Origin of the sequence: Streptomyces alanosinicus (assembly GCF_014650595.1) — a bacterium.
Taxonomy (GTDB): domain Bacteria; phylum Actinomycetota; class Actinomycetes; order Streptomycetales; family Streptomycetaceae; genus Streptomyces; species Streptomyces alanosinicus.
The window spans coordinates 402,071-459,741 of the sequence record NZ_BMVG01000003.1 but is presented as its reverse complement, the minus strand read 5'-3'; the positions used below and the strand labels follow the sequence as shown (position 1 = coordinate 459,741).

Here is a 57,671-nt window from a genome sequence, read left to right as displayed (position 1 = left end):
CGCTGCTCCACCAACTGCTCCTCGCGGCGGGCGAGTTCGATGCGGCTGGCCAGCTCGTTCTCGGCGATGGTCCGCTCCCGCTCGACCGCGACGGCCCGCCGCTCGTACGTCGCCCGGTCGGCCTCCTGCTGGATCTGTTCCCGGGCCGGCGTGCGCAGGGCCCGCTCCACCTCCGGCTCCGGCCGGAGCGCCATCACCCGTACGGCGACCACCTCGATGCCGGTGGCCGGCAGCCGCGGCTCGGCGCCCAGTCCGGCCGCGACCCGCTCGCGCACCGTCGTGACGCCGTCGGCCAGCGCCGCCGACAGCGGCGTACGGGCGAGGACGTCCAGCGCGTGCTGCTGGGCCGTCTCGGTGAGCAGGGTGCCCAGTTGCTCCAGCGGGGTGCCGCGCCAGGCGCCGGTGTCCGGGTCGACGGAGAAGTCCAGCCGGGCGGCGGCTACGGCCGGGTCGGCGATGCGGTAGGTGACCGTCGCCTGTACGGACACGTCCTGGAAGTCCGAGGTCCGGGCGTGGAAGGTCATCGCCAGCTCGCGGTCGTCGACCGGGACCTCGGACAGGGCCGCCGTCAGCGGCCGGAACCAGAAGCTGAGCCCGGGTCCGTCGTGCACCAGCGTGCCCGAGCGGTGGTGCCGGATGTGTGCGGTCGGCGCGCCGCGCAGATGGCGCAGGCCCAGGCGCCGGGTGATGTCGGCCATGGAGTCCCCCTCGTTTTTCGGCCCCGTTTTTCGTCATTGCGACGATAATCAGAAACTCCACTTCTCGTCAACGGGACGAAAACAGGAAAGAGCAGAAACGGTCGACAGCGGGGTGAAGACGGTCGGTGACGGCCAGGATGGAGGCATGGCATACCACGTCGACTCCGAGGCCGGGCGGCTGCGCCGCGTGATCCTGCACCGGCCCGATCTCGAGCTCAAAAGGCTCACTCCCAGCAACAAGGACGCCCTCCTCTTCGACGACGTGCTGTGGGTGCGCCGGGCGCGCGCCGAGCACGACGGGTTCGCCGACGTCCTGCGGGACCGCGGGGTCGCCGTCCACCTCTTCGGGGACCTGCTGGCCGAGACCCTGGAGCTGCCCGAGGCCCGCACCCTGGTCCTCGACCGGGTCTTCCACGAGAAGGAGTACGGCCCCCTGGCCGCCGACCACCTGCGCGCCGCCTTCGCCGCCCTGCCCCCGCGCGAGCTGGCCGAGGCGCTCGTGGGCGGCATGACCAAGCGGGAGTTCCTTGAGGCGTACCCGGAGCCGACCTCGGTCCGCTTCCATGTGATGGACCTCGACGACTTCCTCCTTGGCCCGCTCCCCAACCACCTGTTCACCCGCGACACCTCCGCCTGGATCTACGACGGGGTCGCCATCAACGCCATGCGGCTGCCCGCGCGGCAGCGCGAGACCGTCCACTTCGAGGCGATCTACCGCCACCACCCGCTGTTCCGTGCCGAGACGTTCCATGTCTGGTCCCAGGGACAGGCCGACCATCCCTCCACCATCGAGGGCGGCGATGTGCTGGTGATCGGCAACGGCGCCGTCCTGGTCGGCATGAGCGAGCGGACCACCCCGCAGGCCGTGGAGATGCTCGCCCACAAGCTGTTCGCGGCCGGCTCGGCCCGTACGATCGTCGCGCTCGACATGCCCAAGCGGCGCGCCTTCATGCACCTCGACACCGTGATGACCATGGTCGACGGCGACACCTTCACCCAGTACGCCGGGCTCGGCATGCTCCGCTCCTACACCATCGAGCCGGGGGACGGCGAGCGGGAGCTGAAGGTCACCGACCATCCGCCGGAGCACATGCACCGCGCGATCGCCGCCGCCCTCGGCCTCGGTGAGATCCGGGTGCTGACCGCCACCCAGGACGTGCACGCGGCGGAGCGCGAGCAGTGGGACGACGGCTGCAATGTGCTCGCCGTCGAGCCGGGCGTCGTCGTCGCCTACGAGCGCAACTCGACCACCAACACCCATCTGCGCAAACAGGGCATCGAGGTGATCGAGATCCCGGGCAGCGAACTGGGCCGGGGCAGGGGCGGACCCCGGTGTATGAGCTGTCCCCTGGAGCGGGAGGCGGTGTGAGGCGGTCCTGTGGGCCAGCCCTCTGTATAAGAATGCTGACTGTCGTATAGAATTCCATAGTCAGTGCACCCGTACCTCTGGAGCGCCCCCATGGCGACAGTCCCGACCGCCCTCGCCGGCCGCCACTTCCTCAAGGAGCTGGACTTCACCGACGAGGAGTTCCGCGGCCTGGTCGAGCTGGCCGCCGAGCTGAAGGCCGCCAAGCGGGCCGGGGCCGAGACCCGGCAGCTGCAGGGCAAGAACATCGCCCTGGTCTTCGAGAAGACCTCGACGCGCACCCGCTGCGCGTTCGAGGTCGCCGCCGCCGACCAGGGCGCCCACACCACCTACCTCGACCCGGCCGGCTCGCAGATCGGGCACAAGGAGTCCGTGAAGGACACCGCCCGGGTCCTCGGCCGGATGTTCGACGCCATCGAGTACCGCGGACACGGCCAGGGCGTGCTGGAGGAGCTGGCCGCCTACGCCGGTGTCCCCGTCTACAACGGCCTCACCGACGAGTGGCACCCCACCCAGATGCTCGCCGACGTGCTCACCATGACCGAGCACACCGACAAGCCGCTGACCGAGGTCGCCTTCGCCTACCTCGGCGACGCCCGCTACAACATGGGCAACTCCTACCTGGTCACCGGTGCCCTGCTCGGCATGGACGTACGGATCGTCGCGCCCCGGCTGCTGTGGCCGGACGAGACGATCATCGCGCTGGCCCGGCAGCTCGCCACCGTTTCCGGCGCCCGGATCGCGCTCACCGCGGATGTGCGCGAGGGCGTGCGCGGCGCGGACTTCATCGCCACCGACGTCTGGGTCTCGATGGGCGAGCCGAAGGAGGTCTGGGACGAGCGCATCGCCCTGCTCGGCCCGTACGCCGTGACCATGGACGTCCTCGACGCCACCGGCAACCCGGATGTGAAGTTCCTGCACTGTCTGCCGGCCTTCCACGACCTCGGCACCGCCGTCGGCCGCGAGATCCACGAGCGGCACGGGCTCACCGAGCTGGAGGTCACCGACGAGGTGTTCGAGTCCGAGCACTCCGTCGTCTTCGACGAGTCGGAGAACCGGATGCACACGATCAAGGCGATCCTCGTGGCCACTCTGGCGGGTACGTCACACAGCGTTGCCTGACCCGCGCCACCAGGCCTTATCCTGACCGGCGGCCCGGGACCACCCCGCCCGGTGCCGCCGCCGCGGCCCACCCGGTCGCCCGCACCACCCAGAAACGAGCACCACCCGTATGCCCGCTCCCCGTATCAAGTCCCCGCATCTGCTGGTCGCCGAGTCCGGCGCAGACCGCGAGGGACACGGCCTGAAGCGCACGATGGGCCTCTTCCAGCTCATCTGCTTCGGCGTCGGCGCCATCGTCGGCACCGGAATCTTCGTCGGCCTCTCCGACTCCGTCGCCCAGGCCGGCCCCGCCGTCGTCGTCTCCTTCATCCTCGCCGCGATCACCTGCGTCTTCACCGCGTTCTCGTTCGCGGAGCTGGGCGGCGCGATCCCGGTCTCCGGCTCCTCGTACTCCTTCGCCTACGCGGGCCTCGGCGAGTCCACCGCCTTCCTGGTCGGCTGGTGCCTGCTGCTGGAGTACGGCATCTCCATCTCGGCCGTCGCCGTCGGCTGGAGCCAGTACGTCAACGAACTGCTGCACAGCATCACCGGCGTCCAGCTCCCGGCCGCGCTGTCCGCCGGTCCGGGCGACGGCGGCATCGTCAACCTGCCCGCCGTGATCGTCATCGCCATGGCCTCCGTGCTGCTGGTGCGCGGAGTGCGCGAGAGCGCGCGGGCCACGGCCGCCATGGCCGCCGTGAAGCTCGTCATCCTGCTGGCCTTCTGCGCCATCGGCTACAGCGCCTTCAAGCACGGCAACCTCACCCCGTTCTCGCCGGCCGGCCTCGGCGGCATCGGCGCGGGCACCACCGCCGCGTTCTTCTCCTACATCGGCTTCGACGCGATCACCACGGCCGGCGAGGAGGCGAAGAACCCGCGCCGGGACATCCCGGTCGCGATCATGGTCTGCATGGGCATCGTGACCCTGCTGTACTGCGCGGTCGCGCTGGCCGCGATCGGCGCCATCGGCGGCAAGCAGGTCGCCGGCCGCCCCGCGGCCCTGTCCTATGTCGTCAACGAGGTCACCGGCTCGGCCGTCGGCGGCGGAGTGATCGCCTTCGGCGCGGTCGTCGCCATCGCCTCCGTCGTCCTCGCGGTGATGTACGGCCAGACCCGCATCCTGATGTCGATGTCCCGGGACGGCCTGATCCCGCGCGTCTTCGAGAAGGTGAACCCGAAGACCTCCACCCCGGTCGCCGGCACCCTGATCGTCGCCGTCGTCTTCGCCCTCCCGGCGGCCTTCGCCTCGCTCGACGCCGTGATGAACCTGTGCACCATCGGCACGCTCGCCATCATGGCCGTCGTCAACATCGTCGTCATCGCCCTGCGCCGCCGCGAACCGGGCCTCGCCCGCAGCTTCCGGGTGCCCCTGTACCCCGTGGGCCCGCTGCTCGGCGTCGTCTTCTGTCTGTACCTGATGTACGAGACCGGCTGGCAGACCTGGCTGCAGTTCGCCGTGTTCCTCGCGGTCGGCCTGCTGATCTACTACGGCTACGGCCGCCGGCACTCCACGCTGGCCACGGCGGCCCCCGAGGTCACAGCGAGCGCCGCCGCTGAGAAGGAACCGCAGGCAGTGTGAACCACACCGCCTTGCCCGACGAGGTGGGGCGGTGACCGCAGGACGAGCTGAGGGCGCGGATCAGCAGCAGCCCGCGCCCGCCCTCCTGCCAGGGGTCGGGCGGCTCGATCACCTGCCGGCCCAGCCGGCCGGGCGGCGCCGGGTCCGGGTCGTGCACCTCGACCTGGCAGCCGGTCGGCAACAGCTCCACCACCAGCTCGATCGGGCCGCGCCCGACGGCGTGCTCCACCGCGTTGGCCACCAGCTCCGCCGTCAGCAGCTCGGCGGTGTCACTGTCGGCCGTGTGCTCCACCTCGGCGAGGGCCGTGCGCACCAGGGCGCGGGCCACGGGCACCGCCGCCGCGGTGTGCGGGAGCGCGATGCGCCAGGAGGCCGATTCGGTGGGGCGTTCGTGCAAGGTGAGTCCGTTCATGGAGCAGGCTGTCCTGCTTTCGACTGTAGGAATGGTACGGGCCCGGTCCCAGGGACGGTCGGCGGGCTTCGCCCGGGACCTTCGGCCCCGGTACCGGGCTGTCTACCCCGGCGAACGGTCCGCCTCGCCTGCCGGTGCCCCTTGTTACGGCGCTGTCGAGGACCGGTGACGCACGTGACCTGACTCGGCCAATCCGGCCGACATCTGTCGCGCACTCGTGACGACAGTCACAAACAGGTGATAACTTCGAGGGACAGCGCAACCTACGGCACCGCCGCCCTAGGAGGCCGCACGTCATGAGTCCCTTCACCGGCTCCGCCGTCCGCACCTTCGACTGGGAGCACCTGCGGGTCCAGCTCGCCGACGGGGTCGCCACCGTCACCCTCTCCCGCCCCGAGAAGCTGAACGCGCTCACCTTCGGCGCCTACGCCGACCTGCGCGATCTGCTGGCCGAGCTGTCCCGGGAGCGCGCCGTACGCGCCCTGGTGCTGGCCGGGGAGGGGCGGGGCTTCTGCTCGGGCGGCGACGTCGACGAGATCATCGGCGCCACCCTCGCCATGGACACCGCCCAGCTGCTCGACTTCAACCGGATGACCGGCCAGGTCGTACGGGCGATCCGCGAGTGCCCGTTCCCGGTGATCGCCGCGGTGCACGGAGTGGCGGCGGGCGCGGGGGCGGTCCTCGCCCTCGCGGCGGACTTCAGGGTGGCGGACCCGACGGCCCGCTTCGCCTTCCTCTTCACCCGCGTCGGCCTGTCCGGCGGCGACATGGGCGCGGCCTATCTGCTGCCCCGGGTCGTCGGCCTCGGCCACGCCACCCGGCTGCTCATGCTGGGCGAACCGGTCCGCGCCCCCGAGGCCGAGCGCATCGGTCTGCTCAGCGAACTGACCCAGGAGGGCCGCGCGGACGAGACGGCGGCGTCCCTGGCCCGCCGCCTGGCCGACGGCCCCGCCCTGGCCCACGCCCAGACCAAGGCCCTGCTGACGGCCGAACTGGACATGCCCCTGGCGGCCTCGGTCGAACTGGACGCCTCGACCCAGGCCCTGCTGATGAACGGCGAGGACTACGCGGAGTTCCACGCGGCCTTCACGGAGAAGCGCCCGCCGAAGTGGCGGGGGAGGTGAGCTTCGATGCCGGCATCAGGTGCGCCGACCCAAGGGGCGTGGGGAACTGCGCGACAAGCCACGACGGGCCCGCAGCCGCCGTCCGACCGAGACCACCCCCCACGCATCGCGATCGTCGGCGGCGGCCCCGGCGGCCTCTACGCCGCCGCCCTGCTGAAGCGGCTGAACCCCGCGAGGGACGTCACGGTCTGGGAACGCAACGCCCCGGACGAGACCTTCGGTTTCGGGGTGGTCCTCTCCGACGAGACCCTCGGCGGCATCGAACACGCCGACCCCGTGGTCTACGAAGCCCTGCAACAGCACTTCGTCCGCTGGGACGACATCGACGTCGTGCACCGCGGCACCACCCACCGCTCCGGCGGCCACGGCTTCGCCGCCCTCGGCAGGAAACGCCTCCTGGAGATCCTGCACACGCGCTGCCGCTCCCTCGGCGTGCGGATCCACTTCCGTACCGAGGCCCCCGAGCCGGACATCCTCTGCGCCGCCCACGACCTCGTCATCGCCGCCGACGGTGTGCGCAGCACCATCCGCGAGGCCTACGCCCATGTCTTCCGCCCCCAGCTGACCGAGCACCGCTGCCGCTACATCTGGCTCGCCGCAGACTTCGCCTTCGACGCCTTCCGCTTCGAGATCGCCGAGACCGAACACGGTGTGATGCAGCTGCACGGCTATCCCTATGCGGCCGACGCCTCCACCGTGATCGTCGAGATGCGCGAGGAGGTCTGGAAGGCGGCGGGACTCGACGAGGTCACCCCCCAGGAGTCCGTCGAACGCTGCGCCAAGGTCTTCGCGGAAGCGCTGCGCGGCCGCCCCCTGCACTCGAACAACTCCGCCTGGACGACCTTCCGTACGGTGGTCAACGACCGCTGGTCGCACGGCAATGTCGTCCTCCTCGGGGACGCCGCGCACACCGCCCACTTCTCCATCGGCTCCGGCACCAAGCTCGCCGTCGAGGACGCCCTCGCCCTCGCCGCCTGTCTGAGTGAACAGCCCACGACGGCACAGGCGTTGACGGCGTACGAGGAGGAGCGCAAGCCGGTCGTCGCCTCCACCCAGCGGGCCGCCCGCGCCAGCCTCGACTGGTTCGAGAACCTGCCGCTGTATCTCGGCCGGCCGTCACGGCAGTTCGCCTTCAATCTGCTCACCCGCAGCCGCCGCGTCACCCATGACAACCTCCGGCTGCGCGACGCCCGCTTCACCCGGGCCGTCGAGCGCGAGTTCGGCTGCCCGTCCGGCACGCCGCCGATGTTCACGCCGTTCCGGCTGCGCGGTCTGACCCTGCGCAACCGGGTCGTGGTGTCGCCGATGGACATGTACTCCGCGGCCGACGGCGTCCCCGGTGACTTCCATCTCGTGCACCTCGGCGCCCGCGCCCTCGGCGGGGCCGGGCTCGTCATGACCGAGATGGTGTGCGTCAGCGAGGAGGGACGCATCACGCCCGGCTGCGCCGGTCTCTACACCGGCCGGCAGGCCGAGGCATGGCGGCGCGTCACCGACTTCGTGCACGCCCAGGCGCCCGGCACCGCGATCGGCGTCCAGCTCGGCCACGCCGGCCGCAAGGGTTCCACGAAGCTGATGTGGGAGGGCATGGACGAGCCGCTGCCCCGCGGCAACTGGCCCCTGGTCGCCGCCTCCCCGCTGCCGTACAAACCGGGCAGCCAGACCCCGCGTCAGCTCTCCCGGGCCCAACTCACCGATATCCGCGAGCAGTTCACGGCCGCCGCCTGGCGGGCCGCGCGGGCCGGCTTCGATCTGCTGGAACTGCACTGCGCGCACGGCTATCTGCTCTCCGGCTTCCTCTCCCCGCTCACCAACCGGCGCACCGACGCCTACGGCGGCTCGCCCAAGCGGCGGCTGCGGTTCCCGCTGGAGGTCTTCGACGCCGTCCGTGCCGTGTGGCCGGCCGAGCGGCCCATGACGGTCCGCATCTCGGCCACGGACTGGGCCGAGGGCGGCACGAGCGCCGAGGACGCCGTGGACATCGCCCGCGCCTTCGCCGCGCACGGGGCCGACGCGATCGACGTCTCCACCGGGCAGGTCGTGGCCGAGGAGCGGCCGGAGTTCGGGCGGTCGTACCAGACGCCGTTCGCCGACCGCGTCCGGCACCGGGCGGGCGTCCCGGTGATCGCCGTCGGCGCGATCTCCTCGTGGGACGACGTCAACTCCCTGATCCTCGCCGGGCGTACGGACCTGTGCGCACTGGGCCGTCCGCATCTGTACGACCCGCACTGGACCCTGCACGCGGCGGCCGAGCAGGGCTACGAGGGTCCGGGCGTCGCCTGGCCGGCACCCTACCGGGCGGGCAGCCGGCGCCCGCAGACCGGCCGCACGGACGCCCCGAAGCCCCGGCTGACCCTCGGCCGCTGAGCCGTCACCGCCGTCTGCTCTACTCGGAGGCGAGAGGCGAGGCGGACGGAGACATCATGGGCGTGCTGTACGACTACTTCCACACCGCTGACCGGCATACGGCGGTGGAGCGGGGCCATCGGACCGGGCGGCGACTGGATGAGCGAGCCCTCGCCGCGGGAGACGGAGGCGGACTGGCTCGCGACGAAGCACACGGAGCCGAACGTGGTGGTGGCCAAGCTCGTCGCCTTCGCGGCGGGCCTGCGCTTCGACGACGTGGACACGCCCGCCCTGGTCTGGCCCGACCCGGACGAGGTGCCGTACGTCCATGAGGCGCTGCCCGCCGCCGGCACCGCCTGGGACTCCGGGATCACCCTGCAGGAACTGCCCGACGCCTGGCGGGACGCCCTCGCCCAGGTCGTGGAGGACGCCGTGCCGATGCTGGCCCTGCGCTGGTGGGACATAGCGGAGCTGGACTTCGCCGACTACCGGCACGCCGAGGAGAGCGTCCGTGACTTCGTGGGCCTGGCCCGCCGGGCCCGGACGGCCGGGGAGCATCTGTACTGCCGGACGATCGCCTGACCGGGCGCCCGTGTCACACCCCGGCGAACCTCGCCCCGGCGTCCCGCAGCCGCGCGTGCAGCCCCCGGAACACCTCCGCCGAGCGTCCGCCCGGCCAGTTCGCGGGCAGCAGCCGGGTGGGCAGGCCGGGGTCGGTGTAGGGCAGATGGCGCCAGGAGTCGAGGGCGAGGAGATAGTCGCGGTAGGCCTCCTCGGGCGGAGTGTCCGTGCGGCGCTCCCAGGTGTGCAGGACCGGGGCGTGCGCGTCCAGGAAACGCTCGTGGTCCTTCGCGATCGCGGCCAGGTCCCACCAGCGGGCGACCGCCTCGGCCGTCGGCGCGAAGCCCAGGTGCTTGCCGCGGAAGAAGTCGACGTACGGATCCAGGCGCAGCCGGCACAGCGTGTGCCGGGTCTCCTCGTAGAGGCGGGCCGGGGCGATCCACACCCCGGGGGCGGCCGTGCCGAAGCCCAGGCCCGACAGCCGGGAGCGCAGCACATGCCGCTTCTGCCGCTCCGACTCGGGCACGGAGAACACCGCGAGCACCCAGCCCGCGTCCGCCACCGGCGCGGTCGTGTAGATCCGCCGGTCGCCGTCCTCCAGCAACTGGACCGCCTCGGGGGAGAGTTCGTAGCCGGCGGCGCCCTGTTCCGTACGGGCCGGCAGCAGCAGGCCGCGCCGTTTGAGCCGGGACACCGAGGACCGGACCGAGGGTGCGTCCACGCCGACCGCGGCCAGCAGCCGGATCAGCTCGGCGACGGGCATCGGGCCGGGCATGGAGCGGCCGTACGCCCCGTAGAGCGTGACGATGAGGGACCTGGGGGCGTGCTGCTCGGACACGTTGATCATTTTAGGTCGTCGGCATCACTGCCGGTCACCTTCGTCGCGTAGCCGGAACCGCTGGAGTTTGCCGGTGGCCGTGCGGGGCAGGGCGTCCAGGAAGACGAACTCGCGCGGGCATTTGTAGGGCGCCAGCTCCGCCCTGAGGAAGGCCCGCAGCCGCTCGGGGTCGCGCGGGGCTCCCTCGCGCAGCACCGTGCAGGCCACGACCACCTGGCCGCGCGCCTCGTCGGGCCGTCCCACGACCGCCGCCTCCACCACGTCCGGGTGCCGCAGCAGCGCGTCCTCCACCTCCGGTCCGGCGATGTTGTACCCGGCGGAGATGATCATGTCGTCGGCGCGGGCCACATAGCGGAAGTACCCGTCGGGCTCACGGACGTAGGTGTCGCCGGTGATGTTCCAGCCGTCGCGCACATAGCCGCGCTGGCGCGGATCGGCGAGATAGCGGCAGCCGACCGGGCCGCGCACGGCGAGCAGCCCGGGCTTCCCGTCGGGCACCGGCGCGCCGTGCGCGTCCTGGACCCGCGCCTGCCAGCCCGGTACGGGCACCCCCGTGGTGCCCGGTCTGACCGCGTCGTCGGCGGCGGAGACGAAGATGTGCAGCAGCTCGGTGGCGCCGATGCCGTTGATGATGCGGACGCCGGTGCGTTCGTGCCAGGCCCGCCAGGTGGCCGCGGGCAGGTTCTCGCCGGCCGACACACAGCGCCGCAGCGAGGAGATGTCGTGGCCGTCCAGCCGCTCCAGCATGGCGCGATAGGCGGTCGGGGCGGTGAACAGCACCGAGACGCGGTGCTCGGCGATCGCGGGCAGCAGCTGCCGGGCGCCCGCCTGCTCCAGCAGGAGGGAGCTGGCGCCGGCCCGCATCGGGAAGACCACCAGCCCGCCCAGGCCGAAGGTGAAGCCCAGCGGGGGACTGCCCGTGAACACGTCGTCGGCGCGCGGGCGCAGCACATGCTTCGAGAAGGTGTCGGCGACGGCCAGCACGTCCCGGTGGAAGTGCATACACCCTTTCGGGCGACCCGTGGTCCCTGAGGTGAACGCGATCAGGGCCACGTCGTCGGCCGCGGTGTCGACCGCCGGGTACGGGGTGTCCGGCGCGGGGCGGCCGAGGAGGTCGTCGGGGCCGTCACCGCCGTACGTCGTGATCCGCAGCCCGGGTATGTCGGCCTTGGCCAGGTCGTCCACCGCCCGGATGTCGCACAGCGCGTGCCGCACCAGCGCGATCTCGCCCAGGGTGGCGAGCTCCTGCGGGCGCTGCTGGGCCAGCACGGTGACGGCTATCGCGCCCGCCTTCAGCACGGCCAGCCAGCAGGCCGCGAGCCAGGGCGTGGTCGGGCCGCGCAGCAGCACCCGGTTGCCGGGGACCACGCCCAGATCGCCGGTGAGGACATGCGCGATCCGGTCGACCCGGGCCCGCAGCTCGCCGTACGTCCAGGTGGCACCGTCCGGGGTGTGGAAGACCGGCCGGGCCTCCTCGGCGTGCTCCAGCAGCTCCGCGGCGCAGTTCAGCCGGGCCGGGTAGCGCAGCTCCGGCAGATCGAACCGCAGCTCGGGCCACTCGTCCGGGGCCGGCAGCCGGTCACGCGCGAAGGTGTCGACGTGGGCCGAGCGATGCATGGCGGTTCGCCCCCTTGCCGTGACAGACGTCGGAACGGGCGTCGTGGTGGGCACCGGCGTCCTGGTGGGCTCGCCAATCGAGCGTATCGCGTTCGTGACGGCAGTCAACCTTGCGCGATAGCCTCGGGGGAGCGATGGGGGTACGCCCAAGGCCCCCCGGACGGCGACGGGAAGAGTCGTGACGGCTCGCCCCGGAGGGAGGACCGGCTGTGCCCGCATTCTCACTCGAACCGGAACAGCACGCCTGGCGTGCCGAACTGCGCACGCTGGCCGCGCAGCGGCTGCGGCCGCTCGCCGACAAGGGAGAACCAGGACACGTCAACCGCCCGCTGCTCGCCGAACTCGGTCGGCTCGGCCTGCTGGCGCGGCTGTTCGCCTCCGGAGCGCTGGAGCTGTGCCTGATGCGGGAGTCCCTCGCCCAGGCCTGCACCGAGGCCGAGACCGCTCTCGCCCTGCAGGGCCTGGGTGCCCATCCGGTGCACGCCCACGGCAGCCCCGCCCAGAAGGAGCGCTGGCTTCCCGGGGTCGCCGAGGGCGGCGCCGTCGCGGCCTTCGCGCTGAGCGAGCCGGGCGCCGGCTCGGACGCGGCCGCGCTCGCCCTGGCGGCGGAACCGGACGGCGCCGGCTGGCGGCTCACCGGCGAGAAGTGCTGGATCTCCAACGCCCCCGAGGCCGACTTCTACACCGTCTTCGCGCGCACCACCCCCGGCGCCGGCGCCCGCGGTGTGACCGCCTTCCTCGTCCCGGCCGACCGCCCCGGCCTCACCGGCAGCGCCCTTCAGATGCTCTCGCCGCACCCCATCGGGGCCCTGCGCTTCGACGCCGTGCCCGTCACCGCCGCCGATGTGCTCGGCGAGGCGGACCGCGGCTTCGCCGTCGCCATGGGCACCCTGAACCTGTTCCGCCCCAGCGTCGGCGCCTTCGCGGTCGGCATGGCCCAGGCCGCGCTCGACGCCACCCTCGACCACACCGGCCGCCGCGAGGCCTTCGGCGGCCGACTGAAGGACCTGCAGACCGTCTCCCACCAGGTCGCCGAGATGGCGCTGCGCACGGAGGCGGCCCGGCTGATGGTGTACGCGGCGGCGACCGCGTACGACCGGGGCGCCGCCGATGTGCCGGGGCGCGCGGCGATGGCCAAGCTGCTCGCCACCGAGGCCGCGCAGTACGTCGTCGACACCGCCGTGCAACTGCACGGCGCCCGCGCCCTGCGCCGCGGCCACCTCCTCGAACACCTCTACCGCGAGGTGCGGGCCCCGCGCATCTACGAGGGCGCGAGCGAGGTCCAACGGGGCATCATCGCCAAGGAGTTGTACGCCCGGACCCACCATCAGGAGGCCCCGTGACGACCGAGCGCGTCAACCCGCCCGAGCTGTCCCCGCCCACGGGCTTCTCGCACGCCGTCGTCGCGGCCGGCTCCCGCGTGGTCTTCCTCGCCGGGCAGACCGCCCTCGACGGCGACGGCAAGGTCGTCGGCGACACGCTCCCCGAGCAGTTCGAGCGGGCCCTCGGCAACCTCCTCACGGCGCTGCGCGCGGCCGGCGGCACCCCCGCCGACCTCGCCCGCGTCACCGTCTACGCCACGGACGTCGCCGCGTACCGCGAGCACGCCGGACAGCTCGGCCGGCTCTGGCGGGACGCGGCGGGCCGGGACTATCCGGCGATGGCGGTCGTGGAGGTCGTACGGCTGTGGGACCGGCAGGCGCTGGTGGAACTGGACGGGTTCGCCGTACTGCCGTAGCCCGGCCGGCACGGCGGGACCACACTGCCGTCCGGGTGCAGTTCCCCGCTGTCGTCGAAGACGATCGAGCCGTCGCACAGCAGGGTCCAGCCCTGCTCGGGATGAGCGGCCACCGGGTGCCGCGGGGCAGGGTCGGACGCGGGGCACGAGGACTGGTTGGAGCACATGGCGCACCTCCACATCGGGATGTGAGGGGCCGGCGGGTGCGGCCGCCGCCCGTCATACCCAGACCATGCTCCCGTCGTGAACGCCCCGGAACCGCGCGTCGTGAAGCGTGACAACACCCGGACAACTCCCGGACGCCGCCATGACGCGCCACCGAAGGAGTGACGGTCACGCCCCGCGGCCCGGCCGCCCGGTACCAGTGGAAGCCCTCAGCACCATCACACCGGGAGTACTCCATGCCAGCTCGCCCCGTCCTCGCCGCGGCCCTCGGTGCCGCCGCCCTGCTGTGCGCCGCCGTCGCGCCGGCCGCCGCCGACTCCTCCGAGACCGTGACCGTCGACAAGACCGGCCATGTCACCAAGGACGGCGCCATCACGCTCACCGGCACCTACCGCTGCACCGGCGCCACCGGCCCGGCCTTCGTCAGCTCCACGGTCAGCCAGGGCGACCGCAGCTTCGTGTACGGCATCGGCGGCAGCGCGGCCCAGTGCGACGGCGCCGAGCACCACTGGGAGAACACCAGCACCTTCTCGCCGAGCCCCTTCAAGTCCGGCAAGGCCCATGTGCAGGCGACGGTCACGGAACTGCGCTCCGGCGGCCTGCTCCTGCTCCCGGACTTCCACGCCACCAAGGAGCAGGACATCACGCTCGACACGGAGTGAGGGCCGGGGCCGCGCCGGGGGAGCGGGTCCGTACCGGGTGCGCGCTCCCGCGGTACCGCACCGGGTGCGCTCCCGCAGTACCGCACCGCTTCCCTAGTGCCCCAACAGGCAACGTTCGCCCCGTCGCGAGGTCCGGCACGCCCTCTCGCCGCACCGGCCGAAAGCCCACGTACGCCCAGTACGAGGACTTCCGGCCGGCACTCCCCCAGCCTCCGGCCGGGGGGACCCCCAGAGCACGCACCGGACGCCGCTCCTTGACGGGCAAACGTTGCCTGCCGGGGCACTAGCCGCCCGCCCCCTGCCCCCGCCGGACCACCGTTCCCCCCGCCGGCCGGCGGAGTGCTGCCACGAACTTGTACCGCGAGCCCCGGTACACCGACCGCACCCACTCCACCGGCCTGCCCTCCGCGTCGCGTGAGTGCCGGGACAGCAGGAGCATCGGCAACCCCACGTCCGTGGCGAGGAGCTGGGCCTCGCGCGGGGTCGACAGCGAGGTCTCGATGGTCTCGTCGGCCTCCGCGAGGTGGACGCCGTAGACCTCGGCGAGCGCCGTGTACAGCGAGGGATACGTGGCCAGGGAGGCGCGCAGGCCGGGGAAGCGGTGGGCGCAGAGATGGGTCGTCTCGATGGCCATGGGGTCGCCGCCGGCCAGCCGCAGCCGCTCGATGCGCAGCACCCGCTCGCCGATCGCGATGCCGAGCAGCCCCGCGAGACGCTCGTCCGCCGGCACCTCCCCGATGTCCAGCATCTGTGAGGCGGGGGTGAGGCCCTGGGCCCGCATGTCCTCGGTGTGCGAGGTGAGCTGGAGCGTGCGGTACAGCTTGGGCTGGGCGACGAAGGTGCCCTTGCCCTGGACGCGGTCGAGGCGGCCCTCTCCCACGAGCTCCGTGAGCGCCTGCCGGATGGTGGTCCGTGAGGTGTCGAAGCGGACGGCGAGCAGGCGCTCGGCCGGCATGGCCGAGCCGGGCTGCAGTTCTTCGGCCATGGCGAGCAGCCGCTGTTTGATCCGGTAGTACTTCGGCACGCGCGCGATGCGGCCGGACGCCCCTCTGTGCGGCTGGGCGCTGCTGACGTCGGTGGTCATGCCTGCCTTCCCGGCTGTGTCGACGGTCTCCCGTTATAGCGACCAACTGCCCTATGGTCTAGTCCAACCCGCCGGTGCAGGTCCGGTCCATTCGAGGGTCGGGCGAAAGGGGCGGATACGGACGGACGCGCTCCGGTGACGTTCTCGTAACGGCCGGAATCGGCTTCCCGGGCCACCCTTGACACCCTGAAAGGTCTAGGCCAAGCTCCACCGTACTGGTCTACACCATTAGCGGCCAGGTCCCGAGCCCTACGTGCAACAGCGTCGTACGCAGGTCACCGCCGAGGGCGTGGGGGGTTAGAGGCATCCCTGAGGAGGGTGGCGTGAAGCGCAAGCTCGCTGCCGCGATCACGATCGCGGGCATGATGGTCTCCGTTGCGGCGTGTGGCGGTAACAGCAAGGACGACTCCAAGGACGCGGGACCGGGCAGCTGGAAGGGCCAGACGCTCACCGTCTGGACCATGGACGGCTCCGCGCCGCCGCAGTGGACCAAGGACGTCCAGGCCGCCTTCGAGAAGAAGACCGGCGCGAAGGTGAAGTTCGAGATCCAGAAGTGGGACGGGATCCAGCAGAAGATCACCACCGCCCTCTCCGAGGACAACCCGCCGGACGTGCTGGAGGTCGGCAACACCCAGACCCCGGCCTACGCCGCCACCGGCGGTCTCGCCGACCTTGCCGACGTCAAGAAGGAGATCGGCGCCGACTGGACGCAGTCGGTCTCCCAGTCCTCCGTGTTCGAGGGCAAGCAGTACGCCGCCCCCTGGTACTTCGCCAACCGCGTCGTCATCTACAACAAGGCCATCTGGGCGAAGGCCGGCATCAAGGACACCCCGAAGACCCGCGACGAGTTCTTCAAGGACCTGGAGACCATCGGCAAGAAGACCGACGCCGAGCCCCTCTACCTGCCGGGCCAGAACTGGTACTTCCTCGACGGCCTGATCATCGGCCAGGGCGGCGACCTGGTGAAGAAGCAGGGCGGTAAGTACGTCTCCAACCTCGCCGACCCGAAGGTCTCCGCCGCCATGGAGACCTACAAGAAGTACGCCGCCTACTCCAAGGCCCCCAAGGACAAGGACGAGGCCACCCCGCAGCAGGCCACCATCTTCGCCAAGGGCAAGACCGGCGCCATGATCGGCATGGGCTGGGAGGCCGGCACCGCCATCCAGACCGACAAGTCCATCGAGAAGGACCTCGGCTACTTCACCATCCCGGGCCAGACGGCCGGCAAGCCGGAGGGCGTCTTCCTCGGCGGCTCCAACCTCGCCGTCGCCCAGAACAGCAAGAAGCAGTCCCTGGCCAAGGAGTTCCTGAAGGTCGCCCTGTCCGACAGTTACGAGGGCGAACTGGCCAAGCTCAACGGCATCGTCCCGAACAAGACGTCGCTCCAGACCAACCTCAAGGGCAACGCCGCCGCCGAGGCCGCCGCGCCCGCCGCCGCGGGCGGCGGCACCACCCCGCTGATCCCGGAGTGGGCCGCGGTGGAGAACACCCCGAACCCGATCAAGTCGTACATGACCGCGGTGCTGAACGGCAAGGACCCCGCGGCGGCCGCCAAGGACGTCGAGGGCGAGATCAACAAGCGCCTGGCCCAGCAGAACTGATGACCCGCCGGGGGCGCCGCCGAGGCGCCCCCGGCTCCCCGTGCCGTCCGCGCGTTCGGCACGGGGAGTTCGTACGGCCACGGAAGAGATGGCAATTCATGTCAGTGCAGACCGAAGGCACGGACACGGCCGGGGAGCCCGCTGTCCGCAAGGCCCGGATACCGGGGCCGCCACGGGGTGCGGACCGTGACTCCGGGTCCCCGTCCCGCCGCGGCGTCGCCGCCCCCTACCTGCTCCTGCTGCCCGCACTGCTGGCCACCGTGGTCCTGCTCGGCTGGCCCCTGGTCAAGAACGGCATGCTGTCGTTCCAGAACCTCAACCCGCGGCAGCTCATCCAGCATCTCACCGAGTGGAACGGCGTCGACAACTACAAGGAGGTCCTGACCGGTCCGGACTTCTGGAAGGTCGTCGAGCGCTCGGTCTTCTTCACCGCCGTCAACGTCGTCCTGATCATGGCGTTCGGCACCCTGATCGGCCTGCTGCTGGCCCGCCTCGGCAAAAAGATGCGGCTCACCCTCCTGGTGGGCCTCGTCCTCGCCTGGGCCATGCCCTACATCGCGGCCACCACCGTCTACCAGTGGCTGTTCGCCCAGCGCTTCGGCGTCGTCAACTGGGTCCTGGACAAGCTCGGCTGGCACTCCATGGCCGACTACAACTGGCTGGGCAGCCAGTTCTCCACCTTCTCCGTGATCATCCTGCTCATCGTGTGGCAGTCGGTCCCGTTCGTCGCCATCAACCTGTACGCCGCCACCACCACCATCCCCCGGGAACTGTACGAGGCCGCGTCCCTGGACGGCGCCGGCGCCTGGCAGAGCTTCACCTCGGTGACCCTGCCCTTCCTGCGGCCGTTCCTCTACGCCACGACCTTCCTCGAGGTCATCTGGGTCTTCAAGGCGTTCCCGCAGGTCTTCGCCATCAACGAGGGCGGCCCCGACCGCCTCACCGAGACCCTGCCGATCTACGCCTATGTCGAGGGCGTCGGCAACCAGCACTTCGGCGTCGGCGCGGCGATCTCCTTCCTGACCATCCTGGCGCTGCTCATCATCACCTCGTACTACCTGCGCATGGTGCTCAAACAAGAGGAGGACGAGCTGTGAAGCGCTCGCTCTTCGGCCGTATCTGGCCCAACGCGACCGCCGTCATCCTCTTCGTCGGCTTCGTGTTCCCCGTCTACTGGATGTTCGCGACGGCCTTCAAGCCGACCAACGACATCATCTCCGAGGACCCGGTGTGGTTCCCGACGAACCTCACCCTCAGCCACTTCCAGAAGGCGATCCACGCCGACCACTTCTGGACCCTGGTCGTCAACTCCGTCACCGTCACGGTCCTGTCGGTCGTCTTCTCGCTCGTCATCGCCCTGTTCGCGGCCTTCGCGCTCGCCCGTATGCGGTTCAGGGGCCGGCGCGGGCTCATCGTGACGTTCATGCTGGCGCAGATGGCCCCCTGGGAGGTCATGATCATCGCCATCTACATGATCGTCCGCGATGACGACATGCTCAACAGCCTGGTCCCGCTCACCGTCTTCTACACGATGATGGTGCTGCCCCTCACCATCCTGACGCTGCGCGGCTACGTCGCCGCCGTGCCGAAGGAGCTGGAGGAGTCGGCGATGGTCGACGGCTGCACCCGTATGCAGGCCTTCCGCAAGGTGATCTTCCCGCTGCTGGCCCCCGGCCTGATGGCGACCTCGCTGTTCGGGTTCATCACCGCCTGGAACGAGTTCCCGCTCGTCCTGATCCTCAACAAGGACATCGAGAAGCAGACGCTGCCGCTGTGGCTGTCGCAGTTCCAGACCGCCTTCGGTGACGACTGGGGCGCCACCATGGCCGCCTCGTCGCTGTTCGCGCTGCCCATCCTGATCCTCTTCATCTTCCTGCAACGCAAGGCTGTCAGCGGTCTCACCGACGGCGCCGTGAAGGGATGACCCCGCCGATGACCACACTCACCACCACCGGGTCTGACAGCGGCTCCGCCGCGGGCGACACCCTCACCCGCGACGCCCTCGCCGTCCTCCAGCCGGGGTTCGACGGCACCACCGCCCCCGACTGGGTGCGCCGCCGCCTCGGGGAGGGCCTCGCCTCCGTCGCCCTGTTCGGCCGCAACGTCGTCACCGAGGACCAAGTCGCCGATCTCACCGCACAGTTGAGGGCGGAACGGGACGACCTGCTCGTCGCCATCGACGAGGAGAGCGGCGACGTCACCCGCCTCGACGTACGCACCGGCTCCTCCTTCCCCGGCAACCACGCCCTCGGCGCCGTCGACGACCCCGACCTCACCCGGGCCGTCTCCCGCGAACTGGGCCGGCGCCTTGCCGCCTGCGGCGTCAACTTCGACTGGGCGCCCTCCGCCGACGTCAACGCCAACCCCGACAACCCCGTCATCGGTGTGCGCTCCTTCGGCGCGAGCACCGGCCTGGTCGCCCGGCACACCGCCGCCTGGGTGGAGGGCCTGCAGTCCACCGGCGTCGCCGCCTGCACCAAGCACTTCCCCGGCCACGGCGACACCAACGTCGACTCCCACCACGCCGTACCCCGCATCGACGTCGACGCCGACACCCTCTACGAGCGCGAACTGCCCCCGTTCCGCGCGGCCATCGCCGCCGGCACCCGGGCGATCATGAGCGCGCACATCCTCGTCCCGGCCCTCGACCCCGACCGCCCCGGCACCCTCTCCCGCCGCATCCTCACCGGGCTGCTGCGCGAGGAACTCGGCTACCAGGGCCTCATCGTCACCGACGGCATGGAGATGCGCGCCATCTCCGGCACCTACGGCCTGGAGCACGGCGTGGTCCTCGCGATCGCGGCCGGCGCCGACGCCATCTGCGTCGGCGGCGGACTGTGCGACGAGGGCACGGTGCTGAAGCTCCGGGACGCCCTCGTGGCCGCCGTACGCTCCGGCGAACTGCCTGAGGAGCGGCTCGCCGACGCCGCCGCACGGGTGCGCGCGCTCGCCGCGTGGACCGCCCGGGCGCGCGGCCGGGCGGACACCGCGCCGCAGCCGGAGATCGGCCTGGTCGCGGCCCGCCGCGCACTGCGCGTGACCCGCGCCGGCGCCGCGGCGCCGCTCGACGCCCCTGTGTTCGTCGCCCAGTTCGAGCCGGAGCGCAACATCGCCGTCGGCGACCAGACCCCGTGGGGCGTCGCCGCCGAGCTGGAACGGCTGCTGCCCGGCACCGAGTCCGCCGCCTTCTCCGGCGAGGGAGCCGGTGAAGCCGCCCTCGCCGCCCTCAAGGGCCGCCGGATCGTCGCCGTGGTCCGCGACGAGCACCGGCACCCCTGGATGGGCGCCGCCCTCGACACCCTGCTCGCCGCCCGCCCCGACACCGTGGTCGTGGAGATGGGCCTGCCGCAGGCCGCCCCGCGCGGCGCCCTGCACCTCGCCACCTACGGCGCCGCCCGGGTCTGCGGGGTCGCGGCCGCCGAGGCCGTCGTCGCGGGCTGACCCGCGTGAGTCACCGGCCGCCCGCCGACGCGGGCGGCCCGCTCGATCTTGCTCTTTTCCCGGATCTCAACCGCACTTGTGCTCCAGAGGAATCGCATGCAGACGCCCCACCCCTTCCTCCACCGGGCGGCCTCCGCCCGCCCCTACTTCAGCGCCGACGCCGAGACCTACCTCACCCCGACCCCGCTGCGCGACATCGAGAAGTCCGAGCCCCTGCGCGTACTGTCCGAGGCGGACCTCGCCTTCTGGCAGTCGTACGGCTATGTCGTCGTCCGCGAGGCCATCACCCCCGGCGAGGCCAAGCAACTCCTGGACTTCGCCTGGCAGTTCCAGGACCTCGACCCGGACCGCCCCGACACCTGGTACGAGCAGCCGGAGTTCCGCTCCGAACTCGACCAGCACCTGTTCATCTACGGCTTCGTCGAGGCCTACCACCATCAACTCCTGTGGGACAGCCGCCAGACCCAGCGGGTCTACGACGCCTTCGTGGACGTCTGGGACTGCCCGCAGCTGTGGGTCACCCTGGACCGGCTCAACCTCAACCCGCCGAACATACGCACCCGTTCGCGCTCCCTGATCGAGCCCACCGACGAGGGCTTCGACATCGAACTGCACTGGGACGTCGACACCACCCTCGCCGTCCTCCCGCAGCGCGTCCAGGGCATCATCGCCCTGAACGACACCCGGCCCGAACTGGGCGGCTTCCAGTGCGCCCCGGAACTCTTCCGCCGCTTCGAGGAGTGGCGCATCACCCGGCCGCCCGGCCGCGACCCCGTCCGCCCCGGCGCCGACCGCGCCGAGTTCCCGGTGATCCGCCCCGACCTCCAGGCCGGTGACCTGCTCATCTTCAACGGGATGCTGGCGCACGGCGTGGCACCGAACCTCTCTGACAACGGTGTCCGAGCCGTCCAGTACCTGTCGATGATGCCCGCGCTGGAGGAGCACACCGCGCTGCGCGACTCCCGCGTCACCTCCTGGCGCACCCTCGCGACCCCCGAGTGGAACGCCACCCTCCTCGGCGACGCCCGCGAGCCCGAGGCCGACCGCTACGGACCGGCCACGCTCACCCCGCTCGGCCGCAGGCTGCTCGGACTGGACTCCTGGGCCACCGCGGAAGAGGCACAGTGAACCGGATCTGCCTGTGCCTGCCCACCAACCGGGCCTGCTCCGCCACGCTCACCGCGATCCACGCCGAAGCCGCCTATGCCGCCCGGCACTTCGGCGCCGACGTCCAGCTGCTCATCCTCGACTCCTCCGGCGAGCGCACCCGTGTCGCACACGCCCGGGTCCTCGCCGCCCTGCCCCCGGCCCGCCACGTCACCGTCCACCACCTCGACGAGGACGCGCAGCGGGACGTCCTGCGCCGGGCCGTCGAGCAGGCCGGGCTGCCCGAGCCCGACCGGCTGGTCCGTCTCATGCTGCCGCCCGCCGTCTCCTACGGCGCCTGCACCAACCGCGCCTTCCTGCTGGCGGCCGCCCTCGGCTGTACCTCGGTGCACCGCCGCGACTCCGACAGCTCCTACCAACTCCACGCCGGACAACCGGTGTTCCCCATCCACCATGAACTGCCCTGGCTGGGCAGGCCCGCCGCCGAGGCCACCGGCACGGTCACCCGCACCGAGCTCGCCCTGAACCTGCTGCACCGTCCGGTCTCCCTCGCCGGCGCCTCCTTCATCGGCGAACTCTCCGTCGACATCGGGGAGATGCGACGACTGGACGAAGGCGTCTACAGGGACGTCGTCGGCCTCTGGGCGCCGGGCGACTGGCCGGAGGAGCGCCGACGCGACCTGGTCGGGGAATCCTTCACCGGCGCGGGCACGGCCCCCTTCACCGGCGACCACTCCACCCTCACCCTGGTCGACCCCATGCGCGTCGACATGTGCAACATCGCCTTCGACCGCGCGGTGTACGAACGGATCCCGCTGCCGCCCGCCACCGACACCATCGGCAGCGACTACTTCCTCCTCCACCTGGTGCACGACGCCCGCCTGCCCGGCATCCTGCACAACCGCCACATCGAGAACTTCCACACCCCCGAACGCCGCAGCGACACCGGGTTCCCGGCCTATCAGCGGCGGTTCGTGAAGTTCCTGCTGTCGATGCTCTACTTCCACGACGTCTACGACCGCATGGCGGCCGAGGGCGACCGGCTCCTCGACGACCGGCAGCAGGTCCGCCCCGACCGCATCGTCGGGTTCCTGCGGGACAGCACCGCCCTGGACCGCACGGAGAACGTCTGGCGCCTGGACCGGATCGACACCGCCTACCGCAAACTGGGCGGACGGTACGCGGCGTTCGCCGAGCAACTGGCAGAAGAACGCGCGCAGTTGCTCGATGAGGCCGCATCCGACATCGAGGACTTCGCCCACCTGGCCGACGTCTGGCCGGCACTCATCGAAGCGGCCCGCACATGAACGCCCGCAAAGGGCGCGAGCCCCTGGCCGCGGCCGAAACCGACCGCATCGTCTACGACCTCACCGGCATCGAGCACCAATACGACACCCTGCTCCGCGAGTTGCCCGGAATCGACATCCGCTTCGCGCTCAAGTCCTGCCCCGTCGACGACGTCCTGCACTGCCTGGCCGCCCGCGGAGCGGGATTCGACGCCGCCGGCCCCGCCGAGATCGCGCAGGCGCTCCACGCCGGCGCCCCCGCCGGCCTCGTCCACTACGGCAACACCATCAAGTCCGACCAGGACATCGCCGCGGCCCACCGCCTGGGTGTCCGCACCTTCGCCACCGACAGCGTCGAGGACGTCACCGCCATCGCCGCGCACGCGCCCCGCGCCCGGGTGTTCTGCCGCCTCGCCACCAGCGGGGACGGCGCCCTGTGGGGCCTGAACCGCAAGTTCGGCTGCGCGCCCGAGGACGCCGTCCGGGTGCTGGCCACGGCCCGCGCGGCCGGTCTCACCCCGGCCGGCCTGTCCGTGCACGTCGGCTCCCAGCAGATGACCACGGAGGGCTGGCAGCAGGCCCTCGACACCCTCGCCGAGACCCTGACGGCGCTGGCCGGGCGGGGGATCGTACTCGACCATGTGAACCTCGGCGGCGGTCTGCCCGCGCTCGGCTACCAGGACCGCCACGGCAACCCCCTCGACCCACCCCTCGACAAGATCTTCACCGTGCTCCGCGAGGGCATGGACCACCTGCGCGGCCTCTCACCCGCCCCGCTGGCCTTCGTCATGGAACCGGGCCGCCATCTGGTCGCCGACCACGGCGCCGTCCGCGCCCATGTCGCCCGGCTGACCCGGCGCCGGCAGCCGGACGGAACCGATGTCCACTGGCTCTACCTGAGCTGCGGGAAGTTCAACGGGCTCTATGAAATGGACCAGTTGACACACCGGATGGTCTTCCCCGGCCATCTCGACGCGGCGGAACACGTCCGGGCCGTCGTCGCCGGCCCCAGCTGCGACAGCGACGACGCCTACGGCGAGGGCCGCCACACGGTCCGCGTCCCGGCGAGCGTCACCTCCGGCGACCCGGTCTGGATCCTCTCCGCCGGCGCCTACGCCACCAGCTATATGACCCAGGGGTTCAACGGCATCCGCCCGCTGCCGTGCGTCTGCGTACGCGGCCAGGAAGGACAGCACTGACATGAGCGACCACATCCGGGGCCTCACCGAGGCCGACTGGCCCCAGGTCGCGGCCCTGGAGGCCGAGGCGTACGCGGACACCTCGCTCACCGAGGGCGAGGCCGGCCTGCGGTCCCGGGCCGCGGCGGGCACCTGCTTCGTCCTGGACCGCGGCGGCCGGATCACGGGCTATGTACTGGCCCTGCCCTACCCGAGGTTCCGCTGCCCCGACCTGAACCGGCCCGAGCGGGCCGTCCACCGCTCCGCCGCCAACCTCCATCTGCACGACCTGGTCGTCACCGCGCCGCTGCGGCGCACAGGGCTCGGCAGCCGCCTGGTCCACCACCTGACCGACGTGGCCCGCGTCCGCGGCTTCGCGACCATGTCGCTGATCGCGGTCGCCGGCAAGGAGCCCTTCTGGCGCACCAACGGCTACCGGCCCCACCACGAGGCCCGGTTGCCGGCCGGTTACGGCGACGGCGCGGTGTACATGTCGGCGCAGGTGGCCGCCGTACGGAAGGCGAGCCGATGACCATCGCACCCGATCCCGCCGGCTTCCGCCGGGCCAAGTGGTCGATCGCCGCGCTCTTCTGCTTCCTCGGCTTCCAGTACGGCACCTGGGTCTCCCGCCTCCCCGCGCTGAAGACCCGGCTGGATCTGGGAGCCGGGGAGGTGGGCCTGCTGCTGATGGCCTGCGGGGCCGGCGCGGCGGCCTCCTTCCCGCTCGTCGCCGCCCTGATGCGGCGCCTCGGCTCCCGGCGGCTGTCGCTGGCCTCGGCCGGGTGCCTGATCGCCGTCCTCGCGGCCCTGTCCGCCGTCCCGGACTATCCGCTCGCCCTGCTCGCCGTGTGCGCCGACGGAGTCGCGGTCGGCTGCCTCAACGTCGCCATGAACGCGCAGGGGGCCGCGCTGGAGAAGGCGTACGACCGCACCGCCATGTCCCAGCTGCACGCCACCTTCAGCGCGGGACTGCTCGCCGCCGCGCTGCTCAGCTCCGGTGTGACCGGCCTGACCGCGTCCGTCCCGGCGCACTTCACCGTGGCCGGGGCCCTGTTGCTGCTCCTGCTCGCGGGCGCCCGCCCCGGCCTCATGACCCACAGCGAACCGGACAAGCCCAACGAGCCGAAAAACAGGGGCAGTTGGAGCCTGCCCTCCTGGACGACCCTGCTGCTGGGCTGCGCCATGGCCTTCGGCACGATCACCGAGGGCGCCATGAACGACTGGTCGACGCTCTATCTGAAGGACGTCGTCAGGGCGTCGGCGTCCGTCGCGCCCCTCGGTATCGCGGTCGTCTCCGTGATGATGCTGCTGGCCCGGCTCCGCGCCGACCGCTGGCGCACCCGCTTCGGCGACGGCCCGGTGGTCCGCGCCGGCAGCGCGGTGGCCGCCGCCGGACTGGCCCTCGCCCTCGCGGCCGGCGGGGTGGTCCCGACGCTCCTCGGCTTCGCCTGCGTCGGTCTCGGCGCGGCCGCCGTCACCCCCTGCGTCTACGTCGCGGCCGCCGGCCATGGTTCCGACGCCCTGGCCCTGGTCGCCGCGATGGGCACCACGGGCCTGCTGGCGGGCCCCGCCCTGATCGGCTTCGTGGCGAGCGCGACGAATCTGACCCTGGGCATGACCACGGTCGCCGTCTCGGCCCTCGTCGTCACACTGACCGCGTTCCGGATCCCCTGGGCCGGCCGCGCCCCCGTGCCGGCCGCCGCCGGGGCTTCGTCAGCGGCCCATGAGAACGCGTAGGGCCCGAGTGGGCGGCGGGCTCACGGAACCGTGCAGTACCCCGGCGCCGCGCGCCTGTACCGCGTCCGCGGTGAGCAGTTCGATCTCGACCAGCGCGCGCACCAGCCGCCGGCCGGGAGCGGGGATCAGGTCGGGCAGTTCCAGGGCGGCCCTCAAGGAGGCGCGGGCGGCGGTGACTTGGTCGTTCACGAGTGCCTCCAGGTCCGCGCCGCCGCGGCCGGCCGCCAGTTCGGCCGCGCCGAGCGAGAAGCGCTCCAGCGTCGCCGCAGGGATGCCCATGCGCCCTTCCCGCAGGTCCTCGGCGAGGTCGTTGACGAAGTCGAGCCGCTGGCTGCCGTCGATGAAGGTCCGGCATGCGGCCCGGTACGCGGCGTCGTCGCCCTCCGGCCCGAGCAGGTCCGCGATCAGCATGAAGGCGGGGAACGAGTAGGCGTCCACATAGGTCTGGTACTCCGCCTCGGTGGCGAAGCCGGCGAAGTGCAGTTCGGCCGTGGCGGTCGACAGATAGGCCGCCACGGTCTCGCGCAGCCGCGGCCGGGCGGACACGGTGTGCGCGAGCGTGCGCAGCAGCGGGATGTCGCTCGTCCCGGTCTCCAGCGCCTTGCGCACCTGCCGTTCCCAGTCGGCCCACGCCGCCTCGCGCCGGGGCAGCGGACCGGTGTCCAGGAGGTTGTCCCCGTGATGCATCACGGCGGTCATCGCCACCACGTGCGCCAGCGCCGGCCCCCGCAGCAGCAGCCTGACGGCCAGGTACGCGGTGCGCCGGTACCGCCGTACCAGCTGCCGCTGCCGGTCGTAGTCCGTACGCAACCCGGGCTCCCGGACACCGGCCGCGTCCAGGCTCTTCGTCCACGCTCGCATGAGCCGATCGTAGAGCGAGCCGGCGGCGTCACCGAACGGCGATCACATTGGTGGCCTTCTCGCCGACGACGTCGAACAGGACCCGCTGCCCCTCGCGCGTGGTCTGCGTCTCCATCCCGGAGAACGGGCGTACTTCGCCGTCCTCGCCGGTGATGATGCCCAAGCAGTCCGCGTCGTTGTACACGGCGATCCTTCCGAGCGGCATCGTCCTGTCCTCCGTGGGTCGGTCGTGAAGCTCCTGATGTCCCCCGGTGAGCAGAGCATCACCCGCCGTGTCGAAGGGTGGGAAGAGGCATACGGCGCGTCGGCCAGTGTTTGACCGGAAGTCAACAGCCTTCCGTCACCGGCCTCGCAGTCCCTCGGCGAACTGCCGCGCCGCCTGGAGGTCACTCCGGTCGGGCCGTCCCTTACGGATGCCGCCGACCGGCTTGAACGGGGCCCAGGTGTCGAAGGCACGGCAGGAGAACGTGCCCGCCGTCTTGAAGCCCTTGTCCTGAAGGGCGCGCAGCAGCGGCTCGAATCGGACCCCCGGAAGGCCGCTGGTCGCGAAGACGAACGCGCTGCCGTGCGCCCCCGGCAGGGCGGAGACGAATCGGAGGAGGTCGGGATGGAACCTCCGGTTGAAGATCCCGGAGCCGAAGCCGATCAGGTCGTAGTCGCCCAGTTCGGCGAGCTCGACCTGGTCCGGCTCGACCACCTTCGCCCCCAGCACCTCCGCCATCGCCTCCGCGACCCGTCGGGTGTTGCCGTGTGACACCGACGTGCAGATGATCAGAGTCCTCGTCATGCCGTTCCTCCCGTGTACGCGAGTGCCGCGTTCCGTCCACAGGACACGGCAGCCGCCAAAAACGTGACACCGGGCCCGTGTGGCCCGGGTCACGCGGCTCGGGACCGGCCGTCAGGCGCGGCAGCGGAGCATGGCCAGCGGCGGGTTGCCGTAGAAGTCGGCCCAGAATTCCTGACCGAATTTCTCCACCCCGGCCGGCGAGATCTCCAGCGGCACCCACTCGATACCGGTGAACCCGGCCGCCTGAAGACATGTCTCGTACGTCGTGCGGCTCGGCGGGATCGCCGTGAACGTGACCGGGTGACCGTCGATCAGGGCGGTGACCCTGACCGGCGTCCCCACGGGCGAGGACTCGCCGGTGGCTTCACAGCGGAATCCGTACTTGTCCAGCGGCGGACCGTCGAACCGGTACGCCGGGTTCTGTGCGAACACGTACAGCGGGGCGCCCTCGTCGAGGAGGGCGTGGATGTTGCGGCACATCAGCTCGATCGTGGCCACATCCTCGGCGTAGTTGAACAGCTGAACCGCTACGCCGATGTCGAAACGGGTCGCCGAGCCGGTCAGGTCCGCCACGCCTGCGACGTCGCCGACCGCGTACCGCACCCCCAGCGGAGCCGCCTCTTCCAGCTTCTCGCCGACAGCGATCATCTCGGGGGACACGTCGACGGCGAAGACATCGGACGCCCCGCGCCGCTTGAACTCCCGTGCGTAGAAGCCCGTACCGGCCCCCAGGTCGATCACCGACTTCCCGGCGACGTCCCCGACCATGGCCAGAAAGCCGGGCACCTCCCCGTACCGCGCCAGCGGCAGGGCCTTGAAGCCCTCGAACGCTTCCCCGATCCGGTCGTACTGTTGCTGTGCGTCAGCCATGGAATGCTCCCCTCGTTGTGCCTGGCAGTCTCTACGGATCCGGGCGGCAGGCCGTATTGGCATAAACCACAAAAGATCAGCCGTCTGTCCAGATCTGCGTACGAGACAAGCCCGCGGTGGGAGCGGCCGCAGCCCCCGCCACAGGGGCAGGGGTTGCGGATCGTGCGTCACTGGCCGGGGTAGTCCGGGTCGTCCTCCAGGTCGGGGAGGTCGCGGTGCCCCTCGGACCAGTGATTGACCCAGCCGCACAGGGCACAGCAGTAGCGGCCGTTCAGGCCGTGGATCTCCGCGCCGCACTTCTGGCACTCGGTGCGGGTGATCTCGGACGTGTCGGGTGCCCTCATACCCCGAAGGGTACGCACCGGTCGCAGGTCTGCCGGCGGTGAGGATTCCTAGATGTCGCGGAAGGTCTCGATCTGCGCCCCGATCGAGTTCAGGCGCTCGGCGAGGTCCTCGTAACCCCGGTTGATGACATAGACGTTGCGCAGCACCGACGTGCCCTCGGCCGCCATCATCGCGAGCAGGACGACCACGGCGGGGCGCAGGGCCGGCGGGCACATCATCTCGGCGGCGCGCCAGCGGGTCGGGCCCTCGACCAGGACCCGGTGCGGGTCCAGGAGCTGGAGGCGGCCGCCGAGGCGGTTGAGGTCCGTGAGGTAGATCGCGCGGTTGTCGTAGACCCAGTCGTGGATGAGGGTCTTGCCCTGCGCGACCGCCGCGATGGCCGCGAAGAACGGGACGTTGTCGATGTTCAGGCCCGGGAAGGGCATCGGGTGGATCTTGTCGATGGGCGCTTCGAGCTTGGAGGGGCGGACCGTGAGGTCCACCAGGCGCGTACGGCCGTTGTCCGCGCAGTACTCCGGGCTGCGGTCGTGGTCGAGGCCCATCTCCTCCAGGACCGCCAGCTCGATCTCCAGGAACTCGATGGGGACGCGGCGGACGGTGAGTTCCGACTCTGTGACCACGGCGGCGGCCAGCAGGCTCATCGCCTCGACCGGGTCCTCGGAGGGGGAGTAGTCGACGTCGACGTCGATGTTCGGCACGCCGTGCACGGTGAGCGTGGTGGTGCCGATGCCCTCGACCTTGACCCCCAGCGTCTCCAGGAAGAAGCACAGGTCCTGGACCATGTAGTTGGAGGAGGCGTTGCGGATGACCGTGACGCCGTCGTGCCGGGCGGCGGCCAGCAGCGCGTTCTCGGTCACGGTGTCGCCGCGCTCGGTCAGCACGATCGGGCGGTCGGGGCGGACCGTGCGGTCGACCTGCGCGTGGTACTGCCCTTCGGTGGCCGCGATGTCCAGGCCGAACCGGCGCAGCGCGATCATGTGCGGCTCGATGGTCCGCGTGCCGAGGTCACAGCCGCCGGCGTACGGCAGCTTGAAGGTGTCCATGCGGTGCAGCAGCGGGCCCAGGAACATGATGATCGAGCGGGTGCGTACGGCGGCCTCCGCGTCGATCGCCGCCATCTCCAGCTCGGCGGGCGGCACCAGCTCCAGGTCGATGCCGTCGTTGATCCAGCGGGTGCGCACGCCGATGGAGTTGAGCACCTCCAGCAGGCGATAGACCTCCTCGATCCGCGCGACCCGGCGCAGCACGGTGCGGCCCTTGTTGAGCAGCGAGGCGCACAGCAGCGCCACGCAGGCGTTCTTGCTGGTCTTCACATCGATGGCGCCGGACAGCCGGCGACCGCCGACGACTCGCAGATGCATCGGACCCGCGTACCCCAGCGACACGATCTCGCTGTCCAGGGCCTCTCCGATCCGGGCGATCATCTCAAGGCTGATGTTCTGGTTGCCGCGCTCGATGCGGTTGACCGCGCTCTGGCTGGTGCCGAGCGCCTCCGCGAGCTGCGTCTGAGTCCAGCCTCGGTGTTGCCGGGCGTCACGGATGAGCTTGCCGATGCGTACGAGGTAGTCGTCTGCCATGAGGCTGAGGCTATCTCAGATATGAGATGGCACCCGCCAGGGGGGTCCATTCGGGTGATGTGTCGTGTCGATGGTATCCGGCCACTTATGCCCGAATTGAGCATAGGGGGCGTGGCGGCACCAAGTCGCCGTGGTCTTGCGGGACTTCGTGCCGCGTCGAGCCGGTCCGCCCGTGCGTCGGGCGCGTTGAGCGGACATTCATCGCGCGTTTATCGAGGTGCTCTGAACTGCTCGGGAGACGAAGGGGGCGGCCGATGGCCGGCACTGTCCCTGGAGGGCCCGACGCGCGGCCGCCTCGCGGGCGGCCCGTCCTCGACGGCGCGTTCGCCCTCCTGGAAGCACTCGCGGCACATGACGAGGACTTGGGCCTGACACGCTTGGCGGCGTGCGCGGGTCTGCCCAAGACCACCGCGCACCGGCTCCTCGACCAACTGGTCACGCTCGGTGCCGTCCAGCGCCGGGCCGGGCGCTACCGCGTCGGGCCCCTCGCCTTCCGGCTGGGTCAGTGCTGGCAGCCCGCCCAGCTGCTGCGCACCGCGGCGGCCCAGCCGCTGCGCCGGCTCACCGTCGAGTACGCCCGCGTGGGCCTGAGCGTGGCCGTGCCGGACGACGGCGGTCCGCTGCTCGTCGCGGGGATACGCGGCGAGGTGGACGAGCTGTTCACGCTGCGGGCCGGCGCGGTCCTGCCGCCGGGCACCGCCCCGGAAGTCCTCTTCGCGCCCGCCGCGCCACCGCCGGGACTGTCGGGCCGTGCCTGGTCCCGCCGGGTCGCGCTGGCCCGGGACCAGGGCGTGGCCTATGACCACGAGGAGTGCGTCCCCGGCCTGTTCTGTGTCGCGGCGCCCGTGCGCGGCCCGTCTGGCAACGTTGTCGCCGCGATCAACGCCACCGTCCTCGACCCGCGCCGGCTCCCCCCGCTCGCCGAGGCCCTGCGCCGCGCGGCGGTCCTGGTCGGCACCCAACTGGCCCGGCTCCCCGCTCCCGGCACGGCAACGGGTGCACCGACGGGCACAGCGACAGGCGCACCGACGAGCATGCCGGAGTGACGCGCCACCGGCGCCGCACCCCCGCCCGCGCATGACCATCGCGCGCCCATGTACTAGAGTTATCTCGACATCGAGATATCTGCCAGGCGCACCGCAGCCCGTCACCCACTAAGGGTTACCTAACTTAGCCTTACCTTAGCGGATTGGCCAGACCGGGGTGACGGCACGATTGACGGTGGTACGCGCACATCAATGAAGGAGACTGTCGTGTCGGCGAACAGCTTCGACGCCCGCAGCACGCTGCAGGTGGGCGACGAGTCGTACGAGATCTTCCGGCTGGACAAGGTGGAGGGCTCGGCCCGCCTGCCGTACAGCCTCAAGGTCCTGCTGGAGAACCTGCTCCGCACGGAGGACGGCGCGAACATCACCGCCGACCACATCCGCGCCCTCGGGAGCTGGGACTCCCAGGCCCAGCCCAGCCAGGAGATCCAGTTCACGCCGGCCCGCGTGATCATGCAGGACTTCACCGGCGTGCCCTGTGTCGTGGACCTCGCGACCATGCGTGAGGCCGTGAAGGCCCTCGGCGGCGACCCGGCGAAGATCAACCCGCTGTCCCCGGCCGAGATGGTCATCGACCACTCCGTCATCGCCGACAAGTTCGGCACGAGCGACGCCTTCAAGCAGAACGTCGACCTCGAATACGGCCGCAACAAGGAGCGCTACCAGTTCCTGCGCTGGGGCCAGACCGCGTTCGACGACTTCAAGGTCGTCCCGCCGGGCACCGGCATCGTGCACCAGGTCAACATCGAGAAGCTGGCCCGTACGGTCATGGTCCGCGGTGGCCAGGCCTACCCGGACACCCTGGTCGGCACCGACTCGCACACCACGATGGTCAACGGCCTGGGCGTGCTCGGCTGGGGCGTCGGCGGTATCGAGGCCGAGGCCGCCATGCTCGGCCAGCCGGTCTCGATGCTCATCCCGCGGGTCGTCGGCTTCAAGCTGACCGGCGAGCTGCCGGCCGGCACCACCGCCACCGACCTCGTGCTCACGATCACCGAGATGCTGCGCAAGCACGGTGTCGTCGGCAAGTTCGTCGAGTTCTACGGTGAGGGCGTCGCCGCCACGTCCCTCGCGAACCGCGCCACCATCGGCAACATGTCGCCGGAGTTCGGCTCCACCGCCGCGATCTTCCCGATCGACGACGAGACGCTGAACTACCTGCGCCTGACCGGCCGCGACGCCCAGCAGGTCGCGCTGGTCGAGGCGTACGCCAAGGAGCAGGGCCTCTGGCTGGACCCGGCCGCCGAGCCGGACTTCTCCGAGAAGCTGGAGCTCGACCTCTCCACGGTCGTCCCCTCCATCGCCGGCCCGAAGCGCCCGCAGGACCGCATCGTCCTCGCGAACGCCGCCCAGCAGTTCGCGCTCGACGTCCGCAACTACGTCGACACCGCCGACGAGGCCGGCAAGGAGTCCTTCCCGGCCTCCGACGCCCCGGCCACCACCAACGGCGTTCCGTCGAACCCGGTCACCGTGACCGCCCCCGACGGTTCGACGTACGAGATCGACCACGGCGCCGTCACCGTCGCCGCGATCACGTCCTGCACCAACACCTCGAACCCGTATGTGATGGTGGCCGCGGCCCTCGTCGCGAAGAAGGCGGTCGAGAAGGGCCTGACCCGCAAGCCGTGGGTCAAGACCACCCTCGCCCCGGGCTCGAAGGTCGTCACCGACTACTTCGACAAGTCGGGTCTGACCCCGTACCTCGACAAGGTCGGCTTCAACCTCGTCGGCTACGGCTGCACCACCTGCATCGGCAACTCGGGCCCGCTGCCCGAGGAGGTCTCGAAGGCCGTCAACGACCACGACCTCGCGGTCACCTCGGTCCTCTCCGGCAACCGGAACTTCGAGGGCCGTATCAACCCCGACGTCAAGATGAACTACCTGGCCTCCCCGCCGCTGGTCGTCGCGTACGCCATCGCCGGTTCGATGAAGGTGGACATCACGCGCGACGCCCTGGGCACCGACCAGGACGGCAAGCCGGTCTTCCTCTCCGACATCTGGCCGTCGGAGGCCGAGGTCAACGACGTCGTCGCCAACGCCATCGGCGAGGACATGTTCTCGAAGTCGTACGCGGACGTGTTCGCCGGTGACGCCCAGTGGCAGGCCCTCTCGGTCCCCACCGGCAACACCTTCGAGTGGGACAGCGAGTCGACCTACGTCCGCAAGCCCCCGTACTTCGAGGGCATGCAGATGGAGCCGGCCCCGGTCCAGGACATCGCGGGCGCCCGCGTCCTCGCCAAGCTCGGCGACTCGGTCACCACCGACCACATCTCCCCGGCCGGTGCGATCAAGGCCGACACCCCGGCGGGCACGTACCTGTCGGAGCACGGCGTCGAGCGCCGCGACTTCAACTCGTACGGTTCCCGTCGCGGTAACCACGAGGTCATGATCCGCGGCACGTTCGCCAACATCCGCCTGCGCAACCAGATCGCGCCGGGCACCGAGGGGGGCTACACCCGCGACTTCACCCAGGCCGACGCCCCGGTGTCGTTCATCTACGACGCCTCGCAGAACTACCAGGCCGCCGGCACCCCGCTGGTCATCCTGGGCGGCAAGGAGTACGGCTCCGGTTCGTCCCGTGACTGGGCCGCCAAGGGCACCGCGCTCCTCGGCGTCAAGGCCGTCATCACCGAGTCGTACGAGCGCATCCACCGCTCGAACCTCATCGGCATGGGCGTCCTGCCGCTGCAGTTCCCGGCGGGCCAGTCGGCCGACTCGCTCGGCCTGACCGGCGAGGAGACCTTCTCGATCTCCGGCGTGACCGAGCTCAACGACGGCACCACGCCGAGCACGGTCAAGGTCACCACCGACACGGGCGTCGAGTTCGACGCGGTCGTCCGCATCGACACCCCCGGTGAGGCCGACTACTACCGCAACGGCGGCATCATGCAGTACGTGCTGCGCAACCTGATCCGCAAGTAAGCGGCACCGCGGCACCGCAGATCCCGAGGGCCGCATCCCCGTCAGCCGGGGGTGCGGCCCTCCGCCATGCCGTGACCAGGTCATCCCCCCCGGCTCAGGTGGGACACAGCCTTCCCCCAGCGGACCGGCACAGGATTGCTCCATGTCTGGCGCTCCCGGTCCCGCACCGGCCACCTTCGCCCACCGACCGTCCCGGCCCGGGCGCCGCTCGGCATGCCGTCGAGGCCGCACAGGCCGGCGCCGGGCAGGGTGCCGACCAGCGCGCGAAGAGGAACACCGTGCTGACTCGCCGTCTCCTGCCCCGCACCGGGCCCGCACCCCGCACCGCCGTGCACCCCGCACCCGCCGTGCACCCCGCCCCCTGCGCACCCGCCTGCCGCTCCTGCTCACCGCGATCCTCGTCTGCGTCGGCGGCGGGCTCGGGCTCACCATCGCCCTCGCTCAACGCGCCTGTCTGACAGTCGAGTTGGACGGTCGGGTGAACGACGCCGCCGAGCACGGGATGACCGGTGCCGCCAGCCACCCCGAACGACCCGCCGACCTCACCTTCCTCGGCACCGGCGGTCATCCCGCCGGACTGCTCGCCGCCCGGTTCGACACCGGCGGCGAGGTGCCGGCCGGTGCGGTCGTCCGCCGGGACGACAGCCCCCGCGCGCTCACCGCACCCCAGCGCTCCGCCCTCACCGGCGTCCCCGACGACGGCGCGGCCCACACCCGCACCGTCCCCGGCCTCGGCGTCCACCGCGCGCGCATCCTCACTCCGCCAGGAGCGCGTCCAGGTCCGGCACCGTCAGTTCGGCCCAGATCACCTTGCCCTGCGGGGTGTACCGGGTGCCCCAGCGCTCGGCCAGCTGGGAGACCAGGAACAGGCCCCGGCCGCCCTCGTCGGTCGTCGCCGCGTAGCGCAGATGCGGGGAGGTGCTGCTGCCGTCGGCCACCTCGCAGATCAGCGAGCGGTCGTGGATCAGCCGCACATGGACCGGATCGGAGCCGTAGCGGATGGCGTTGGTGATCAGCTCGCTCAGCACCAGTTCCATCCCGAAGCCCAGCTCGGACAGGCCCCACTCGGCCAGCTTGTCGGACACCGCGGCGCGCATCCCCGACACGGCGGCCGGATCGCGCGGCACGTCCCAGTCGGCGACCCGCTCGGCCGGCAGTGCCCGGGTGCGCGCGATCAGCAGGGCGACATCGTCCCCGGGACGCTCGGGCAGCAGCTCCTCCAGCACCGCCCGGCAGCTCTCCTCCGGCGGCCGGTCGGGGTGTCCCGCCAGCGACCGGCGCAGCAACTCCATGCCGACGTCCAGATCGCGCGAGCGGTCCTCGATCAGGCCGTCGGTGTACAGCACGAGCTGGCTGCCCTCCGCCAGCTCGAACTCCGCCGACTGGAACGGCATACCGCCGAGGCCGAGCGGCGGCCCGGCCGGCAGATCGGGGAAGACGACGCTGCCCTCGGGCGAGACCAGCGCGGGCGCGAGATGCCCGGCACGGGCCATCACACAGCGCCGCGTCACCGGGTCGTAGATCCCGTACAGGCAGGTCGCGCCCACGATCTCGTCGGCCGTCTCGGGGCAGGCCTCGTCCTGGTCGATGCGGCCGACCAGGTCGTCCAGATGGCTCAGCAGCTCGTCGGGCGGCAGGTCGAGGGTGGAGAAGTTGTGCACCGCGGTCCGCAGCCGGCCCATTGTCGCGGCGGCGTGCAGCCCGTGCCCGACCACGTCGCCGACGGCCAGCGCCACCCGGCTGCCCGGCAGCGGGATCACATCGAACCAGTCGCCGCTGACACCCGACTGGGCGGGCAGATAGCGGTAGGCCACGTCGAGGGCGCTCTGCGCGGGCAGCGCCCTCGGCAGCAGGCTGCGCTGCAGCGTCACGGCCAGGGCGTGCTCGCGGGTGTACCGGCGGGCGTTGTCGATGCTGACCGCGGCGCGGGCCACCAGCTCCTCCGCCAGCGACAGCTCCTCCATGTCGAAGGGCTCCCGCTTGGAACGCCAGAAGTTGGCGATGCCCAGCACGGTGCCGCGGGCCTGGATGGGGGCGGAGATCAGCGAGTGGATGCCGTAGTCCAGGATCTGCCGGGCGCGCTGCGGATCCTGCTCGGTCCAGCCGTCGGCGGTCGACAGATCGGTCACCAGCTCGGAGCGGCCGGCGCTGTAGCCGCGGGCCTGCGGGGTGGAGGGCAGGAAGTCGATCAGCCGCCCCTTCTCGTACAGCGGGTGATCGTCCCGGATGCCGCCGACCGCGACGCGCCGCATGTCCGTCGCCGTGGGGGCCGGTTCCTCGCCGTGCAGCACGGCGTCGGCCAGGTCCACGGTGACGAAGTCGGCGAACCGGGGGACGGCGACCCGGGTCAGTTCGTCGGCCGTCTGGACCACGTCGAGGCTGCTGCCGATGCCCAGGCCCGCGTCGTACAGCAGCTCCAGGCGCTCCCGGGTCACCTCCGCCCGGCCGGAGACGGCCTGCAGCTCGGTGCAGTCGCGCAGCGTCACCACGGCCGCGCAGGGACCCGCCGCCTGATGTGTGTGCCGCTGGTTGACCGCCAGCAGCCGTCCGCCGGCGAAGTGCACCTCGTCGGAGGCCTCGCGCCCGGAGACCAGCAGGTCCACGGTCGCGGGGTCGAGGCCCGCCAGCTCCCGCACCGTGTGCCCCTCGGCGTCGGGCGGCAGCTCCAGCAGCCGTGCCGCCTCGTCGTTGACCAGCAGTAGCCGTCCGTCCTCGCCGATGATGAGCACACCCTCACGCACCGAGTGCAGCACCGTGTCGTGGTGCTCGTACATACGGGTCATCTCGTCCGGGGCCAGGCTGTGCGTCTGCCGCCGCAGCCGCCGGCCCACCAGCGCCGTGCCGCCGGTCGACACCACGAGCGCGCCGGCCCCGGCGGCCACGATGATCGGCAGCTGCCGGTCCACCTCACTGGTCACGTTCTTCACCTTGAGCCCGGCCGAGACGAGCGCGGTGACCTTGCCGTGTTCGTCGTAGACGGGCACGGTCGCCTGTTCCTCGTGGCCGAGCGGCCCGTGGACCGTCTCGGTGTAGATCTTCCCGGCCAGTGACGGTCCGATCCGGCCCACGAACCGGTGCCCGATCTTGCTCGGCATGGGGTGGGTGTAGCGGATGCCCTTGGTGTTCATGACCACGATGAAGTCGACGCCCGCGGACCTGCGGCCCGCCTCGGTCAGCGGCTGGAGCACCTTGGACGGGTCGGGGGAGCGCAGCGCCTGCAGCATGCCGGGGGAGTGCGCGAAGGTCTGCGCGACGGCGATGGACCTGCGCCGTGCCTCACTGCTGGTGTCGCGTTCCGACTGCAGGACGAGCGCGATGACGCCGCACAGCACGAGCAGCACCACAAGTGCCACTTGCAGCAGGAAAACCTGCCCGGCGACGCTGCGTGGGCTCCTGCCGGCCCTGAAGCGCCAGATGAAACGCCTGAATCGGGCGAATGCGTCCGACATGCGGTATTTGTAGCACTGGATGGCTCTGCTGCCTATGGCTGGTCCGGGGAACGGACACATTTTCGCCGCCTCGCGCTTCACGCGAGGAAACTCTCGCCCCTCAGGTCACATGCGCGGTGGGTTTGTTCCGCTGTGTGCGGACGCTCTGGGCGGACCCGGTGGTCGTGCGCACCGGGTCCGCGAGCCGGGCGGCTGAGGGGGGTTGGTGGACATCCGCCCGGGTGGTGCCGGCTTGTGGTGTGGACCGACCTGCGCGACAACGTTGTCTTTTATTTACCTGACTCTACCTCCTCAACCGACAACGATGTCAACCCATTTGGGGTAGTCCGACCGGGTGAAGTCAGCGTGTGGCTGCCGGTGCGTGGGCGGTCTTCCGTGGTAACGGTGGCGCACGTTACTGTCCCTGCGGCTTGTGCGACCCGTGGTGCGCGACCCGTCCGTCAGGAGGAAGGGCCGCGTCATGCGTTGCAGACTCCTGTCGCTGCTGCTGACCGCCGCGCTCGCGCTCGGCGGCGCCACCCCCGCCCTCGGCGTCACCCCCGCCCTTGCGACGGGCGCCGCCCCCGGCGAGCTAGTGCCCCGGCAGGCAACGTTCGCCCCGTCGCGACGCCCGGCACGCCCTCTCGCCGCACCGGCCGAAAGCCCACGTACGCCCAGTACGAGGACTTCCGGCCGGCACGCCGAGAGCACGCACCGGACGCCGCTCCTTGACGGGCAAACGTTGCCTGCCGGGGCACTAGTCAAGGATCCGACGGGCTACGTCGATCCACTGATCGGCACCGCGAACGGCGGCGATGTCTTCCCGGGTGCCGTCGTGCCCTTCGGCATGCTCTCCTGGAGCCCCGAGAACACCACGGGGGACGCCACCCGCACCGCCGCGCCCGGCGGCTACCGGTACGACGCCACCCGCGTCCGGGGCTTCAGCCTCACCCATATGTCCGGCACCGGCTGCGCGGGCGGCAGCGGCGACATCCCCTTCTTCCCCTACGCCGGCGAGGTCACCTCCTCCCCGGCGAGCGACACCGCCGACGCCGTCTACGCCTCCGGCTTCGCGCACGCCGACGAGAGCGCCGAGCCCGGTCACTACGCGGTGGGCCTGGCCTCCGGGGTCACCGCCGACCTCACCGCCACCGCACACACCGGCTCGGCCCGCTTCACCTACCCCGCCGGCAAGCCCGCCTCGCTGCTGGTGCGCACCGCCAACTCCGAGGTGGGCTCGGAGAATTCGGCCGTCACGATCGACCCCGCCCACCGCACCGTCTCCGGCTCGGTCACCTCCGGCGACTTCTGCGGCCATCTCGACCCCGAGGGCCGACGCGCCTACTACACGCTGTATTTCACCGCCCGCTTCGACCGCGCCTTCACGAGCGCCGGCACCTGGCGGGACGACCGGCTCAGCCCCGGCTCACTGACGGCGGCCGGCGGCACCGGGGGCTTCGCGCACGGCGGGCGGCCCGTCGCGGGCAAGGGCGCCGGCGGCTATGTCACGTTCGCGCCCGGCACCGGCCCGGTGCACGTCAAGGTGGGCATCTCCTACGTCGGCAAGGCAGCCGCCGAGGCCAACCTCGCCGCCGAGAACCCGCCCGGCCGCTCCTTCGACGCGGTGCGCGGCGCGGCCCGCCGGGCCTGGCGCGAGCGGCTCGGCGCCGTACGGGTCGGCGGCGGTACGGACACCGACCGCACCACCTTCTACACCGCGCTGTACCACGCGCTGCTGCATCCGAACGTCATCAGCGACGCCGACGGCCGCTACCGGGGCGCCGACGGCACGGTGCACCGGGTCGGCCCCGGGCACCGCGCCCAGTACGGCACCTTCTCCGGCTGGGACGTCTACCGCAACCAGTTGCAGCTGCTCACCCTGCTCGATGCGCGCACCGGCTCCGACATCGCCCAGTCGTTGTACGAGCTGGCCCGGCAGAACGACGGCACCTGGGACCGCTGGCTGCACGGCGCGAGCGGCACCCATGTCATGAACGGCGACCCCTCGCCGACCGCGCTGGCCGGCATCCGCGCCTTCGGCGGCACCGGCTTCGACCTGCGCGGCGCGCTGCGCTCGCTGGTGCGGGCGGCCACCGTCCCCACCGCGCAGGACCTCTCCCCGGCGGGCCGTCCGGTGCTGTCCGCCGGCCAGCGTCCCTCGCTGGACGTGTACCTGAAGCTGCACTACATGCCGAGCGTCTCCAACGCCTGGGGCGGCGCCGCCGAGACCCTGGAGATGTCCACGGCCGACTTCTCCCTCTCCCAGCTCGCCCGCGCCGCAGGCGAGAAGGGGACCGCCGCCGCCTTCGCCAGGCGCGCCCAGTGGTGGCAGAACGTCTTCGATGTCGCGGCCGACCCCGGGGGCGGCTATGCCGCCGATCGCAAGGCCGACGGCAGCCGGGTCACCGGCTTCACCCCGGACACCGGCAACGGCTTCGTGGAGGGCACGGCGGCCCAGTACACGTGGATGGTCCCGCACGACCCGGCGGGCCTGTTCGCCGCCATGGGCGGCCGGGACAGGGCACTCGCCCGGCTCGACGACTTCTTCCACGACAAGGGTGGCGACTGGGCCCTCACCGGCCACGGCGGCACCAGGGCCGAGCTGGCCAACGAGCCGTCGATCAACGTCCCCTACCTGTACGACTACGCGGGCGCCCCCTACCGGACGCAGGCGACCGTGCGGGCCGCGATGCGGCGGCTGTGGTCGGCCGGGCCCGGCGGCATCCCCGGCAACGACGACCTCGGCGCGATGTCGTCCTGGTACGTCTTCGCCGCCCTCGGCATGTATCCGCAGGTGCCCTCCCGCGCCGAACTGGTCCTCGCCTCCCCGCTGTTCGCGCGCGTGGAGATCAGCCGCCCGCAGGGCAACGACATCTCGATCCGCGCGAGGGGGGCGGCGGCCGGCGCGCCGTACGTCCGGTCCCTGAAGGTGGACGGCCGTACCAGCGACCGTCCCTGGCTGCCGGCGTCCTTCGTCCGTGACGGCGGCCGGCTCGACTACACCCTGTCCGCCGCGCCGGACCGCGGCTGGGGCGCGGACAGCCCGCCGCCGTCCTTCCGCGAGGGCGAGCAGCCGTACCAGACCGGCGTCGGCCCCACCGCCGCCGTGCTCGCACCCGGTGACAGCACCTGGACCGTCGTCCGCGCGCTGTCGCTGAACGGCGGCGGCGGCCCCGGCGTGCGCTTCCGCGTGGACACCCCGGCCGGCGTCACGGCCACGCCCGCCGCGGGCACGGTCACGGGCGGCGCCCGGGAGATCACCCTCACCGCCGCCGCGGACGCCCCGCAGGGCTTCGCGGACGCCGGGGTCACGGTGACCTCCGCCGGCACCTCCTACCGGCAGCCCGTCGCCCTCACCGTCGCCGCCCCCGGCACCCTGCTCGCCGCCTACGACAACACCGGTGTCTGCGACGACACGGGCGGCCACGACGAGGCCGACTACGACGGCGGCGGCTGGAGCTACTCCCGTCAGGCCCTCGCCGCGGCCGGCCTGACCCCGGGCGGGCGGTCCTCGGCCTTCGGCCTGCCCTTCACCTGGCCGAACTCACCCGACGGCCGCCCGGACAACGCCTCGGGCGCCGGACAGACCGTCCGGCTTCCCACGCCCTCGGGCGCGTTGTCGTTCATCGGCAGCGCGGTCAACGGCGACCGGCAAGGCCGGGCGACCGTCACCTACACCGACGGCACGACCGGCACCGTCGACCTGTCCCTCACCGACTGGACGGCGGGCGGCGGGGGCGGCGGCGTCCGGTACGGCAACGAGGTCGTCGCCCGGACGCCGTACCGCAACGCCGCGGGCGCCGGCCGGGACCCGGTGGCGACCTATGTCTTCGCCACCAGGCCCTACCGGGCCCCGGCAGGCAAGCTGATCAGCAGCGTCAGGCTGCCCGACGACCACGATCTGCATGTGTTCACCCTGGCCACGGACTGAACCCCGGTGGGTGTCCGTCAGGCCAGCAGCTCCACCTCCGCGAGCGTCGCGGCGCCGTTCAGCACCAGGCGGTACTTCGCGTAGGTGCCCGGGGCGGCGACGGTGAACGCCCGGGTCTGGCGGTCCCAGGCGAAGGACTCCCCGGAGCGCTGGTCCAGGGTCTTCCAGGCAGTGCCGTCCGTGGAGCCCTGGAGGGTCCAGCCGGTCGGCGCCTTGGTGTGGTCGGCCGACGAGGTCAGCGTGTACTGGACCGGCTTGACGGCGTGGTCGACCGGCAGGTCCACCGAGGTGAGCGTGGCGTCCGTCGCCGAGGTGTCGTCGAACAGCGGTCCGTCCCCCTTCAGCACGTCCGAGCGGGGCGCCGGCACCTTGTCGTCCTGGGTGACGGAGACCGGGCCCGCGTCCTTGCCCGTGCCCCACGCCGACGGCTCGGCGCCCATGGAGAACTCCAGCACCCCGCCCTTCGACAGCAGCGAGTGCGGCAGCGACGTCGAGTTCCAGGGCCGGCCGTCGAACGTCACGCCCTGCACATAGACGTTCCTCGCGCTGTTCCGCGGCGCCTTGACGACCAGGTCCCGGCCGTTCTCCAGATGCACGGTGACCTTCTTGAACAGCGGGGAGCCGATGGAGTACTCACCGCTGCCCATGACGAGCGGATAGAAGCCGAGCGCGGAGAAGAGGTACCAGCCCGACTGCTCGCCGTTGTCCTCGTCGCCGTGGTAGCCCTGCCCGATCTCGCTGCCGGCGTACAGCCGGGAGAGGATCTCGCGGACCGTCGCCTGTGTCTTCCAGGGCTGGCCCGCCGCGTCGTACATGTACGACACATGGTGCGCGACCTGGTTGGACTGGCCGAGCATGCCCATCCGGACGTCCCGGGCCTCGGTCATCTCATGGATGACGCCGCCGTAGGAGCCGACGAGGTCCGGTGAGGCCGTCTCCGGGGTGGAGAAGAACGTGTCGAGCTTCTTCGCGAGGGCCGGCCGGCCGCCGTAGAGGTTGGCCAGGCCCCGGCTGTCCTGCGGGACGCTGAACGCGTACCCCCAGCCGTTGGTCTCCGTGTAGTCGTACCCCCACACGCGCGGGTCGTACTTCGAGGAGTCGACACGCCAGGATCCCTGGCTGTCGCGGCCCTGGAAGAAGCCGCCCGCCGCCTTGGGGTCGAAGAGGTTCACATAGTCCTGGGCGCGGTTGAGGAAGTACGCGGACTCCTCCTTGTAGTGCTTCTCGCCCGTCTTCCCGTACAGGGCCTCGCCCATCTTCGCGATGCCGTAGTCGTTGACGTATCCCTCCATCGCCCAGGACAGGCCCTCGGTGGTGGCGGTGCTGGTGTAGCCGAGGAAGGGCGAGGTGCTCATGCCCTTGCGGCCCACGCCCGACATCGGCGGGACGACGGTCGCGTTCTTCAGGGCGGCCTGGTACGCCGCCTTCGCGTCGAACGGCACGCCCTTGACATAGGCGTCGGCGAACGCCACGTCCGAGGAGGTGCCGGTCATCAGGTCGGCGTAACCGGGCGAGGACCAGCGGGAGGTCCAGCCGCCGTCCTTGTACTGCTGCACGAACCCGTCGACCATCTCGCCGGCCTGCGAGGGCGTGAGGAAGGAGTACGCCGGCCATGTCGTCCGGTAGGTGTCCCAGAAACCGTTGTTGACGTACACCTTGCCGTCGACGATCTTCGCGCCGGTGTGCGTCGGGGTGTCCTGGCTCTGCATCGGCGAGAAGGGGGACGCGTACTGGTCGGTGTCCCCGACCTTCTCGAAGCCCGAGTTCGGGTACAGATACAGCCGGTACATGCTGGAGTACAGCGTGGTCAGCTGGTCCGGGCTCGCGCCCTCGACCTCGACCTTGCCGAGCAGCTTGTCCCAGGTGCGCTGCGCCTGGGACTTCACGGTGTCGAAGGAGGTGCCGTCCGGGATCTCCTGACGCAGATTGTCCTTCGCCTGGTCGACGCTGATCAGCGAGGTCGCCAGGCGCAGAGTGACGGTGCGGTCCGCGCCCGCGTCGAAGCGCAGGTACCCCTTGACCCCGCTCGATCCGCCGTCGGTCACCGGTTTGTCGAACTCGCCGTACACGAACAGCCGTGTCGCGCCGGTCGACAGGCCCGACTTCACGTCCGAGTAGCCGGTGACGGTCCCGTTGTCCTTGTCGAGGGTCAGGCCCGCCTGTTCGGTGACATTGTCGAAGACCACGCTAGCGTCGTCGCCGGGGTAGGTGAAACGCAGCTCCGCCGCGTGGTCGGTCGGGGTCATCTCGGCCTTGAGACCGTTCTCGAACCGGACCCCGTAGTAGTACGGCCGCGCGGTCTCGTTCTCGTGCCGGAACGGCAGCCGGCGCGCCTCGCGGCCGGTGTCCGGGGTGCCGGACGCGGCCGACGGCATCACCTGGAAGGTCTGCCGGTCGCCCATCCAGGGGCTCGGCTCATGGCTCGCGCTGAACGCCTCGATCGTCGGCAGATTGGCGTCGTTGTTCGCGCGCGCGTACTCGTACAGCCAGCTCAGCGAGGACGCGTTGGTCACCGGCGTCCAGAAGTTGAACCCGTGCGGCAGGGCCGTCGCCGGGAAGTCGTTGCCGCGCGAGAAACTGCCGCTGGAGTTGGTGCCGCGGGTGGTCAGCGCGTAGTCCGACAGATGCGCCTTCGGCCTCTCGGGCGCTGCGGGCCTCAGGGCCACGTCGTCGATCCAGCCCCGGAACTTCGCCGGTCCGTCGGGGGAGTCGTACGCCACCAGGATCCGGTCGACGGTCTTGCCGGCCGCGACCGAGCCGATCCGCGCGGCCACGTTGTTCCACTGGTTGACGTACAGCGACTTCGAGGCGCCCTGTCCGCGCGGCGACAGCGGGAATCCGTGCTGGTCCGGGGCGCCCAGATCGCTCAGATAAGTGCCGTCGGTGAAGGCCAGGTCGAGAGAGACGTCGGTGGCGTCGTAGTCCCGGTCGCCGTCGGCCATCGACGGGAAGATCCGGTACGACAGCTGGGTGTCGGCGCCGACCTTCACGTTCACGTCGAAGACCTTGTTGTACGAGTAGGCCCGGCCGTCCGCCGTATGCCGTCCGGCGTAGCGCAGCGCCCTCGTTCCGGTGAACCCGGCCCGTGCCTTGGCCGTCGGCGATGCGGTCGGGCCCCGGTCGACCAGCGTCAGCATGTCCTGCGGCACCGGCCCGCCCCCGCCGCCGGTGGAGAACTGCACATCTGCGAGCTGCAGGATGTCGTCGGCGCCGTTGTTCCGGGTGACCTCCAGCCGGAAGTGCTGGTACTCGGCCGGCTCGGCCAGGCCGTAGGACCTGGTCTGGAAGCGCTCGGAGAAGGCCTGGTCCGAGCGGGTGTCGACGGTCTTCCAGTCCTTGCCGTCGGCGGAGCCGAGCAGCGTCCAGTCCCTGGGGTCGCGCTGGGCGTTGTCATTGGCCGAGGTGAGCGCGTAGGTGTGCAGCTTGATGGGCTGGTCGAGGTCGAACTCGACCCAGCCGGTGGGTGCGAAGGTCAGCCATTTGGTGCCGGGCTCGCCGTCGACCAGGTTCTCCTTCACCTCGCCGGCGCCCGGGTTCTCGCCGCTCGCCCGGACATCGGTGACATGGTCGGTCACATTGCCCGGGATGCCGGTGCTGTAGCCGCCGTCGACACCCGAGGCGCGCTTCGTGCCGTCCGGGCCGGTGTCCACGGTGTTCAGCCAGTCGGGTGCCGGGTCGCCCGGCTCGAACGAGGATGCGAACTCTTGGCCCGCGGCCGGAGCCTTGGCGGGCAGGGCGACCGCCGCGCCCTGCGCGCCGGCGGCCATGACAAAGGCGGCCGTGAGGACGACCGCCGGACCCCATCTGTGCCGAGTTCTCCGCTGCATCTACGGATTCCCCTCCTGCGCCCCCTCCGGACAACGTTGTCAACTAACGAGACGCAGGAACCAGTAGGGCGTCAAGTGGCCCGTGATGTCAAGGGTGTTGGGTGTGGCATTCAGGGACATATGTCGCGAATATTTGTGCCAGGCGGACCACCGGGGGCACATATTTCCCCGAGGTCTCAACTCGGAAAAGACCCATCGCGAACCCTGCATTCGATCTTGCTCAGCCGACCGAAAGTGGACTATACCTGTCGGCACTTCCAGCACGACCCTGCACGACCCAGCACTACCCGACCGCGGTGCCGGGGAGGATCCGGTTCACCGCCTGAGTCCTGGAGAAGGCGAGGACTTGAGCATGGGATCCATCTCGAACCACGGCGGCGAAGGTGTCGGCCGTCGTGATCTGATCAAGCGGTCCGCCGCGCTCGGCCTGGTCGCGGCCCCGGGGATGGGGCTGCTGTCCGCCTGTGCGAGCAGCGGCGGGGGAGGCCAGACCAAGGACAAGGCGGGGAAGAAGACCGCCAAGAACCCGCTCGGCGTCAACGACAGCGCCCAGATGGAATTCGTCCTCTTCGACGGCGGCTTCGGCAAGGAGTACGCCCAGGACGCGGTGAAGATCTACGAGAAGGACTTCCCGAAGGCGCATGTGAAGTTCTCCGCCACCCAGAAGATCCAGTCCACCCTCCAGCCCCGCTTCAACCAGGGCAACCCGCCGGACCTCATCGACAACTCCGGCGCGGAGCAGATGGACATGGGTGTCCTGGTCGGCAAGAACCAGCTGGCCGACCTCACCCCGCTGCTGGACGCGCCGTCGTACGACGACCCGAACAAGAAGGTCCGCGACACCCTGCGCCCGGGCATCGTGGAAATGGGCCAGTTCGACGGCAAGCCGGTCTGGATCTTCTACTACGCCTACACGGTGTACGGCGTCTGGTACTCGCAGAAGGCGCTGGACTCGCTCGGCACGGAGTACCCGAAGACCTGGGACGAGATGCTCCAGGTCTGCGAGAAGGCCAAGAAGAAGGGGATGGCGGGCTGGACGTACGCGGGCAAGTACCCGTACTACCTCCCCTTCTCGCTGTACCCGATGATCGGCAAGGTCGGCGGGCGCGAGGTGCTCGACGCCATCGACAACCTGGAGCCGAACGCCTGGCAGCACCCGGCCGTCAAGGCCTGTTTCGAGGCGTACTACGAGCTGTACAAGAAGGGCTACATCCTCAAGGGCACCCCGGGCCTGGACCACATCCAGTCGCAGACCGCCTGGGCCAAGGGCGAGGCGCTGTTCATCCCGAACGGCTCCTGGGTGGAGAACGAGTCGGCCAACGTCATCCCGAAGGACTTCGACCTGGCCGTCTCCGCGCCCTCCGGCATCGACGCGTCCGACAAGCTGCCCTTCGGCACCATCTGGGCCTCCGGCGGTGAGCCCTTCATCGTCCCGGCCAAGGCCGCGAACGCCGAGGGAGGCATGGAGCAGTTGCGCATCATGCTCTCCGAGGCGTCCTCGAAGAACTTCACGGCCAAGGTGAAGTCGCTGACCGCGTACAACGGCGGTACCACCGGAATCACCCTCACCCCGGGTCTGAAGTCCGGTGTGGCGGCGCTGAAGCTGGCCGGATCCAACGTGGTGAATCCGCGGCTTCAGGACTGGTATGTGCAGCTGCAGAAGGAGAAGATCGGTGTGGCCGGTCTCGGGGAGATGATGGCCGGCCGGCTCACTCCCGCCGAGGCCATCAAGAAGATCCAGGGTTTCGCCGACGAGGCGGCCAAGGACACCACGATCAAGCACTACAAGCACCAGTAACCAGCACCCTCATCAACGCACCGGAGTGGCGATGCAGCACGGCAAGTACCGGTTCATCGTGGGGTTTCTGGTTCTGCCCCTGGGACTGTACGCGCTCTTCGTGGTGTGGCCGTTCATCCAGTCCATCTATTACTCGTTCACGGACTGGACCGGCCTGAGCCCCGAATTCAAGATGGTCGGCTTCGACAACTACCAGCGGATGCTCCATGACGACATCTTCTGGAAGTCGTTGCAGCACAGTCTGCTGTTCGCCCTGGTGCTCCCACTGGTGACGATCAGTCTGGCGCTGTTCTTCGCCTTCATGATCAATGTCGGCGGACGCCGGAGGAAGGGCGGCCCCGTGATCTCCGGGGTCCGGGGCTCGTCCTTCTACAAGATCGTGTATTTCTTTCCGCAGGTGCTGTCCATCGCGATCGTCTCGCTGCTGTTCGCCTTCGCGTACAACCCGGACAGCGGCGCGATCAACTCACTGCTGCGCGGTATCGGCCTCGGAGACATTCAGCCGCTGTGGCTGGGCGACCCGAGCCTTGCGCTGTGGTGTGTGATGGCGGTGTTGGTGTGGTCCACGGTCGGCTTCTTCGTGGTCCTGTTCTCGGCCGGCATGGCCTCCATCCCGACGGAGCTGTACGAGTCGGCGCTGCTCGACGGCGCCGGCCGGGCCACCACCTTCTTCCGCATCACCCTGCCGCTGCTGTGGGACACCGTGCAGTCCGGCTGGGTCTACATGGGCATCCTCGCGCTCGGCGCCGAGTCGTTCGCGGTCGTCCAGATCATGACGACCGGACCGGGCGGGCCCGACTACTCGACCACGGTGATGGTCCTGTACGTGTACCAGAAGGCGTTCCGGGACGGTCAGGCCGCCTACGCCACCACCATCGGCGTCGCCCTGCTGATCGTCACGCTCGCCTTCGCGGCGATCGTGATGCGGCTGGGCCGTCGCGAGCGGCTGGAGTTCTGAACCGATGAAGACGACCGAGACCTCCGCACCGCTGCCGGCCGAGTCCGGCGCCACCGTCTCCAAGGTCGACGCACCCGCCCCGAAGCGCGCCCGGCAGAAGAAGGAGGGCGGTGTCCTCAACGTCTTCTCGCACGGGGTGCTGATCATCTGGGCGATCATGGTGGTCACGCCGCTGCTGTGGGCGGTGATGACCTCCTTCAAGTCGGACAGCTCGATCTTCGGCTCGCCCTGGTCCCTGCCGGACAGGCTGCACTTCGACAACTGGTCGCGGGCCTGGACCCAGGCCAACATGAGCGACTACTTCCTGAACACCGTCCTGGTGGTCGGCGGCTCGCTCATCGGCACCCTGGTGCTCGGCTCCATGGCGGCCTATGTCCTCGCTCGCTTCGACTTCCCGGGCAACCGCTTCATCTACTACCTGTTCGTCGGCGGCATGAGCTTCCCGATCATGCTCGCGCTGGTCCCGTTGTTCTATGTGGTGAACAACATGGGCATGCTGAACACGATCCACGGCCTGATCCTGGTCTACATCGCGTACTCGCTGCCCTTCACGGTCTTCTTCCTCACGGCCTTCTTCCGCACACTGCCCACCTCGGTGGCGGAGGCGGCCTTTGTGGACGGCGCCTCGCACACCCGCACGTTCTTCCAGATCATGCTGCCGATGGCCAAGCCGGGCCTGATCAGCGTGGGCATCTTCAACTTCCTGGGCCAGTGGAACCAGTACATGCTGCCCACGGTCCTCAACACCGACCCGGACAAGAAGGTCCTCACCCAGGGCCTGGTCCAGCTCGCGGTCAGCCAGGGCTACAAGGGGGACTGGTCCGGTCTCTTCGCCGGCCTGGTGATGGCCATGCTGCCGGTGCTCGGGGCGTACATCGTCTTCCAGCGCCAGGTCGTCCAGGGCCTGACCGCGGGGGCGCTGAAATAGCCCGCAGACCTCGCCGGAGTGACGCTCCGTATGTCTCCGTGCGCACGCCGCTCCCCCTCCCGGGGGCGGCGTGCGCACGTGGTACCGGGGACCCTCAGGCACCCGGAAACGGTTCAACCTCTTGACGTAAGCAGCCCCGAACGGCTCAGCTTAGAGTTCACTAGTTGGACATACGCGGGGCCTCGCCGAAGCGGCCTCGCGCTCAGGAGGTCGTCGTGGAGACTCCAGGGTCGCAGTCGTCGCTGCACCGAGCCAACCTGGAGCGGGTTGTACGGGCCGTGCGCCTGGCCGGGTCCCTCACGCAGGCGGAGATCGCGCGGACGACCGGTCTGTCGGCCGCGACCGTCTCCAACATCGTGCGGGAGCTGAAGGACGGCGGAACGGTCGAGGTCACGCCCACGTCGGCGGGCGGGCGGCGGGCCCGCAGCGTCAGCCTCAGCGGCGACGCCGGCATTGTGATCGGTGTCGATTTCGGACACACGCACATGCGCGTCGCGATCGGCAACCTCGCCCATCAGGTGCTGGCCGAGGAGTCCGAGCCGCTGGACGTGGACGCCTCCGCCGCACAGGGCTTCGACCGGGCGGAACAGCTGGTCAGCCGACTGATCGCGGCCACCGGGGTGAACCCGTCCAAGGTGGCCGGGGTGGGCCTCGGCGTGCCCGGTCCCATCGATGTGGAGTCGGGGACGCTGGGCTCCACCGCGATCCTGCCCGGCTGGACCGGCGCCAAGCCCGCCGAGGAGCTGCGCGAGCGGCTCGGCGTGCCCGTGCACGTGGACAACGACGCCAACCTGGGTGCCCTCGGCGAGCTGGTCTGGGGCAGCGGGAAGGGCGTACGGGACCTCGCGTACATCAAGGTCGCGAGCGGTGTCGGCGCGGGTCTGGTGATCGACGGGAAGATCTACCGGGGCCCGGGCGGCACGGCCGGAGAAATCGGGCATATTACACTCGATGAATCCGGCCCGGTCTGCCGTTGCGGAAACCGCGGCTGTCTGGAGACGTTCGCGGCCGCGCGGTATGTGCTCCCGCTGCTCCAGCCCAGCCATGGCGCCGACCTCACGATGGAAGGCGTCGTACGGCTGGCCAGGGACGGAGACCCGGGCTGCCGTCGGGTGATCGCCGACGTCGGCCGCCATATCGGCTCGGGAGTGGCCAATCTCTGCAATCTGCTGAACCCGAGCCGGGTGGTCCTCGGCGGTGATCTCGCCGAGGCCGGTGAGCTGGTGCTCGGGCCGATCAGGGAGTCCGTCGGCCGCTACGCCATTCCCAGCGCGGCGCGCCAACTCTCCGTTCTCCCGGGGGCACTTGGCGGCCGTGCCGAGGTGCTCGGAGCGCTCGCTCTCGCCCTGAGCGAGATGGGTGATTCGACTCTTTTGGACGGGTCGCTGCCGGTGGCAGCCCCTGCCTTCACTTAGAGAACGGATGGCACCGTTGCCATCTCGTTAAGGATTTACTTCTTGACGTCGCACGTGTGGCCGAGTTGACTTCCAGCCACCTCGGCCGCAACGACGCGGCCTCGTCAGGGAGGTTTGTGAAGTGAACGCACGTATGCGTCGTGCCGCCGTTGCCGTGGCCGCTGGGGCGATGGCGGTCTCGCTGGCCGCCTGTGGCAGTGCCAAGGAGTCGAAGGGCGGAAGCTCGTCCTCCTCGTCGTCCAAGAAGGGCGACAACATCAAGGTCGGTCTCCTGCTCCCGGAGAACAAGACCGCGCGTTACGAGAAGTTCGACAAGCCGCTGATCGAGAAGAAGATCAAGGAGCTGACGAACAACAAGGCGGAGGTCGAGTACAACAACGCCCGCCAGGACGCGAACCTGCAGGCGCAGCAGGTCGACACCATGATCACCAACAAGGTGGACGTCCTGATCGTGGACGCGGTCGACGCCAAGGCGATCCAGAACTCCGTGCAGAAGGCCGTGGACCAGGGCATCAAGGTCGTCGCCTACGACCGCCTGGCCGAGGGCCCGATCAGCGCCTACACCTCCTTCGACAACGAGGAGGTCGGCAAGACCCAGGGCCAGGCCCTGCTGAAGGCGCTGGGCAGCAAGGCCACCAAGTCCTCCAAGATCGTCATGGTCAACGGCTCGGTCACCGACCCGAACGCCGCCCAGTTCAAGAAGGGCGCCCACGAGGTCCTCGACGGCAAGGTCACGATCGCCAAGGAGTACGACACCAAGGAGTGGTCGCCGGACAACGCCAACTCCGAGATGGAGACGGCGATCTCCGCGGTCGGCAAGGACAAGATCGCGGGTGTCTACTCCGCCAACGACGGCATGGCCGGCGGTATCATCACCGCCCTCAACGCCGCGGGCGTCAAGGTCCCGGTCACCGGCCAGGACGCCGAGCTGGCCGGTGTGCAGCGCATCGTCGCCGGTACGCAGTACATGAGCGTCTTCAAGTCCTACCCGCAGGAGGCGAACGTCGCCGCGGAGATGGCCGTCGCGCTCGCCCAGGGCAAGTCGCTGGACTCCATCGCCAAGGACAAGGTCTCCAGCACCTCCCAGAAGGACGTCCCCTCGGTCCTCGTCCCGGTCGTCTCGCTGACGCAGGACAACATCAAGGACACGGTCATCAAGCAGGGCTACTACACCGTCGCCGACATCTGCACCGCCGACTACAAGGCGGCCTGCGACAAGATCGGCCTGAAGTAGTCGACGTCAAGTCCCTTCCCGCAAAAGGGCGTTCGTCCTTGAATGCCCTCAGGGAAGCCGACTGAGCGCTCCCCGGAACTCCTCCGGCGTCCCGTGATCACACAGCCCCGCAAGCTCGACGCGGGGCGCCGGACGGAACTCCCCACCGGGTTGCTCCCAACCCACCCACCCAGAATTTCTGCACAACCTCCCGCCGGGTCAGGCGGCGAAGGAGATGGTTCACGTGTCCGCTACGCCCGTGCTGGCGTTGCGCGGGGTCTCCAAGCGGTTCGGTGCCGTTCAGGCGCTCACCGACGTAGAGCTTGAGGTCCACGCCGGTGAGGTGGTCGCCCTGGTGGGCGACAACGGCGCCGGAAAGTCCACGCTGGTCAAGACGATCGCCGGCGTGCACCCGATCGACGAGGGTGTCATCGAGTGGGACGGCAAGCCCGTCACCATCAGCAGGCCGCACGACGCCCAGGCCCTGGGCATCGCGACGGTGTACCAGGACCTCGCGCTGTGCGACAACATCGATGTCGTCGGCAATCTCTTCCTCGGCCGTGAGCTGCGGAAGTGGGGCGTCCTGGACGAGGTCGAGATGGAGCGCCGCTCCCGCGAGCTGCTGACCACCCTGTCGATCCGCATCCCGAGCGTCCGGATCCCGATCGCCTCGCTCTCCGGCGGTCAGCGCCAGACCGTGGCCATCGCCCGCTCCATGCTCGGCGAGCCCAAGCTGGTGATCCTCGACGAGCCCACCGCCGCCCTCGGCGTCGAGCAGACCGCCCAGGTCCTCGACCTGGTGGAGCGGCTGCGCGAGCGCGGTCACGCCGTCGTCCTCATCAGCCACAACATGGCGGACGTGAAGGCGGTGGCCGACAAGGTCGCCGTGCTGCGCCTCGGCCGCAACAACGGCGTCTTCGAGGTCAAGACGACCTCGCAGGAGGAGATCATCTCCGCCATCACCGGCGCCACCGACAATGCCGTGACCCGCCGTGCGGCCCGTACCTCCGGCGCGAACGGGGAGGCTTCCCAGTGAGCATCGACAAGACCTCCGCGAACGTCGACGAGACGCCCTCGCAGGACGAGACCGTCGTCGAGAACCCCGAGGCCGCGGCCGCCGCGGTCACCGCGGTCGACCCGCGCCTGCTGGTCCAGCAGGAGGGCCTGCTCGGCTACTGGCACGAGTTCAAGCGCAAGATGAAGGCCGGCGAGCTGGGCTCGCTGCCGGTCGTCGTGGGCCTCGCGATCATCTGCATCATCTTCCAGGTGCTCAACTCGCAGTTCCTGTCCGCGCAGAACATCAACGACATCACGATCACGATGGTCGGCACGGGCATGATCTCGGTCGGCATCGTGTTCGTGCTGCTGCTCGGCGAGATCGACCTGTCGGTCGGCTCGGTCAGCGGTGCGGCCAGCGCCCTCGCCGGTGTCCTCGCGGTCAACCAGGGCTGGCCCGAGTGGGCGGCCGTACTCGTCGCCGTCGGCGCCGGCATCGCCATCGGCGCGCTGCACGGCTTCTTCTTCGCGGTGCTCGGCGCCCCCGCCTTCGCCGTGACGCTGGCCGGTCTGCTGTTCTGGCTGGGCTTCATGCTGAAGGTGCTCGGCGCGGACGGCACGATCAACCTCGACCCGAACGGCCTGGTCGGCAGGCTGACCACGTACTACTTCTCGGACGTGGCCGCCGCCTACGGGCTCGCCGTCGTCGTGGTGGCCGTGTTCTTCCTCACCTCCTTCCTGAGCAACCGGCGCCGGCAGGCCGCGGGCATCCCGGCCCGGCCGCTCAGCGACACGATCCTGCGGACCGTGCTGCTGGCCGTGATCTCCTTCGCCGCGGCCTACATGTACAACCAGTACAAGGGCCTGCCGCTGGCCACGGTGATCTTCCTGGTCTTCCTGATCGGCACGGACTTCGTGCTGCGCCGTACCGCCTACGGCCGCAAGATCTTCGCGCTCGGCGGCAGCGTGGAGGCGTCCCGCCGTGCGGGTATCAACGTCACCGCGGTGCGGATCTCCGTGTTCGCCATCTCGGGTGGTTTCGCGGCGATCGGCGGCCTGTTCCTGGCGTCGAAGATCGCTTCGGCGAACCAGAGCGCCGGCACCGGTGACCTGCTGATGAACGCGATCGCCGCGGCCGTCATCGGTGGTACGTCGCTGTTCGGCGGGCGCGGTCGTACATGGAACGCGCTGCTCGGTGTGCTGGTGATCGTCTCGATCCAGTACGGGCTGCAGCTGGAGTCCATCGCGGAGCCGGTCAAGTACATGATCACCGCGGCTGTGCTGTTGACCACGGTGGTGATCGACTCCATCACCCGCAAGACGCAGAAGACGGCCGGCCGCGCGTAAAGGCGCCGCCTGTCCTCGCTCACCCGACGTGCCCGGCGCCTCAACGTGCCGGGCACTGTCGTGTCGTGGAAAGCCGGAACATTAGACTCGGGCGAGCCCGGCGAAAGCTCGATCAGCTCTACTGCAAGGAGGCACGGGTGCCGCTGCTGACCCGCATCACGGGACCGCGCGATCTGGACCGGCTCAGCCAGGAGGAGCTGGACCAGCTGGCGGGGGAGATCCGGAGCTTCCTCGTCGAGGCCGTCTCCAAGACCGGCGGCCACCTCGGCCCCAACCTCGGTGTGGTGGAGCTGACCATCGCCCTGCACCGGGTCTTCGACTCGCCGAAGGACAAGGTGCTCTGGGACACCGGCCACCAGTCCTATGTGCACAAGCTGCTCACCGGCCGGCAGGACTTCTCCCAGCTGAAGAAGAAGGGCGGCCTGTCCGGCTACCCCTCGCAGGCCGAGTCCGAGCACGACGTCATCGAGAACAGCCACGCCTCGACCGTGCTCGGCTGGGCCGACGGCATCGCCAAGGCCAACCAGCTCAAGAAGCGGGACAGCCATGTCGTCGCCGTCATCGGCGACGGGGCGCTCACCGGCGGTATGGCCTGGGAGGCGCTGAACAACATCGCCGACGCCAAGGACCGCCCGCTGGTCATCGTCGTCAACGACAACGAGCGGTCGTACGCCCCGACCATCGGCGGCCTCGCCAACCACCTGGCCACGCTCCGGACGACCGACGGGTACGAGCGGTTCCTGGCCCGGGGCAAGGATCTGCTGGAGCGCACGCCCGTCGTCGGCAGGCCGCTCTACGAGACGCTGCACGGCGCCAAGAAGGGCCTGAAGGACTTCATCGCCCCGCAGGGCATGTTCGAGGACCTGGGGCTGAAGTACGTCGGCCCGATCGACGGCCATGACATCGAGGCGCTGGAGTCGGCGCTGGCCCGCGCCAAGCGGTTCGGCGGGCCGGTCATCGTGCACTGCCTCACCGAGAAGGGCCGCGGCTACCAGCCGGCCCTGCAGGACGAGGCCGACCGGTTCCACGGCATCGGGCCCATCCACCCCGACACCGGTCTGCCGGTCAAGGCCTCGGGCGCCGACTGGACCTCCGTCTTCGGTGACGAGATGGTCAGGCTCGGCAAGGAACGCGACGACATCGTGGCGATCACGGCGGCCATGCTGCAGCCGGTCGGCCTGAAGAAGTTCGCCGACACCTTCCCCGACCGGATCTACGACGTCGGCATCGCCGAGCAGCACGGCGCCGTCTCCGCGGCCGGCCTCGCGCACGGCGGGCTGCACCCCGTCTTCGCCGTGTACGCCACCTTCCTCAACCGCGCCTTCGACCAGGTCCTCATGGATGTGGCCCTGCACAAGTGCGGGGTCACCTTCGTGCTCGACCGGGCCGGCGTCACCGGCACCGACGGCGCCTCGCACAACGGCATGTGGGACATGTCGATCCTGCAGGTCGTACCAGGGCTCAGGCTGGCCGCGCCGCGCGACGCCGAGCAGGTGCGGGCCCAGCTGCGGGAGGCCGTGGCCGTCGACGACGCGCCGACCGTGGTGCGCTTCTCCAAGGGCGCGGTCGGCCCCGCCGTACCCGCCGTGGGCCGGGTCGGCGGCATGGACGTGCTGCGCGAGCCCGGCACCGACCGGCCGGATGTGCTGCTGGTCTCGGTCGGCGCCCTCGCCCCGATGTGCCTGGAGATCGCCGGCCTGCTCGACAAGCAGGGCATCTCCACCACCGTCGTCGACCCGCGCTGGGTCAAGCCCGTCGACGAGGCCATGGCCCCGCTGGCCGAGCGGCACCGGGTCGTCGTCACCGTCGAGGACAACAGCCGCGTCGGCGGTGTCGGCGCCGCGATCGCCCAGGCCCTGCGCGACGCGGGCGTGGACGTGCCGCTGCGCGACTTCGGCATCCCGCCCCGGTTCCTCGACCACGCCTCGCGCGGCGAGGTCCTCGCCGAGATCGGCCTGACCGCCCCCGACATCGCCCGCCAGGTCACCGGGCTGGTGGCCAAGCTCGACGGCAGATACGACCGCACCGCCGCCGACGTGGACTCGGTGGAGCCCGCGCGCGACTGACACCCGCGGCACCCTGATCCGAAAAGGGCCGGTTCCGTCACCTCCTACGGGTGGCGGAACCGGCTCTCTTGCGTGAACCTGCCAGTGCCGGGGCATACGCATCCCCAGCCCTCTCGATCATGCCGAGCCAGGCCGAGGCGACAAGCGTGGGAGGTAGGCCCGTGAGCAATGCGCTGTTTCGGACGAAGAACATCGAGCAGTCGATCCGGGACACGGAGGAGCCCGAGCACGCGCTGCGCAAGTCCCTGTCCGCCCTCGATCTGACCGTCTTCGGCGTCGGCGTCATCATCGGCACCGGCATCTTCGTGCTCACCGGCACGGCCGCCAAGAACACCGCCGGGCCCGCGGTGTCCCTGTCGTTCGTCGTCGCCGGTGTGGTCTGCGCGCTCGCCGCGCTGTGCTACGCCGAGTTCGCCTCCACCGTGCCGGTCGCCGGATCGGCGTACACCTTCTCCTACGCCTCGCTCGGCGAGTTCCCCGCCTGGATCATCGGCTGGGACCTGGTCCTGGAACTGGCGCTCGGCACGGCGGTGGTCGCCGTCGGCTGGTCCGGCTACATCCACTCGCTGCTCGACAACGCGGGCTGGCACCTGCCGGCGTACCTCAGCGGCCGGGACGGTGCCTCCGGGTTCGGCTTCGACATCCTCGCCGCGCTCCTCGTGCTGGTCCTCACCGCCATCCTCGTCGTCGGCATGAAGCTGTCCGCGCGGGTCACCACCGTCGTCGTCGCCGTGAAGGTGGCGGTCGTGCTCGTGGTGATCATCGCCGGCGCCTTCTTCATCAAGAGCGGCAACTACGACCCGTTCATCCCGAAGCAGCAGCCGGTCCCGGCGGGCGGCAGCCTCAAGGCGCCCCTCATCCAGCTCATGTTCGGCTGGGCCCCCTCCAACTTCGGCGTCATGGGCATCTTCACCGCCGCCTCCGTGGTCTTCTTCGCCTTCATCGGCTTCGACGTCGTGGCCACCGCCGCCGAGGAGACCCGCAACCCGCAGCGCGACGTGCCGCGCGGCATCCTCGGCTCGCTGATCATCTGCACCGCGCTGTACGTCGCCGTGGCCATCGTGGTGACCGGCATGGAGAAGTACAGCTCGCTGTCCGTGGACGCGCCGCTCGCCGACGCGTTCAAGTCCACCGGCCATCCCTGGTTCGCGGGCCTGATCAGCTTCGGCGCGGCCATCGGCCTGACCACGGTGTGCATGATCCTGCTCCTCGGCCAGTCCCGCGTCTTCTTCGCGATGAGCCGCGACGGCCTGCTGCCCCGCTTCTTCTCGCACACCCACCCGCGGTTCCGTACCCCCTACCGGCCGACGATCCTGCTCGGTGTGGTCATCGCGATCGTGGCGGGCTTCACCAGTCTGAGCGAGCTGGCAGAGCTGGTGAACATCGGTACCCTGTTCGCCTTCGTCGTCGTCGCGATCAGCGTGATCATCCTCCGCCGGACCCGTCCCGACCTGCACCGCGCCTTCAGGACCCCGCTGGTGCCCGTCGTCCCGGTGCTCTCCGTGCTCGCCTCGCTCTGGCTGATGCTCAACCTGCCCGCCGAGACCTGGCTGCGGTTCGCCGTCTGGATGGCGATCGGCTTCGTCGTCTACTTCCTCTACAGCCGCTCCCACAGCCGGCTGGCCCAGGCGGACCAGGCCGCCCGACAGGCCACCGGTAACAACCCGTAGCCGCACTCATCACCTCGCCCGGCCCCGTATGTCCCGCTTCGGCGG

Annotated in this window: 43 protein-coding genes and 1 pseudogene (1 of these 44 cut by a window edge); 30 read left to right on the top strand and 14 right to left on the bottom strand. The window is 70.6% G+C overall.

The genetic code is table 11. From position 1 onward, the window contains the following. A protein-coding gene (locus tag IE277_RS10610) for an SPFH domain-containing protein (RefSeq protein WP_189950842.1) crosses the window boundary here: on the bottom strand, positions 1-698 show its 5' portion. It extends 481 nt beyond the left edge of the window; the window shows 698 of its 1,179 coding nt (coding positions 1-698); it begins with the start codon at positions 696-698; its stop codon lies off the left edge, out of view. 145 nt (positions 699-843) lie between these two features. Here IE277_RS10610 and IE277_RS10605 point away from each other — a divergent pair, with 145 nt between their 5' ends. From IE277_RS10605 to IE277_RS10595, 3 genes are all read left to right on the top strand, one after another. Next, positions 844-2,067, top strand: coding sequence for an arginine deiminase (locus tag IE277_RS10605; protein WP_189950840.1), 1,224 nt, complete (start codon positions 844-846; stop codon positions 2,065-2,067). Positions 2,068-2,157: 90 nt separating this feature from the next. Continuing rightward, a complete protein-coding gene (gene argF, locus IE277_RS10600; RefSeq protein ID WP_189950838.1) occupies positions 2,158-3,186 on the top strand; it encodes an ornithine carbamoyltransferase in 1,029 nt (342 codons plus the stop codon). Positions 3,187-3,295: 109 nt separating this feature from the next. Continuing rightward, complete coding sequence (locus IE277_RS10595) at positions 3,296-4,744, top strand: amino acid permease (RefSeq protein ID WP_189950836.1); 1,449 nt, start codon at positions 3,296-3,298, stop codon at positions 4,742-4,744. On the opposite strand, the gene IE277_RS10590 is transcribed toward IE277_RS10595, so the two are convergent. Next, positions 4,701-5,156 carry an ATP-binding protein gene (locus IE277_RS10590; protein ID WP_189950834.1) on the bottom strand — a complete coding sequence of 152 codons (456 nt, stop codon included), beginning with the start codon at positions 5,154-5,156 and terminating at the stop codon, positions 4,701-4,703. The two genes, IE277_RS10595 and IE277_RS10590, sit on opposite strands and share 44 nt — an antisense overlap. Before the next feature lie 296 nt (positions 5,157-5,452). Between IE277_RS10590 and IE277_RS10585 the strand changes: the two genes are divergently transcribed. The 3 genes from IE277_RS10585 to IE277_RS10575 all read left to right on the top strand — a co-directional run bounded on the left by IE277_RS10585 (position 5,453) and on the right by IE277_RS10575 (position 9,208). Then, on the top strand, positions 5,453-6,280 hold the full coding sequence (locus IE277_RS10585) for an enoyl-CoA hydratase family protein (protein WP_189950832.1): 828 nt from the start codon (positions 5,453-5,455) through the stop codon (positions 6,278-6,280). Positions 6,281-6,286: 6 nt separating this feature from the next. Further along, positions 6,287-8,647: a bifunctional salicylyl-CoA 5-hydroxylase/oxidoreductase gene (locus IE277_RS10580; protein ID WP_189950830.1), complete on the top strand. Its 2,361-nt coding sequence runs from the start codon at positions 6,287-6,289 to the stop codon at positions 8,645-8,647. Between the two features lie 138 nt (positions 8,648-8,785). Next, complete coding sequence (locus IE277_RS10575) at positions 8,786-9,208, top strand: hypothetical protein (RefSeq protein ID WP_189950828.1); 423 nt, start codon at positions 8,786-8,788, stop codon at positions 9,206-9,208. Positions 9,209-9,221: 13 nt separating this feature from the next. On the opposite strand, the gene IE277_RS10570 is transcribed toward IE277_RS10575, so the two are convergent. Beyond that, the gene (locus tag IE277_RS10570) at positions 9,222-10,034 is read right to left on the bottom strand and encodes a PaaX family transcriptional regulator (protein ID WP_189950827.1); all 813 of its coding nucleotides are present in this window, start codon (positions 10,032-10,034) and stop codon (positions 9,222-9,224) included. Between the two features lie 15 nt (positions 10,035-10,049). After that, positions 10,050-11,642 (bottom strand): AMP-binding protein, encoded by a 1,593-nt coding sequence (locus IE277_RS10565; RefSeq protein WP_189950826.1) that lies wholly within the window; start codon positions 11,640-11,642, stop codon positions 10,050-10,052. 209 nt (positions 11,643-11,851) lie between these two features. On the opposite strand from IE277_RS10565, the gene IE277_RS10560 reads away from it, so the two are divergent. Then, the gene (locus tag IE277_RS10560) at positions 11,852-12,985 is read left to right on the top strand and encodes an acyl-CoA dehydrogenase family protein (protein WP_189950825.1); all 1,134 of its coding nucleotides are present in this window, start codon (positions 11,852-11,854) and stop codon (positions 12,983-12,985) included. Continuing rightward, positions 12,982-13,380, top strand: a complete 399-nt coding sequence (locus tag IE277_RS10555; RefSeq protein ID WP_189950824.1) for a RidA family protein — start codon at positions 12,982-12,984, stop codon at positions 13,378-13,380. The genes IE277_RS10560 and IE277_RS10555 overlap by 4 nt, the downstream gene beginning before the upstream one ends. Before the next feature lie 5 nt (positions 13,381-13,385). On the opposite strand, the pseudogene IE277_RS47045 reads toward IE277_RS10555, so the two are convergent. After that, a pseudogene (locus tag IE277_RS47045) lies at positions 13,386-13,547 on the bottom strand (DUF5999 family protein); the annotation flags it as partial. Positions 13,548-13,781: 234 nt separating this feature from the next. Between IE277_RS47045 and IE277_RS10550 the strand changes: the two are divergent. Then, positions 13,782-14,207: a DUF6299 family protein gene (locus IE277_RS10550; protein WP_189950823.1), complete on the top strand. Its 426-nt coding sequence runs from the start codon at positions 13,782-13,784 to the stop codon at positions 14,205-14,207. Positions 14,208-14,490: 283 nt separating this feature from the next. On the opposite strand, the gene IE277_RS10545 is transcribed toward IE277_RS10550, so the two are convergent. Further along, the gene (locus tag IE277_RS10545; RefSeq protein WP_189950822.1) at positions 14,491-15,291 is read right to left on the bottom strand and encodes a GntR family transcriptional regulator; all 801 of its coding nucleotides are present in this window, start codon (positions 15,289-15,291) and stop codon (positions 14,491-14,493) included. A 323-nt stretch (positions 15,292-15,614) separates the two neighbouring features. On the opposite strand from IE277_RS10545, the gene IE277_RS10540 reads away from it, so the two are divergent. The 9 genes from IE277_RS10540 (at position 15,615) to IE277_RS10500 (ending at position 25,641) form a co-directional block, all read left to right on the top strand. Then, complete coding sequence (locus tag IE277_RS10540; RefSeq protein WP_189950821.1) at positions 15,615-16,892, top strand: extracellular solute-binding protein; 1,278 nt, start codon at positions 15,615-15,617, stop codon at positions 16,890-16,892. Positions 16,893-16,990: 98 nt separating this feature from the next. After that, positions 16,991-17,989, top strand: a complete 999-nt coding sequence (locus IE277_RS10535) for a carbohydrate ABC transporter permease (RefSeq protein ID WP_189950820.1) — start codon at positions 16,991-16,993, stop codon at positions 17,987-17,989. Beyond that, positions 17,986-18,816, top strand: a complete 831-nt coding sequence (locus IE277_RS10530; protein ID WP_189950819.1) for a carbohydrate ABC transporter permease — start codon at positions 17,986-17,988, stop codon at positions 18,814-18,816. The genes IE277_RS10535 and IE277_RS10530 overlap by 4 nt, the downstream gene beginning before the upstream one ends. Before the next feature lie 8 nt (positions 18,817-18,824). Next, on the top strand, positions 18,825-20,333 hold the full coding sequence (locus IE277_RS10525) for a glycoside hydrolase family 3 protein (protein WP_189950818.1): 1,509 nt from the start codon (positions 18,825-18,827) through the stop codon (positions 20,331-20,333). 96 nt (positions 20,334-20,429) lie between these two features. Then, positions 20,430-21,461, top strand: coding sequence for a phytanoyl-CoA dioxygenase family protein (locus tag IE277_RS10520; protein ID WP_189950817.1), 1,032 nt, complete (start codon positions 20,430-20,432; stop codon positions 21,459-21,461). Continuing rightward, positions 21,458-22,747 carry a DUF6271 family protein gene (locus tag IE277_RS10515; RefSeq protein ID WP_189950816.1) on the top strand — a complete coding sequence of 430 codons (1,290 nt, stop codon included), beginning with the start codon at positions 21,458-21,460 and terminating at the stop codon, positions 22,745-22,747. The genes IE277_RS10520 and IE277_RS10515 overlap by 4 nt, the downstream gene beginning before the upstream one ends. Next, positions 22,744-23,925, top strand: a complete 1,182-nt coding sequence (locus IE277_RS10510; protein WP_189950815.1) for a type III PLP-dependent enzyme domain-containing protein — start codon at positions 22,744-22,746, stop codon at positions 23,923-23,925. The genes IE277_RS10515 and IE277_RS10510 overlap by 4 nt, the downstream gene beginning before the upstream one ends. A gap of 1 nt (position 23,926) precedes the next feature. Then, positions 23,927-24,436 carry a GNAT family N-acetyltransferase gene (locus IE277_RS10505; RefSeq protein ID WP_189950814.1) on the top strand — a complete coding sequence of 170 codons (510 nt, stop codon included), beginning with the start codon at positions 23,927-23,929 and terminating at the stop codon, positions 24,434-24,436. Further along, complete coding sequence (locus IE277_RS10500) at positions 24,433-25,641, top strand: MFS transporter (protein WP_189950813.1); 1,209 nt, start codon at positions 24,433-24,435, stop codon at positions 25,639-25,641. Before IE277_RS10505 ends, IE277_RS10500 begins: the two co-directional genes overlap by 4 nt. Here IE277_RS10500 and IE277_RS10495 read toward each other — a convergent pair. The 6 genes from IE277_RS10495 to IE277_RS10470 all read right to left on the bottom strand — a co-directional run bounded on the left by IE277_RS10495 (position 25,618) and on the right by IE277_RS10470 (position 30,081). Continuing rightward, positions 25,618-26,502, bottom strand: coding sequence for a squalene/phytoene synthase family protein (locus tag IE277_RS10495; protein WP_189950812.1), 885 nt, complete (start codon positions 26,500-26,502; stop codon positions 25,618-25,620). The two genes, IE277_RS10500 and IE277_RS10495, sit on opposite strands and share 24 nt — an antisense overlap. 28 nt (positions 26,503-26,530) lie before the next feature. Continuing rightward, a complete protein-coding gene (locus IE277_RS10490; protein ID WP_189950811.1) occupies positions 26,531-26,707 on the bottom strand; it encodes a S1 domain-containing protein in 177 nt (58 codons plus the stop codon). Positions 26,708-26,842: 135 nt separating this feature from the next. Beyond that, complete coding sequence (locus tag IE277_RS10485; RefSeq protein ID WP_189950810.1) at positions 26,843-27,289, bottom strand: flavodoxin family protein; 447 nt, start codon at positions 27,287-27,289, stop codon at positions 26,843-26,845. A gap of 111 nt (positions 27,290-27,400) precedes the next feature. Beyond that, entirely contained in the window at positions 27,401-28,159 is a 759-nt protein-coding gene (locus IE277_RS10480) for a class I SAM-dependent methyltransferase (protein WP_189950808.1), read from the bottom strand. A gap of 167 nt (positions 28,160-28,326) precedes the next feature. Further along, on the bottom strand, positions 28,327-28,503 hold the full coding sequence (locus tag IE277_RS10475) for a hypothetical protein (protein ID WP_189950806.1): 177 nt from the start codon (positions 28,501-28,503) through the stop codon (positions 28,327-28,329). A gap of 48 nt (positions 28,504-28,551) precedes the next feature. Beyond that, on the bottom strand, positions 28,552-30,081 hold the full coding sequence (locus IE277_RS10470; RefSeq protein ID WP_189950804.1) for a helix-turn-helix domain-containing protein: 1,530 nt from the start codon (positions 30,079-30,081) through the stop codon (positions 28,552-28,554). A gap of 254 nt (positions 30,082-30,335) precedes the next feature. Here IE277_RS10470 and IE277_RS10465 point away from each other — a divergent pair, with 254 nt between their 5' ends. Further along, positions 30,336-31,127: an IclR family transcriptional regulator gene (locus IE277_RS10465; protein WP_189950802.1), complete on the top strand. Its 792-nt coding sequence runs from the start codon at positions 30,336-30,338 to the stop codon at positions 31,125-31,127. A 207-nt stretch (positions 31,128-31,334) separates the two neighbouring features. Further along, a complete protein-coding gene (gene acnA, locus IE277_RS10460; RefSeq protein ID WP_308433367.1) occupies positions 31,335-34,049 on the top strand; it encodes an aconitate hydratase AcnA in 2,715 nt (904 codons plus the stop codon). 755 nt (positions 34,050-34,804) lie between these two features. On the opposite strand, the gene IE277_RS10455 is transcribed toward acnA, so the two are convergent. Beyond that, the gene (locus IE277_RS10455) at positions 34,805-37,498 is read right to left on the bottom strand and encodes a SpoIIE family protein phosphatase (protein ID WP_189950798.1); all 2,694 of its coding nucleotides are present in this window, start codon (positions 37,496-37,498) and stop codon (positions 34,805-34,807) included. A gap of 460 nt (positions 37,499-37,958) precedes the next feature. Here IE277_RS10455 and IE277_RS10450 point away from each other — a divergent pair, with 460 nt between their 5' ends. Further along, a complete protein-coding gene (locus IE277_RS10450; protein ID WP_229881189.1) occupies positions 37,959-41,408 on the top strand; it encodes a GH92 family glycosyl hydrolase in 3,450 nt (1,149 codons plus the stop codon). Between the two features lie 17 nt (positions 41,409-41,425). On the opposite strand, the gene IE277_RS10445 is transcribed toward IE277_RS10450, so the two are convergent. Further along, positions 41,426-45,235 (bottom strand): GH92 family glycosyl hydrolase, encoded by a 3,810-nt coding sequence (locus IE277_RS10445; RefSeq protein WP_189950795.1) that lies wholly within the window; start codon positions 45,233-45,235, stop codon positions 41,426-41,428. A 352-nt stretch (positions 45,236-45,587) separates the two neighbouring features. Between IE277_RS10445 and ngcE the strand changes: the two genes are divergently transcribed. The 9 genes from ngcE (at position 45,588) to IE277_RS10400 (ending at position 57,626) form a co-directional block, all read left to right on the top strand. Further along, positions 45,588-47,033, top strand: a complete 1,446-nt coding sequence (ngcE, locus tag IE277_RS10440) for an N-acetylglucosamine/diacetylchitobiose ABC transporter substrate-binding protein (protein WP_189950793.1) — start codon at positions 45,588-45,590, stop codon at positions 47,031-47,033. Between the two features lie 31 nt (positions 47,034-47,064). After that, on the top strand, positions 47,065-47,991 hold the full coding sequence (locus IE277_RS10435; protein WP_189950791.1) for a carbohydrate ABC transporter permease: 927 nt from the start codon (positions 47,065-47,067) through the stop codon (positions 47,989-47,991). Positions 47,992-47,995: 4 nt separating this feature from the next. Then, positions 47,996-48,919: a carbohydrate ABC transporter permease gene (locus IE277_RS10430; RefSeq protein WP_189950789.1), complete on the top strand. Its 924-nt coding sequence runs from the start codon at positions 47,996-47,998 to the stop codon at positions 48,917-48,919. 215 nt (positions 48,920-49,134) lie between these two features. Then, the gene (locus tag IE277_RS10425) at positions 49,135-50,334 is read left to right on the top strand and encodes an ROK family transcriptional regulator (RefSeq protein WP_189950787.1); all 1,200 of its coding nucleotides are present in this window, start codon (positions 49,135-49,137) and stop codon (positions 50,332-50,334) included. Between the two features lie 133 nt (positions 50,335-50,467). Next, the gene (locus tag IE277_RS10420) at positions 50,468-51,568 is read left to right on the top strand and encodes a substrate-binding domain-containing protein (RefSeq protein ID WP_189950976.1); all 1,101 of its coding nucleotides are present in this window, start codon (positions 50,468-50,470) and stop codon (positions 51,566-51,568) included. Between the two features lie 214 nt (positions 51,569-51,782). Then, complete coding sequence (locus IE277_RS10415; protein ID WP_189950785.1) at positions 51,783-52,583, top strand: ATP-binding cassette domain-containing protein; 801 nt, start codon at positions 51,783-51,785, stop codon at positions 52,581-52,583. Beyond that, on the top strand, positions 52,580-53,890 hold the full coding sequence (locus IE277_RS10410) for a sugar ABC transporter permease (protein ID WP_189950783.1): 1,311 nt from the start codon (positions 52,580-52,582) through the stop codon (positions 53,888-53,890). The genes IE277_RS10415 and IE277_RS10410 overlap by 4 nt, the downstream gene beginning before the upstream one ends. A gap of 137 nt (positions 53,891-54,027) precedes the next feature. Then, on the top strand, positions 54,028-55,956 hold the full coding sequence (dxs, locus tag IE277_RS10405; RefSeq protein ID WP_189950781.1) for a 1-deoxy-D-xylulose-5-phosphate synthase: 1,929 nt from the start codon (positions 54,028-54,030) through the stop codon (positions 55,954-55,956). A gap of 161 nt (positions 55,957-56,117) precedes the next feature. Next, entirely contained in the window at positions 56,118-57,626 is a 1,509-nt protein-coding gene (locus IE277_RS10400; RefSeq protein WP_189950779.1) for an amino acid permease, read from the top strand. Positions 57,627-57,671: the final 45 nt, after the last annotated feature.

What these genes read in the sequence shown, in the direction of transcription:
- IE277_RS10585 (WP_189950832.1), top strand. Translation starts at nt 5,453, where the DNA reads ATGAGTCCCTTCACCGGCTCCGCCGTCCGCACCTTCGACTGGGAGCAC.
- IE277_RS10500 (WP_189950813.1), top strand. Translation starts at nt 24,433, where the DNA reads ATGACCATCGCACCCGATCCCGCCGGCTTCCGCCGGGCCAAGTGGTCG.
- IE277_RS10570 (WP_189950827.1), bottom strand. Translation starts at nt 10,034, where the DNA reads ATGATCAACGTGTCCGAGCAGCACGCCCCCAGGTCCCTCATCGTCACG.
- IE277_RS10435 (WP_189950791.1), top strand. Translation starts at nt 47,065, where the DNA reads ATGCAGCACGGCAAGTACCGGTTCATCGTGGGGTTTCTGGTTCTGCCC.
- IE277_RS10490 (WP_189950811.1), bottom strand. Translation starts at nt 26,707, where the DNA reads ATGCCGCTCGGAAGGATCGCCGTGTACAACGACGCGGACTGCTTGGGC.
- IE277_RS10590 (WP_189950834.1), bottom strand. Translation starts at nt 5,156, where the DNA reads ATGAACGGACTCACCTTGCACGAACGCCCCACCGAATCGGCCTCCTGG.
- IE277_RS10505 (WP_189950814.1), top strand. Translation starts at nt 23,927, where the DNA reads ATGAGCGACCACATCCGGGGCCTCACCGAGGCCGACTGGCCCCAGGTC.
- IE277_RS10535 (WP_189950820.1), top strand. Translation starts at nt 16,991, where the DNA reads ATGTCAGTGCAGACCGAAGGCACGGACACGGCCGGGGAGCCCGCTGTC.
- IE277_RS10470 (WP_189950804.1), bottom strand. Translation starts at nt 30,081, where the DNA reads ATGGCAGACGACTACCTCGTACGCATCGGCAAGCTCATCCGTGACGCC.
- IE277_RS10495 (WP_189950812.1), bottom strand. Translation starts at nt 26,502, where the DNA reads ATGCGAGCGTGGACGAAGAGCCTGGACGCGGCCGGTGTCCGGGAGCCC.
- ngcE (WP_189950793.1), top strand. Translation starts at nt 45,588, where the DNA reads ATGGGATCCATCTCGAACCACGGCGGCGAAGGTGTCGGCCGTCGTGAT.
- IE277_RS10455 (WP_189950798.1), bottom strand. Translation starts at nt 37,498, where the DNA reads ATGTCGGACGCATTCGCCCGATTCAGGCGTTTCATCTGGCGCTTCAGG.
- IE277_RS10580 (WP_189950830.1), top strand. Translation starts at nt 6,287, where the DNA reads ATGCCGGCATCAGGTGCGCCGACCCAAGGGGCGTGGGGAACTGCGCGA.
- IE277_RS10595 (WP_189950836.1), top strand. Translation starts at nt 3,296, where the DNA reads ATGCCCGCTCCCCGTATCAAGTCCCCGCATCTGCTGGTCGCCGAGTCC.
- IE277_RS10525 (WP_189950818.1), top strand. Translation starts at nt 18,825, where the DNA reads ATGACCACACTCACCACCACCGGGTCTGACAGCGGCTCCGCCGCGGGC.
- IE277_RS10480 (WP_189950808.1), bottom strand. Translation starts at nt 28,159, where the DNA reads ATGGCTGACGCACAGCAACAGTACGACCGGATCGGGGAAGCGTTCGAG.
- IE277_RS10545 (WP_189950822.1), bottom strand. Translation starts at nt 15,291, where the DNA reads ATGACCACCGACGTCAGCAGCGCCCAGCCGCACAGAGGGGCGTCCGGC.
- IE277_RS10605 (WP_189950840.1), top strand. Translation starts at nt 844, where the DNA reads ATGGCATACCACGTCGACTCCGAGGCCGGGCGGCTGCGCCGCGTGATC.
- argF (WP_189950838.1), top strand. Translation starts at nt 2,158, where the DNA reads ATGGCGACAGTCCCGACCGCCCTCGCCGGCCGCCACTTCCTCAAGGAG.
- IE277_RS10450 (WP_229881189.1), top strand. Translation starts at nt 37,959, where the DNA reads ATGCGTTGCAGACTCCTGTCGCTGCTGCTGACCGCCGCGCTCGCGCTC.
- IE277_RS10575 (WP_189950828.1), top strand. Translation starts at nt 8,786, where the DNA reads ATGAGCGAGCCCTCGCCGCGGGAGACGGAGGCGGACTGGCTCGCGACG.
- IE277_RS10510 (WP_189950815.1), top strand. Translation starts at nt 22,744, where the DNA reads ATGAACGCCCGCAAAGGGCGCGAGCCCCTGGCCGCGGCCGAAACCGAC.
- IE277_RS10430 (WP_189950789.1), top strand. Translation starts at nt 47,996, where the DNA reads ATGAAGACGACCGAGACCTCCGCACCGCTGCCGGCCGAGTCCGGCGCC.
- IE277_RS10465 (WP_189950802.1), top strand. Translation starts at nt 30,336, where the DNA reads ATGGCCGGCACTGTCCCTGGAGGGCCCGACGCGCGGCCGCCTCGCGGG.
- IE277_RS10565 (WP_189950826.1), bottom strand. Translation starts at nt 11,642, where the DNA reads ATGCATCGCTCGGCCCACGTCGACACCTTCGCGCGTGACCGGCTGCCG.
- IE277_RS10485 (WP_189950810.1), bottom strand. Translation starts at nt 27,289, where the DNA reads ATGACGAGGACTCTGATCATCTGCACGTCGGTGTCACACGGCAACACC.
- IE277_RS10475 (WP_189950806.1), bottom strand. Translation starts at nt 28,503, where the DNA reads ATGAGGGCACCCGACACGTCCGAGATCACCCGCACCGAGTGCCAGAAG.
- IE277_RS10420 (WP_189950976.1), top strand. Translation starts at nt 50,468, where the DNA reads ATGCGTCGTGCCGCCGTTGCCGTGGCCGCTGGGGCGATGGCGGTCTCG.
- IE277_RS10550 (WP_189950823.1), top strand. Translation starts at nt 13,782, where the DNA reads ATGCCAGCTCGCCCCGTCCTCGCCGCGGCCCTCGGTGCCGCCGCCCTG.
- IE277_RS10520 (WP_189950817.1), top strand. Translation starts at nt 20,430, where the DNA reads ATGCAGACGCCCCACCCCTTCCTCCACCGGGCGGCCTCCGCCCGCCCC.
- IE277_RS10445 (WP_189950795.1), bottom strand. Translation starts at nt 45,235, where the DNA reads ATGCAGCGGAGAACTCGGCACAGATGGGGTCCGGCGGTCGTCCTCACG.
- IE277_RS10415 (WP_189950785.1), top strand. Translation starts at nt 51,783, where the DNA reads ATGGTTCACGTGTCCGCTACGCCCGTGCTGGCGTTGCGCGGGGTCTCC.